The sequence below is a fragment of the Collimonas sp. OK412 genome (assembly GCF_900112135.1).
In the GTDB taxonomy this organism is placed as follows: domain Bacteria; phylum Pseudomonadota; class Gammaproteobacteria; order Burkholderiales; family Burkholderiaceae_D; genus Collimonas; species Collimonas rhizosphaerae.
In genome coordinates, this window is the sequence record NZ_FOLC01000002.1 from 224114 (window position 1) to 278820 (window position 54707).

Here is a 54707-nt window from a genome sequence, read left to right on the forward strand (position 1 = left end):
GCGGAATGCGTATCTGGCTAGCGTTCGCATCGATGTTTTCGATATCGTCGCGCCACTGCGCAATTTGTTCTTTGCCGGGTTGCCTGGTGCTCCAGATTTCATCTTCCAGCGACTTGATCTCGCGGTACCAGACCACCAGCCGGTTTTTCATGCGCGCTTCAACCATGCGCGGCAGCGCCTGCAGCAGGCCGAACAGCAGCGCCATGAAGGGCAGCAGGATCAGCAGGCGCCGCTCGATGAAGCTGGCTAGCCAGAACGGCAGGTAGCGTTGCAGGAAGGGGCGGCCGGATTTGAAATAGCGCGTGCTTTCGTCGGAAATCGGGAAATCGTCGGTATTGAGGTTGGGGAAGGTGCCGCGCGGGGTGAAATAGTCTTCGCGGGCGTGGGCCGTATTGGCGGCTTCCAGCAGCAGGTAGACCAGCGCCGGATGCAAGGTGTCCTTGGACACCAGCAGCGCGGTCGCGGCCAGCAAGGTGACGTCGGCCTGCGGCAGGTCGTTGGCGACGCTGGTCGAGGCGCGCGGGAAGATGATCTTGGAGAGCGAAGGGAATTTCAGCACCAGGGCGTCAGCCTGGGCGAAGCTCATCAGCTTCAGGTCGCTGTTGAGCAGCATCTGCTGCATGGCTGCATCTGGCCTGCCGATAAAGAAGGCGGCGTCCAGCTGGCCGTTTTCAAGGTTCTGGTAAGCCTGGTAGGCGTCCATTTCCAGCAGTTTGGCGTTGTCGGCGCTGATGCCGCTGTGGCCGAGCAGGGTGCGCGAGACTTTCAGCAGGCCGCTGCCGGGAACGCCGATGGAAATCCGCTTGCCCTTCAATTGCGCCAGGCGGTTGACGATGGCGTCGCCGCGGTAAAACACCCAGATCGGCTCGTATGAGATGGCGGCGATGGTTTGCAGCTGGTCGTTCTCAGACGGGGTGGTGGTGCCGGACTGGATGAAGCCGACTTCGTATTCGCTCTCGGGATCTTTCAGCCGCTGGTAGTTTTCCACCGAGCCGGAAGAGCTGCGGATATCCAGCGTGATGCCTTCGCGCTTCAGGAGCGGCGCATAGCGTTCGGCGAAGCCGTTGTAGATGCCTTTGTCGGCGCCGGCGGTGATGACAATCGTGCGCTGGGTGGCCGGCTTGAGGATGGTCACCAGGGCCCAGCCCAGCACGGCGATGGCCACGACCGCGCCGGTGATCAGGAGCCGCAGGCGTTGTGCGGTCATCGGCGCTTTTTGTATGCGGTGCAGTGCTGGATTGTGTCTCGGCATGGTGTCTATATGGGACGCACTTGGTCGGGCAACTCGGAAACCGCATTTTTACAGGAGCCTGCGCCCCCGCACACATTACACCTTCTTGACGAACTCCGATTTCAGGCTCATGGCGCCGAAGCCGTCGATCTTGCAGTCGATGTCATGGTCGCTGTCCACCAGGCGGATATTCTTCACCTTGGTGCCGACCTTGACCACGCCGCCCGAGCCTTTCAGTTTCAGGTCCTTGATCACCGTCACCGTGTCGCCGTCCTGCAAGACGTTGCCGACCGCATCGCGATACACCTTGGCGCCGTCTGCGCCGGACTCGGCCGCAGCCTGCGCCGACCATTCATGGGCGCATTCAGGACAGATGTAGAGGCCGCCGTCTTCGTAGGTGAATTCGGAATTGCATTGGGGACATGCGGGCAAGGTGCTCATGGTGTTGTCTTTCAGGTAAGGCAAAATGTTAAAAGTGAGACAGTATACTGCCTGCCGGTTATCAGACCCTAAGCCTGGCCGGCAAAATATTCGGCATACACCTGCACCACCCAGTCGACAAACACCTTGACCCGGGGCGACAGCTGGTGATGGGACGGATACAGCGCCAGCACCGGCAGCTCGGGGCAGGTGCGGTCGCTCAGCACCGCCACCAGCCGGCCGCTCCGCAGGTATTGCTCGACCCGGAAGCGCGGCACCTGGATCAGGCCGAATCCCAGCAGCGCGCATTGCGCGTAGCTGTCGGCGTTGTCGACTGCTATCCAGCTGCCGGCCTTGTATTCTTCTACCTGGCCGTCACGCATGAGAGTGAATGGATACTGGATATTGTGGTTGCGCGTGAAAAAGCCGACCGCCTGGTGTGCCGCCAGGTCTTCCGGCACCAGGGGAGTGCCCCAGCGCTCCAGGTAATCCGGGCTGGCGCAGATGACCTCCGGCAGCGAAGCCAGCCGCCTTGCGATCAGCGAGGAATCCTTGGGCACGCCGACCCGCACCACGCAGTCGATGCCTTCGCCCACCAGGTCGACCAGCCGGTCGCCGCTGCTGATCGCTATGTTCAGGCGCGGATAACGTTCACGGAATTCGGCTAGCCGCGGCAGGATGATCTGGGTAGCGTGGGTGCCGTGCAGGCCCAGGCGCAGCACGCCGCCGGGGTTGGCCGCGCTGGTGTCGAGCGAGGCTTCGGCGTCTTCGACGTCGGCCAGGATCCGGCAGCAGCGCTCATAGAATGCGCGGCCGTCCAGGGTCGGCTTGACGTTGCGCGTGGTCCGCTCCAGCAGCCGCGCTCCCAGCCGCCGTTCCAGTTCCTTCATGGCGTGGGTGGCGGTGGCGCGAGGGATTTCCAGCACACCGGCCGCTTTGGTGAAACTGCCCAGGTCGACGATATGGGTGAAGAGACGCATTGCTTCAAGTCTGTCCATGGAGGCAATTGTTGTCTTTGATTGGATGATGCGAGCAATTTTTACTTATTTGTCTAAATTTGTCCAACGTCAACAGCATATTCAATGGCGTCGGCGACAATAACCCGCCAGTTTGACACTGCACTGTTGCTTGATTAACGTAACAACCATTCCATTAACCAAGACATCGAGACCAACCATGACCCGTTTTCTTTCCAAATGTGCGGCCGCCTGCGCTTTTACCTTAGTCCTCTGTACCAGCGGCTCCGCGGCGCTAGCGCAATCCGCGCCGGCGCCGGCGACCAAGGAAGGGGATTTTGTCATACGCGATTTCAAGTTCCGTTCCGGTGAAACGCTGCCCGCGCTGAAGCTGCACTACACCACGCTGGGAGCGCCAAAACGCGATGCGGACGGCCATGTGAGCAATGCGGTGATCGTCATGCACGGCACCGGCGGCGATGGCCATCAATTCTTGCGGCCGCAATTCGCCGACGTCTTGTTTGCCCCGGGCGGCTTGCTCGATCCGGCCAAGATGTACGTCATCCTGCCCGACGGCATCGGCCATGGAAAATCCTCAAAACCCAGCGACGGCTTGCATGCGCGTTTTCCCAAATACGATTATGACGACATGGTCGCCGCGCAATATGCCTTGGTCACGCAAGGCCTGGGCGTGGATCATTTGCGGCTGGTGATGGGAACCTCGATGGGTTGCATGCATTCTTTTGTGTGGGGCGAAACCTATCCCGCGTTCATGGATGCGCTGATGCCGCTGGCTTGCCAGCCGGTGCCGATCGCCGGCCGCAACCGCGCCTGGCGCAAGATGCTGATCGATGGCATCACCAGCGATCCGGCGTGGCAGGGCGGCGATTACAAGACCCAGCCGCAGCAGGGCTTGCGCACCGCGGCAGACTTGCTGCTGATCGCCGGCAGCGCGCCGCACCAGCAGCAAAAAGATTATCCGACGCGCGACGCCGCGGATGCCTACGTTACCGAGCATGTGAAAAAAGACCTGGCCACGCTCGACGCCAACGATTTGCTATACCAGGTCAGCGCATCGCGCAACTACGATCCGTCCGCCAGCCTGGACAAGATCACGGCGCCGCTCATGTGGATCAACTCCGCCGATGATTTCATCAACCCGCCGGAAACCAACATCGCCGAAGCGCAGGTCAAAAAAATCAAGAACGGCCGTTACGTATTGATCCCCATCAGCGATAAAACCTACGGCCACGGTACGCATACGCGCGCAGCCGTGTGGCAATCCTATCTGGCTGAGCTATTGAAAGAGTCGGCTAAAAAATAGATATCCACGCCAGCGGGATTGGCTGCCTGCTAAAGCCCGGCCACGGACAGGCGCGCGACCAGCAGGTCGATGACCGCGCGCACCCGGCGCGGGATTCGGCCTTGCGGCCACACGATATGGATCGGCAAGCCGGGCATTGCGAAATCGTCCAACACCAGTTCCAGCTGGCCGCTGTCAACCAGGCTGCCGATTTGCCACAGCGGGGCCATGCACAGGCCCAGGCCGAGCGTCGCCGCGCGATGCCGCGCCAGCGCGCTGTCGGAACTGAACCTGCCGCGCACCATGACGCTGCCAGAGCTGAAGGCCCAGCTTTCCTGTTGCTGGGCATTGCGCCGCAGAATGCAGTCATGTTGCAGCAAATCGCCGGGCTTGCCGGGGCGGCCGCGGCGCGCCAAGTAGCCGGGAGCGCCGGCAACTACCCGGCGCAGCACGCCGAATTTCCTGGCTTTCAGGTCCGGCTGCTTGAGGTGGCCGATCCTGATGGCCAGGTCCAGGCCTTCCTTTGCAAGATCGACATGCCGGTCCGACAACGCCAGTTCGATGGCGATTCCGGGTTGCCGCTCGATGAAACCGGCCAGCACCGGCATCAGGAAATCGGGGCCGAACAATGTTGACGCGCCGATCCTGACCGGGCCGCTAAGTTGCGCGGCATCGTCCTGCACTTCGGCATGGGCGTCGCTGATGTCGGCCAGCACGGTGCGCAGGCGCGATGCAAATGTCAAGCCGGCCGGCGTCGGGTCGCAGCGGCGCGTGCTGCGCGTCACCAGCGTCAGTCCCAGCTCGTCTTCCAGGCTCTTCAAGGAGATGCTGACAGCCTGCACAGAGCGTCCGAGGCGCCTGGCAGCGGCCGTCAGGCTGCCTTCGTCGACCACGGCGACAAAAGCGGCGTAATCCTGGATCGAGGTGATTTTCATTGAAAATATGAAAGTGATTATCCGATTATGGTCATTATCAATCAAATTCGGAAAGCCTATACTCCATCCATCGTTTTAAGGAGAAAGATATGGCAGCTGATCGTGTGGATTCTGTCGTGCAGTATGGCCCGCCGCTGATGCTGGCGGACGCGAAGGCGGTGGCGCAGGCGGCGGAGGATTATGCCCGCGAGCGTGGCTGGCCGATGGTGATCGCGGTGGTGGACAGCGCCTGCCAGCTGCTGCTTTTGCATCGCATGGACCAAGCCCAGCTAGGCAGCATCAGGGTCAGCCTGCAGAAAGCCGAAACCGCGGTGGCTTTCCGCCGGCCTACGGCTGTTTTCCAGGAGGCGCTGGGACAAGGCGGCAGCCATCTGCGGCTGCTGGCGATGGATAACCTGATGCCGCTCGAGGGCGGTCTGCCGCTGCTGTGCAACGGCGCCGTGGCCGGCGGCATAGGCGTGTCCGGCATGCAGTCGGATCAGGATGCGCTGGTCGCCTTGGCCGGCGCCGCGGCGCTTACAGCAGTGCAGCGCCAACCAGTCCGCTGATCACGCCGACCAGCATGGTCAGCAAGGCTACCGCCACCAGCACCCTGGCATCGAAATCCTTGCGCAGCATCAGCAGCGACGGCAGGCTGATGCTCGGCAGGGTCATCAGCAGCGCTACTGCCGGCGCGGTGCCGAGGCCCAGCGACATCATGGTCTGCACGATAGGGATTTCAGCCGCGGTCGGGATCACGAACAGGGTGCCGGCGATGGCCAGCGGCACCAGCCACAGCAAGCTGTTGCCCATCGCGCCGTCGACATGCGGAAACAGCCAGACCCGCGCCGCGCCCAGCACCAGCACCGCCAGCACATACACCGGGATCGTGCTCCAGAACAGTTGCCAGATGGTGCGGGCCCAGCGTCCCAGGAAATCTGCACGCGCAGGTGCACTGGCTTCGATTACCGCCTCTGCCGCCGCCGCCGGGATTTCTTCGGGGCGGGAAATGCGCTGCGCGATCATCGACACGCCCAGCACCAGCACCAGGCCGGCTACCAGGCGCAGGGCGGTGAAGCCCCAGCCCAGCACAAAACCCATGAACACCAGCGTCGCCGGGTTCAGCACCGGATTGGCGATCCAGAAGGCCAGCGCCGCTCCCACCGAGACCTGCTGGCGGCGCATGCCCGCCACTACCGGAGCGGCGCAGCAGGAACACATCATGCCGGGCAAGGCGAACAGGCCGCCGCGCAGCACCGAGCCGAAGCCGGCGCGGCCGAACAGGCGCAGCAGCCAGTCGCGCGGGATCAGCACCTGCAGCAGCGAACCCAGGATCACCGCCAACACTGCGGCTTTCCAGATCGCCAGGAAATACACCTTGGCGTAGGCCAGCGCGGCGGCGATGGGTGCGCCTTGCTTATCGTCGAGGATCGAGGCGCCGATGCTGTGCTTGTCGGCGGCCAGGAACGATTTGAGGTAGTAGGGCGACCATTTGACGTAGTACAGGCCGACCACGGCAACCAGCAGGAACAATGCCGGTTTCCACCAGAACGACCAACCCCTGGCGCTGGATGGGGGGGATAGAGTGTGCATGGAAATACATCCTGTAGAAATGACAACGCATCATAACCCGGCGCAGCGGGGCGGATTTGATCCGCAGCGGCAGATTATAAGCGGGATCGGGGCGCGCCGGACAGTTCGCTGGCGCCTCAGCCGTCCTTGTCCCGTGGCGTATCGGGCATCTGGTCGCGCGCGACCGAGAAACAGATATAGGCTATTCCAGCAGAAAAGACAGCCAGTACATACGCCAGCCGTTTTCCATGCCACAGGCTGGACAGCCAGCGGTTGAAGTCGGCGATCAATCTTCCCGAGGTCCCGCCATACAGTTCGATGTCGCGGCGGTAAGCCTTGGAATCGCCCGGATCGACGGCATAAACGCCTCCGCCCACCACCTGGTAGCTGAGGGCGGCGCTTTCCCGTTCAGCGGCGGTACGATAGATCAGGCCGGCGGACAATAATCCCACCAGCAGGACCGCCGCCGCGATCAGGTACAGGGACAGCTGGAGATGTGAGTGCTTGCCGTGCATAGGCTGTCCAGTCATGGCGCCGGGGTTTGGTCCGGCCCGATGTTTTTCCTCATCCGCGTCACCGGCACCTGGATGCCGCCTGGCAGGTCGAGCGCGAACCTTTCGATGACGGCGAAGCCGGACGCCAGGTACAGCGGTTCGCCAGGCAGCGTGGCGACCAGTTCCAGCGTGCTGAAGCCGTTGCGCAGCGCCTCACTGGCGCAATGCCGCATCAGCCGGCTGCCGAGGCCGCGGCGCTCCATGCCGGGATCGACAAAAAAAGCCCGTATGCGGGCGGCTTCGCGCGACGGATCGAGCAGGGGATCCGCGCCGCTCTTCGCCCGGTCGCCGCCGAACAGGGTGCGCCGCTTGCTCCAGCCGCCGCAGGCCACGGCCTTGCCGGCATCCTCGATCACGAAATAGGTCTGGTCGGCGATCAGCTGCGTGTCTACGCCAAACACATGACGCGTGACGGCTGCCGCCTGCGCATCCGAATAGAAGCCAGCGCTGAGGCCGATGCCGGAGCGGGCAATCAGCGCTTCCAGCACCGGCACGTCGGCCATCTGCGCGGGACGCAGGCTAAGGGCCGATGCGCGGCCGGCGGCGACGGGAGCCTGGGGTTGCATGAGCTATCGTGCTCCTCAGGATTTGAGCCGGTACCCGGTCTTGAAGATCCAGGCCACGATCGCCAGGAACACCGCCAGGAACATCACCGTCATCGCCAGGCTGATCGTGATGTTCACGTCCGCGGTACCGTAGAAGCTCCAGCGGAAGCCGCTGATCAGGTAGACCACCGGGTTGAACAGGCTGATCGTGTGCCACACCGGCGGCAGCATCTTGATCGAGTAAAAGCTGCCGCCGAGGAAAGTCAGCGGCGTGATGATCAGCAGCGGCACCAGCTGCAGTTTTTCGAAATTGTCGGCCCAGATGCCGATGATGAAGCCGAACAGGCTGAAGGTGATGGCGGTCAGCAGCAGGAACAGGATCATCCAGAGCGGATGTTCGATATGCAGCGGAACGAACAATCCTGCCGTGGCCAGGATGATCAGGCCGAGCAGTATCGACTTGCTGGCGGCGGCGCCGACGTAGCTGATCACGATCTCGCGGTAGGAAACCGGCGCCGACAGCAGCTCGTAGATGGTGCCGGTGAATTTGGGGAAGTAGATGCCGAACGAGGCGTTCGAGATGCTTTGCGTGAGCAGCGACAGCATCACCAGCCCCGGCACGATGAAGGCGCCGTAGCTGACGCCGTCGACCTGGGCGATGCGCGAGCCGATGGCGGCGCCGAACACGACGAAATACAGCGATGTCGAAATCACTGGGGCGATGATGCTTTGCAGCAGGGTACGCCAGGTGCGCGCCATTTCGAACTTGTAGATGGCGCGGATTGCATGGAAATTCATTGTCCGTCCTTGATCAGGTTGACGAAAATATTCTCTAGGGAACTTTGCGTGGTCTGGATATCCTTGAACTGGATGCCTTGGGCGCTGAGGGCGTTGAGCAGCGAAATGATGGTCACCCGTTCGCCGTCGTTCTCATAGGTATAGACCAGCTGGCCGCCGTCGCTGGACAGGCTCAGCTGGTAGGCTGCAAGTTCGGGCGGAACCTGCGCCAGCGGCTGCTCCAGCTGCAGCGTCAGCAGCTTCTTGCCGAGCTTGTGCATCAGTTCTTTCTTGTCCTCGATGAGGATGATCTCGCCCTTGTTGATCACCCCGATGCGGTCGGCCATGTCTTCCGCCTCCTCGATGTAATGGGTGGTCAGGATGATGGTGACCCCGCTTTCCCGCAGCGAACGCACCAGCTGCCACATGTCGTGGCGCAGGTTGACGTCGACGCCGGCGGTCGGCTCGTCGAGGAACAGGATCTGCGGTTCGTGCGACAGCGCCTTGGCGATCAGCACCCGGCGCTTCATGCCGCCGGACAAGGTCATGATCTTGTTGTCCTTCTTGTCCCACAGGGACAAATCCTTGAGCACTTTTTCGATATGGGCGGGATTGGCCCGCTTGCCGAACAGGCCGCGGCTGAAGGACACCGTCGCCCACACCGTTTCGAAGGCGTCGGTGGTCAGTTCCTGCGGCACCAGGCCGATCAGGGAGCGGGCCGCGCGGAAATCGGCACCGATGTCGTGGCCGTCGACCCGCACCGAGCCCTCGGAGATGTTGAGGATGCCGCAGATGCAGCTGATCAGGGTGGTCTTGCCGGCGCCGTTCGGACCCAGCAGCGCCAGGATCTCGCCGCGGCGGATCTCCAGGTTGACGTTGTTGAGGGCACGGTGGCCGGAAGCGTAGGTTTTCGAGACGTTTGCTACAGAAATGATATTTTGCATGAGCCGTTCGATCGTAATAAGTGCAGGTGTGCCTTGCCGTGCATTCTAATCCTGAATGGAAAATTAATTTTGGCGGAGGCCGTTCTCGAAGGCGTCGATCAGTTTGATCAGGTTCTCCATGCGCGATTGCTCCTGCGGCGTCGTCGCGCGGTTCCACAGGAGGTCGAATTCCGCCACCAGCTGGCGGTACTCGGTTTCGCTGACAGGTGCTGCGTCTGTTTCTTTCTCAAACATAGGTTTATCCCGGCAAGTAGGAAACGCCGGAGCCGCGGCGTTTCACAGATCGATACGGCGGAGCGTCATGCGGGCACGGCGTTCTCCATGGTTTTGGTGCGCAAGAGCAGGGCGCCCAGACCGGCGCCCAGGCCGGCGAAACAGGCGCCGACCAGGAACGCAGCCTGGTAGCCGCTGTTGAGCGCACCCACCGGCTCGTTGCCGGTCGCCAGCAGGTGCTCGGTATGCAAGGCCGCCAGGCTGGCCAGCACTGCGAGGCCAAGCGCGCCGCCCATCATGAACGAGGTGTTGACCACGCCCGAGGCCAGCCCCGATTCGGATGGCGCAACGTCGCTCATGGCCGCCAGCAGCACCGGATTGAAGGCAACTCCGGCGCCCAGGCCGAGCAGCACCATGCCCGGCAATACATCAGCGACGAAGTGGCCGTCGACCGGGGCGCGCGCGAACAGCAGCAGGCCGCAGGTCGCCAGCAGCAAGCCCACCGCCAGCGGCCGCCGGATGCCGAAGCGCATCACCAGCCTGGCCGAGATGCCGAGGGAAAAGACGGCCATGATCAGGTTGGCCGGCAGGAAAGCCAGCCCGACCTGCAACGGCTTGTAGCCGAGCACCAGCTGCAGGTATAGCGCGGACAGGAAGAACCAGGCGAACATCGCCGCCGCCCACAGCACGCCCACCACATTGGCGACCGCCACATTACGCAGCTGGAACAGGCGCAGCGGCATCAGCGGCACCCGCACCCGCGTTTCGATCACCAGGAAAGCCGCCAGCAGTACCGCAGCAACCGCGAGCTGGCCCAGCGTGCGCGGCGAGGCCCAGCCGGCTTCGTTGCCGTTGACGATGGCATACACGGCGAGCATCAGCGCGGCGGTGACGGTAACCGCGCCGAACACGTCCAGGTGCTTCGATTGCGCCTGGCTATGCACGGCCGGCAGCAGCCGCAATGACAGGGCAATGACGGCGATGCCGATCGGCAGGTTGACCAGGAAAATCCAGTGCCAGCTCAGGGTGTCGGTCAGCAGGCCGCCCAGCATCGCGCCCAGGCTGCCGCCGCCGGCGCAGACGAAACCGTAGACTCCCATCGCCTTGGCCCGTTCGGCCGGCTCGGTGAACAAGTCCATGATCAGCGACAGCGCTACCGACGTCACCACGGCGCCGGCCAGCCCTTGCACGGCGCGCGCCGCCAGCAGGAAACCCTGGGTGGTGGAGAGGCCGCAAGCCAGCGAGGCCAGGGTAAACAATGCGATGCCGATCAGGAACAGGCGCCGGTGCCCGTACAGGTCGCCGAGCCGGCCGCCGAGCAGCAGGAAACCGCCGAAAGTCAGCATGTAGGCGTTCACCACCCAGGCCAGCGAGGTGTCGGAGAACTTCAGGTCAGTCTTGATGGACGGCAGCGCCACGTTCACGATGGTAGTGTCGAGCACGATCATCAGCACGCCCAGGCACAGCACGATCAGGGCCAGGCCGCGGCGGTCGCGGGTTGCAGCATGGGTAGGATTTTCGGTCATGTCGGTCTTTCCAAGGATGATGGACTTTGCACGAGGGGGTAATCGAGCCGCAAGATTCAGGGGGCCTCGATACCTAGTCGAACGGAAGTCGCCGAAATCGACAGGCGGGCAAAGACTGCCCGGCCGGATTGCCGTTTGAATAACTTGGTTCTTTTTAAATTCAGGCGGCGCGCAGCCGCCTGTGCTGCAAAAACTGTAACGGGATCCGGTACAAGCCGGTGTCAGGCAAGGCGCATGTTTATCGCTGATGCGTCAGTTGTGATCGCCGTCGCGGAGGTGGGCTGCGATGGCCGGGTTTGCATTCGGATCGAATCCGCAGGTTGCGGAAGATTTCAGGAAATGATTTTACGCACGACATCACCATCGGCAAGGTTGTGCCGCTCGTCTTTGTGCCCAGGCGGTGCGCCAAGGCGGTGCGCCAAGGCGGTGCGCCAAGGCGGTGCGCCCAAGGCAGGATTGACGGAAACGGCGTTACGGAACACATTATCGCCTGGCGGAAGGATTGCTCTCATCGCAAACGAACGAGAAAGTATAAACATGCGGCAAAAACTCCGCAAGTTCTTCCAGCCTTGATGCTTGCCCTTGGTTTTTTCGGGCCAGACGGTCCAGGCAGGCGCCTCGGCCGGGCAAAACAAAAAAGAATGACTATCTAAGGACGTAACCTGCACATGGAAATATTCCCGCTGACCACCGAGAGATTGATATTAAGAAGGTTCACCCAGCATGACCTGCCGGCATTTTCAGGCTACCGCAATCAACCCGAGGTAGCCCGCTACCAGAGCTGGTCGTCGTTCTCGGCGGCGGACGCGTCGGCTTTTCTTGAGCAGCAGCGCGAGCTGGCGTTCGATGCCGACGAGACCTGGTTTCAGATTGCAGTAGAACGCAAGGAAGACGCGGTGCTGGCGGGAGACGTAGCGGTGCATTTCTTCGACGGCGGCCGGCAAGCCGAGCTCGGCGTGACTTTCGATTCCAGCTGCCAACGCCAGGGCTACGCCACCGAAGCCCTGTCCAGGGTTATCGGCTTGTTGTTTGACGATCTGAAGAAACACCGGATTGTCGCCACCGTGGATGCGCGGAATGCAAGCGTGGTGCGCCTCCTTGAGAAGCAAGGATTCCGGCGCGAAGCGCATTATCGGGAAAATATTTTCTTCAAGGGCGCCTGGTCCGATGAATACGGCTTCGCCCTCCTAAAACACGAATGGAAGGCCGGTTAAAACAAGATGTCAAATTGCCCCGGTATCTTTTAGTGTTAAAGACTACACTTCCCGCTTCTTCTAAAGCACGGTAATGAAATGAGTTGCATGCTTCGAATTTTTGGTGAAATGCTTGACGTCGATTCTTTGCTATCGCAACAGGACCTTCTTGTCTCTATACCAGAAGTGGTCGCTCATCATCAGTACGCTGCCGCCCAGAAGCTGGTTGTAGCCTGTATGTCACGGTTTTAAACAAAGCGAGAAATCGAACGACTTAGTGGGCAACTATGGAAACTAATGAAGACCAAGAACTCAGTGAATCAGAGAAAATAACCCGTTTTGGCTGCGGTGCTCTATTTGGCATTTTTTTAGGAATTTTCCTCGTCTTTGAGCTTGTGCTGTCGTCGTTTGGATGGGCTGCCGCTGTGATAGTGCTTTCTATACTTATATGCGGGACTCTAGCGTTGAAGTATGGCGATGAATTTTGGTATTCATTGAAAAATTGGGATTGGTGGCGCTGAGTTGAGGCTGGCAAAAAGATAAAAGTTACCGGATGTGGCATGAAAGAAATGGCCGAAACTACCCGTGTAGGGCGTGATAGCGGAGCGTATTACGCCGCATGTGATGCCTCACCAGGGTACGGGATGTCAAATGAATTGGCGTGAATAGCGATAAGAGAATACTGCATGATGTCGATCAAACATGCGGCGCATCGCTTACATCTTGACGAAGAACGGATCAAGCTTCGACCCTCATCTCGTTCCCATAAAAATTTGACGAAAACCATAGAATCTATTGACGCCCTACGCCTTGGAGCGTTGGAACATGATGAGCTGTATCGCCTTACACCTGAAGATATCCATCTATACTACAAGCTTGAGCAACACAAAGGCTGATGGCATGCGGCAACTATTTGCACGGCAGGCCGGAGGCGACAGGAAACAATGCATACCAAACGACGCATACTGGTGAAGACCATGCTGGCCCTTGGCGCCATGACTGCCGCGGTCGGCGCCTGGGCCGGCTACAATATCTGGTCCAACGAATACACGTTTTCGCAAAAGCAGCTGCAGACTGCCATCGACAGCAAGTTCCCGCAGCAGCTGCGTTATGCGGAAGTGTTCAATGTCGGCCTGAAGAACCCGCGCCTGACGCTCAACCCGGACCAAAACCGGGTATTGACGCGGGTGCATGTCAGCGTGCTTAGCCCGCTGCTGCTGGCGGGGACGTTGAATGGCGCGATCACGCTCAGCAGCGGCTTGAAGTATGACCGGGCCACGCGCGCCGTGCAGCTGGACAATCCTACTGTCGACAATATCGATTTCAGCAACGTGCCCGCCCAATACAAGCCGCAGCTGAGCCAGATCGGCGCGGTCGTGGCGCAGCAGGTGCTGAATAATTACCCGATCTATACCTTCACCAGCGACCAGCTGCGGCTCAACGGCAAGACCTTTGAGCCCGGTGCGATCACGGTGCAGCAAGATGGCATCGCGGTCGAAATCAACGAATCCGGCGCTTAAGCAGGGCGCTTGGCGAAGGTCGTTTTGGTGTAAGCCAGGCTAAAGCCGGCGCGCTCGGTGTTGCGCGCGCTGGTGTTCGCCGGCCGCGCCGTGACGCTGGCCAGCGTACAGCCGGCGTTGCGGGCCGCCGCCAGCCGCGCGTGCAGCAGCGCAAGCTGGATTCCGCGTCCTCTGTACGCCGGCAGCGTGCTGGCGATATACAAATGCGCCAGCAGTCCCGCCGGCGTCTCGATCAGGCTCATGCCGGCCGTGCCGGCTACCTTGCCGTCCACGGCCGCGGCGAACAGCAGCGTATCGCTTCGTTGCAAGGCAATCCGCGCCAGCGTCTCCAGCAAGACGGGCGGGCGATTTACCGCCTGCACCGAAAATCCGGCCACCGAGTCGCCGGCAAACGTGGCTTCCACCAGAACCCTGTCGGCGATTACCTCTATCCCGCTGGCGGCCGCTGCATAGGCATCCGCCGGCGCCAGGTGGCGCACGTAGGTATTGCTGAAAGCGTTGGCCGCATAGCCGCGCTCGGCCAGGACCGCCAGCGTGCTGCTGTCAGCGTGAGGACAGGCATCGACCTGCGTCTCCAATCCATGGGCGGCGTACTCGGCTTCCAGCCGCGCCAGCTCGCCGGAGTCCACCGGCGCTCCCATGCCCAGTCCTGTGACGTGGTTGAGTTTGCGTCCGAAAGCCGGATCGGTGAGCGCGGCGACGCCGCCGGCGATGGCGATGGCGCGCGCGTCCTTGTATCCAAACTCTCGGCAGGCCGCCACCTGCCGGCTCAAATGTGTCGCTTCGGCCTGCTCTAGTGCGCGGGCGAGTTCGGGGCCAGTCAAAATCATGGAAAGTCGGGATGCAAGTTGAGGGAGCAATTCAGGGGAGCGATTCAGGCCGGGACAATTGTATCCGAGTAGGTCATGTGCCGCGATTCCCCCATCAGGAACGGCCGGTTGGGTTCGATCACTTCCCGCAGGTAACGCCACAGCGCGGCTACCCGCGCCACATTGCGGGTTTCGGTGGCGGCCACCAGCCAGAATGCGCGCTGGATATCGGCCTGGCCGTCCAGCACCGGCACCAGGTCGTCGCTTTGCTGCGCCAGGAAGCAGGGCAGGATCGCCAGCCCCTGGCCGCTGCGCGCCGCCGTGTACTGGGCAATCACGCTGGTGCTGCGGAACGCGCGGAAAGCGGCTGGCGCCACGTTGTCTTTGTAGCGCAGTTCTTCGCTGAACACCAGGTCGTCGACGTAGCCGATGAAAGCATGGCTGTTCAAGTCCTGCAAGGTCTTGATGGGCGCGTGCGTCTCCAGGTAGGAGCGGGTGGCGTACAGCTTGAGCAGATAGTCGGTCAGCTTGGTGACGACGTAATTGCCGCTCTGCGGACGCTCGATGGTGACGCCGATATCGGCTTCGCGCTTGGACAGGTTGACGAAGCGCGGCACCGGCAGCAGGTCGACCGTGATGTGCGGATGCCGGGCGCAAAAATGCGCCAGGTGCGGCGCCAGCACAAAAGTGCCGAATCCCTCGGTAGCGCCGAGCCGGACCTGTCCCGACAGCAGCCGGTTGTGGCCGCTCAGTTCTTCCGCGGCGGCATACACCGTGCTCTCGACCCGCTCCGCATATTCGATCAGCCGATGGCCCTCCGCGGTCAATGTATAACCCTGGTTGTTGCGCTCGAACAGCTGGCTGCCGACCTGTTCTTCAAAGCGGCGCATGCGGCGCGACACGGTCGAGTGGTCAATGCCGAGTTTCTTTGCCGCCTCCACCAGGCCCTGGCTGCGCGTCAGCTCCAGGAACACGCGCAGGTTATCCCAGTCCAGCATGGCATTTGTCGATTTCACCTGCATCTCCTCGCTTTGCATAAATGCAAAGCTGTTGTGGATTATTGTCTATTGTCCCAATAATAATGCACATGCAGTATACCTATATAGAAATTCATAAAAATCAGCCCAGGATCCGCCATGGCGGAGCCGGCTAAAAGACAGGAGACCAGGATGGGGATAAATGCGGGGCGCAATAAGCTGCTTGCATGCAGTTCGGCCGTGATCTTTTCATTAACAGGTTTGCTCGCCGGCGGCCAGGCTTTGGCCCAGGAAGGCGATACCTACAAGGTCGGCATCCTGACCGACATGTCGGGGCCGTATTCGGCGATGGGCGGGCCCGGTTCGGTGGTGGCGGCCAAGATGGCGATCGACGATTGCCTGAAGGCCGAATGCAAGGGCATGAAAATCGAACTGCTGACCGCGGACCACCAGAACAAGGCCGACATCGGCGCCTCCAAGGCGCGTGAATGGATAGACCGCGACAAGGTCGACGCCATCGCCGACCTCACCAACTCCTCGGTGGCGCTGGCAGTGCAGCGCCTGATCCGCGACAAGGGCGGCATCGCCATGTACAGCGGCCCGGCGACCGGGGTGCTGACCAACGCCGAATGCGCGCCCAACGGTTTCCACTGGATGTTCGACACCTACTCGCAGGCAGCCGGAGCCGCCGCCGCACTGACCAGGATGGGACAGAAATCGTGGTACTTCGTCACCGTCGACTATGCCTTCGGCCAGTCGCTGGAAAAGGATGCCGGCGATGTCGTCAAGCGCCTCGGCGGCACCGTGGTCGGCTCGATCCGCCATCCGCTCAACGCCAGCGACCTGTCCTCGTTCCTGCTGCAGGCGCAGAGTTCCAAGGCGCAGGTGATCGGCCTGGCCAACGGCGGCCAGGACACGGTGAATGCGATCAAGCAGGCGCGTTCGTTCGGCATCGGCACCAAAAACCAGCGCCTGGCGGCCTTGCTGGTATTCCTGTCGGACGTGCATGCGCTGGGATTGAACGATGCCCAGGGCCTGGTCTACACCGACGGTTTCTACTGGGATTTCGACAACGAAACGCGCGCCTTCTCCAGGCGGTTTGAAACGCTTTACAAAGGCAACAAGCCGACCATGGTGCACGCCGGCGTCTATTCCAGCGTCTATCAATACCTGAAAGCAGCAGCCGCGACCAAATCGCACGACTGGAAAATCGTGACCCAGAAAATGCGCGAGATCCCGATCCAGGACGCCGTCATGCGCAACGCTTCCATCCGCCCGGACGGCCGCGTGATCCATGACATGTATCTGTACCAGGTGAAAACGCCGGCCGAATCGAAAGCGCCTTGGGATTACCTCAAGCTGCTGTCGACTATCCCGGCGCAGCAGGCATTCAAGCCGATGGACGCGTCCTGTCCCTTGGTCAAGTAAGACCAGCAAGGCGCCCGCGCTGCGGTGCGACGCCGTTCATTTTTTATTGTTTCAATTGTTCGAGGAAGCCATCATGTCTACCAATATTCCCAGCGTTCCGAATGTTCCTTTGCATATCGGCGGCAAAGCCGTGCAGTCGGCCAGCACCGAATGGCGCGATGTCCTCAATCCGGCGACCCAGGAGGTGGTAGCGCGCGTGCCGTTCGCCACCAAGGCCGAAGTCGACCATGCGGTCGCCAACGCCAAGCAGGCGTTCGCCGGCTGGCGCAACACTTCGCTGGCGCAGCGCATGCGCATCATGCTCAAGTTCCAGCAGCTGCTGCGTGAAAACATCGCGCCGCTGGCAGAGCTGATCACGCGCGAGCATGGCAAGACCTTGCCGGATGCCGAAGGCGAAGTGATGCGCGGCCTGGAAGTGGTCGAGCATGCCTGTTCCATCACCTCGCTGCAGCTGGGCGAGCTGGCCGAGAATGCCGCTACCGGCGTGGATGTCTACACCATCAACCAGCCGCTGGGCGTGGGCGCCGGCATCACGGCGTTCAACTTCCCGGTGATGCTGCCGTGCTTCATGTTCCCGGTCGCGGTTGCCTGCGGCAATACCTTTATCCTGAAACCGTCCGAGCAAGATCCTTCATCCTCGCTGTTCCTGGTTGAACTGGCGCAGCAGGCCGGCTTGCCGCCGGGCGTATTGAACGTGGTGCACGGCGGCCCGGATGTGGCCAACATGCTGTGCGACCATCCCGACATCAAGGCGATTTCCTTCATCGGTTCGACCAGCGTCGGCACCCATATCTATCGCCGCGCCAGCGAAGCCGGCAAGCGCGCGCAATGCATGATGGGCGCGAAGAACCATTGCATCGTGCTGCCCGACGCCAACAAGGACCAGGCCATCAACAACCTGCTGGGCGCGGCGTTCGGCGCTGCCGGCCAGCGCTGCATGGCGAATTCGATGGTGCTGCTGGTGGGCAAGGCGCGTTCCTGGTTGCCGGAAATCGTCGAGCGTTCGCGCGGCCTGAAGATCGGGCCGGGCAGCGACCGCAAGGCGGACCTCGGGCCGATGGTGTCGAAAGCCGCCAAGGCGCGCACCGAACGCCTGATCGGATCGGGCGTGGAGCAGGGCGCGCAGCTGTTGCTGGATGGCCGTAACTGCGAGGTGGCAGGCTACCCTGACGGCAATTTTGTCGGCCCCACCATTTTTTCCGGCGTGACTGCCGAGATGGATATCTATACGCAAGAGATATTCGGCCCGGCCATGTGCGTGGTCGAACTCGAAACGCTGGATGAAGCGATTGCCTTCATCAACGCCAACCCGAACGGCAACGGCACGTCGATCTTCACGTCGTCGGGCTGGTCGGCACGCAAGTTCCAGAACGAGATCGATGTCGGCCAGGTCGGCATCAACGTGCCGATCCCTGTGCCGGTGGCTTACTTCAGCTTCACCGGTTCGCGCGCTTCCAAGCTGGGCGACCTCGGCCCTAACGGCAAGCAGGCGGTGCAGTTCTGGACCCAGACCAAGACCGTGACCGCGCGCTGGTTTGCGCCGGACGCGGACGGCGGCGAGATCAACACGACGATTTCGATGAAATGATGAAGCATCATCCCACGGACCACAGGAGATTTTGACATGAGCAGCGACATCGTTTTTATCGGCCTCGGCAATATGGGTTTGCCGATGGCGCTGAACTTGGTGAAAGCCGGCTGCAAGGTCAGCGGCCATGACCTGGTGGCGGCCAGCGTCGACAAGTTTGTCGCCGGCGGCGGCAGCACCGGCAGCGATCTGTCGGCCGCGGTGGCGGCAGCCAGGATCGTCATCACGATGCTGCCGGCCAGCCGCCACGTCGAGGGCGCCTACCTTGGTCCTAACGGCATCCTGGCGCAGGTGGCGCCGGGCACATTGCTGATCGACTGCTCGACCATCGCTCCCGACGCCGCCCGCAAGGTAGCGGCAACGGCGCGCGACAAGGGTTTCACCATGCTCGACGCGCCGGTCTCGGGCGGCACCGGCGGCGCTGCCGCCGGCACGCTGACCTTCATGGTCGGCGGTTCTGCTGACGGTTTTGCGCTTGCCAAGCCTTACCTGGAAAAAATGGGCAAGGCGATCTTCCATGCCGGCGACAACGGCAGCGGCCAGACCGTCAAGATGTGCAACAACATGCTGCTGGGGATACTCATGATAGGTAGCTGCGAAGCGATCCGGCTGGGCATGGCGAACGGCATGGATCCCAAGGTTCTGTCGGAAATCATGGCGAAAAGCTCGGGCCGCAACTGGGCGCTGGAAGTGTACAACCCGTGTCCGGGCGTGATGGAAAATGCGCCGGCGTCCAAGGGTTATGCCGGCGGTTTCGGCGTCGACCTGATGCTCAAGGACCTGGGGCTGGCGGTGGAAAATTCCTTGTCCACCGGCAGCAGCGTGCCGCTCGGCGCGCTGGCGCGCAACCTGTACGACATCCACAGCAAGAGCGGCGCCGGCGGGCTGGATTTTTCCAGCATTTTCAATATGCTGGCCAAGGCTGAAGGAGCCTAGAACGCATCTCACGAATATTGATGAAATGAGCTCTAGTTATCCTGACTTGAGCAGGCGCTTGCGCTCCGCCGTGTATGACCACCACGGCAGCGCTTCGGCGCCTTCCATGTAGCGCACCGCCGACATGAACACGTCGATCACGCACGGATCGTGCCGGGCGCCGGTCTTGGCGCACAGGGTGTCGTACATCTGCAGCGGCGATTGGCCGACCAATTGACCTGGGCTCTGAATGCCGATGCGGCGCAGGTCGGCAGCGCCAGCCTTGCCGATATTCGGCAAATCCTCCAGCTGTACTACGGCAGCCCTGTCGAGATATTTGGGCATTCGCTCTCCATTACGTATTTTGTGGCGGTACGCTCATTGTGACACTGCCTTGGCGTTCGTTCCCGCCCTGCATAAGCTTATGCAGCAAAATTACTTGACCGGCAATATCTGTATCGAATAATATTACAGTATGAAGTCGAGTCGATTTGCCGTGGCGGCACATATTTTAGTCAGCGTCGAGTACGCTACCAGGGGCGGGGAAGTGTTTTACCCCTCCACGGCCATTGCTGCCAGCGTCAATACCAATCCCGTTTTTGTGCGTGAACTGCTGCGCAAGCTGAGCAAGGCCAGGCTGGTGCTGACCAAGGAAGGCAAGGGCGGCGGCGTGCAGCTGGCGCGGCCGGCGTCGGACATCAACCTGGCCGAGATCTACCAGGCGGTGGAAGAAGGGCCGGTGCTGAAACACAATACGCGCTCGAAAGACCTTTGCTGTCCGGTCAGCTGCGGCATGGATATGGTGCTTGATCCGGTGGTGTCGGAAGTCGAAGGGGCTTTGCTGGATATTTTGCGGGAAAGGAAATTGTCCGAGCTGGTCAACAAGATTGCCGACAAGCCAGGCAAGTAGTGGTTTTTTTTATATTTAACTGTATAAAAATCATATACAGTTAATTTGGCAGTTACGCAGTAATTGAGTGCCGGATCGAAATTTGATCCTATTTTTATATTTTAAACTGTATTAAAAAATAATACAGTTTAGCTGTGGCGAGATGAATCCGCAGCAAACCTGATGCAGGGCAGCCGGTGCGGGTGGCCTGCACCGGCTGCATTTTTATTGATTTCAGTCAGTTCTATCGGACGTAACGAACAGGAGTTTCACATGGAAAAAAATATGGCGGCGATCAGCGCCCAGAACGACAGCCTCCTCGATCTGCCGGTGCATGCCACCAGCAGCGCGGCATCGCCTTTGCGTTCGTGGCTGTCGGTGGTGGCGGTAGCGATAGGCGCGTTTGCTTTTGTCACGACCGAATTCCTGCCCGTCGGGCTGTTGCCGCAAATCGCGCGCGACCTCGGCGTCTCGCCCGGCACCGCCGGCTTGATGGTGACCACGCCAGGCGTCATTGCAGCAATCTCGGCGCCGGCGCTGATGCTGGGAGCAGGGCGCATCAACCGTCGCCTGATCTTGCTGATGCTGTCGGTGCTGCTGCTGGCGTCCAACCTGATCTCGGCGATGGCGCCCGGCTTTGGCACGATGCTGCTGGGCCGGGCCCTGCTGGGCGCGGCGCTGGGCGGATTCTGGACGCTGGCGCTGGCGACTTCGGCGCGGCTGGTAAAAGAAGAGCATGCGGCCAAGGCAACCGCGATGATACTCACCGGCGTCACTTTCGCCACCGTGATCGGGGTGCCGCTTGGAACCTTCATCAGCACCCTGGCTTCGTGGCGCGCATCATTCATCGCCACCGGTGTGCTGGCTGCCGTGGCGCTGGCTGCGCAAGCACTGCTGCTGCCTTCGCTGCCGTCAAAAGCGGCGATACGCTTCAGCGACCTGGGCGCCTTGCTGGGCCGCGCCACCATCCGCAAGAGCCTGCTGATGGTAGCGCTGGTGTTCGGCGCGCACTTTTCTGCCTACACCTATGTCACGCCGTTCCTGGTGCAAAGCGCAGGATTCAGCCTGCCGGCAATTACGTCGGTATTGCTGGGCTTCGGTTTCGTCGGGTTTGTTTCCAACTTCGGGATCTCGACCACCGTCTCCCGCAACCTGCAGCTGTCCTTGTTTTCCATGGTGGCGATCCTGATGGTGGCATTGCTGGCGTTGCCGCTGCTGCATGCATCCCAGGCCGGCGTCGTGACCATGGTGCTGGCCTGGGGCGTGGCATTCGGCGCCATTCCTCTGTGCGCCAGCATCTGGCTGCAGCTGTCGTCGCCTGATCTGCCGGAAGCCGGTTCCGCGCTGTTCGTCAGCATCGTGCAGGTAGCGATTGCGGTGGGCTCATCCACCGGCGGCGTGGTGGTCGATTCGCTCGGCATCCCGGCTACCTTGTGGCTGGGCGGCGCGCTGGCGCTGGCCAGCCTGGCGGTGATCGCCAGCTTCGGTTTCAACAACAAGAACCTGGCCGAGACCTTGAGTCAATAACCGGCGGCCCGCTTGGCAGGCGCAGCGGCTGGTCCTGCCGGCTGTGCCGACCATTGGCCAAGCCAGACGCTGGCAAGGATGATCGCTGCGCCCAGTATCTGCAGCAGCGACAGGTGCTGGTCGAGCACCAGCCAGCCGAGCACGGTCGCTGTCACCGGACTCAGCAAGCCGAGCGAAGCGGCCGCGGCCGGCTGGATTTTTTGCAGGCCGCGGAACCACAGCCAGTAAGTCAGGCCGGCGCCGACCAGGCCCAGGTAGAGGAAGCCGACGATATTTTTCGTGTCGAGCGCAGGCAGCGGCGGTTCCAGCCATAGCGCCAAGGGCAGCAACAGCAGGCCGCCGGCAGTCAGCTGCCAGGCGGTGAAGGTGAGCGGCGCTACCGGCGCGCGCCAGTGTTTGCTGAGCGCAGTGCCGATCGCCATGGACAGTGCACCCAGCAAGCCGGCGGCGATACCGATGGCGTCCAGCCTGGCCGACGGCGTGAGCACCAGCAGCGCCACGCCGGCGATGCCTGCCGCGCCTGCAGCCAGGGCCAGGCGGCGCGGCAGCTGGCGGAACAGCAGCCAGGAAAACAGCAGCACCATCAAGGGCTGGATCGCGCCGACCGTAGCGGCAACGCCACCCGGCAAGCGATAGGCCGATACGAACAGCAGCGACCAGAACACGGTGAAATTCAAGGCGCCGAGTACAAACACGCGCAGCCACCAGATGCCGCTCGGCAGTTTCCGCAGCAGCGCCAGCAGCAACAGTCCGACCGGCAACGCACGCAGCATCGCCAGCATCAATGGGTGTCCAGCCGGCAGCAACTGGGTGGTGACCAGGTAGGTGCTGCCCCAGATCGCCGGGGCGATGGCGGTGAGCAGCGTGTCATTCAGGGCGGAGTTCGTTTTCTTCATGGCATTAATCTTTATGTGAACTATCTTCATGTCAAGATAAATATATTTTACATCAACTTCTCTTGATGTCAAGATATCGGCTTTGACCTTACTAATTCACGGGAAGCAGGCTGTTTGAATGGCAATGGATAAAGTCGACAAGATTCTTGAGCAATGGCGGCGCGAACGGCCCGACCTGGACAGCTCGCCGATGGGCGTCGTCGGCCGCATCGGCCGGCTGGCGCATTACCTGGAACGGGGAGTGAACGAGGGGCTGGACCAGTTCGGCCTGACCAACTGGTCGTTCGACGTGTTGGCAACCCTGCGCCGCGCCGGCCAGCCGTACCGGCTGTCGCCCAACGCCTTGCTGCAGTCGCTGATGATCACTTCCGGCACCATGACCAACCGCATCGACCACCTGGAGCGCGCCGGCCTGGTGGAGCGCGCGCATAACCCGGACGACCGGCGCAGTGTCCTGATCAGCCTGACCCCGAGTGGACTGGAATTGATCGAGAAGGCGGTGGCGACCCATGTCGCCAACGAGCATCGCTTGCTGGCTGAACTGGGCGGAGCGGACAGGGAGCAGCTGGCGGGATTGCTGCGCCAATTGCTGGTCAAGTTTGAATCCTGACCAGGCGAAAAAAAACGCTGCGGATAAATCGGCAGCGTTTTTTTTATGGGCGGGAAGGTATTAACCGCGCTTCTTGAACTCGTTGGTGCGTGTGTCGATTTCAATCATGTCGTCGGAGCTGACGAACAGCGGCACCATGACGATGTGCTGGTTCGCTTCGATGGCGTTTTCGATCTTGGCTTCTTTCAGGACGTTGCCCGAAGTGTTGCCCTTGACCGCTGGTTCCGAGTAGACGACCTGGCGCGTGATGGTGGTCGGCAGTTCGACAGAAATTGCCTTGCCGTCGTAAAACACGGCTTCGCATTCCATGCCGTCTTTCAGGTAGTGCAGGGCATCGCCCAGGTTTTCTTCTTCGATTTCATACTGTTCGTAGTCGGTGTCCATGAACACGAACAGGGGATCGGCGAAGTACGAATAGGTCACAGGTTTCTTGTCGAGCACAACCACGTCGAACTTGTCGTCGCCGCGGAAAACGTTTTCCATCGGAGCGTTGGTCAGCAGGTTCTTCAGTTTCCACTTGTAGGTGAAGCCCGTGCGGCTCGAACCGTTGACGTCAGAACGCAAGACGATCATAGGCTTACTGTCAACCATGATGATGTTGCCAACACGAATTTCTTTTGCAGGTTTCATAGCGAATATACGTAAAAAGTAGGTTACTTGAGAATCATCTGTAGCCTACTGGCAAAAAACGCCGCAAGCCAACGTATGATTGAATTTTTAATTGCGTCAAAAATTAGCCGTATATTTTAACCTATTTTTTTGCGCGCCTTACCTAACTGTTTCGGCAAACTTCAGTAAATTGCCGGCCAAGTCGCCATTTGCCAACATTTGCTGCTGCCAATCCATGGCCATCATGGCAATTTTTGGCATGTCGGCTGCAAATGCCGGCCATAGCGCCGACCAGTCCACCGCTGCTTTCGTAGCTTCGTTCCAGCATAGGGAAAATTCGGCCAGCTTTTCGGTTGTGGCTGCATAGGACTGCAGGAATGCGTTCAATTTCACGTGATGCAAGTCTTCGTCTTGCGGATAGATATGCCAGACAAACGGCTTGCCGGCCCACTGGGCGCGCACAAAGGAATCCTCGCCCCGTACAAAATTGAGGTCGCAGGCCCATAGCAGCTTGTCGTAGTCCTGTTGGGGAAGGAAGGGCAGCACCCGCACGGTCAATGCATCGCGCGTTACGCTGGCGCCGGCTTGCGCCGCTTGTCCCAGGAATGCCTCGACGGTGTCGACGGCAACGCCTTCCGGCACCAGGCAGGTAATCGCCTTGCCGCCGCCTTGCCATGCCTTGAACAAAGCCGCAACCGGCGCTTGCGGATAGCAGAACAGGGAAACCTTGAGGGACGCCATTTCGGCCGGCGTGACGCCAAGCTGCAGCAGAAAGGTAGCCATGGCGGCCTGGTCATCCTGGAATGCCTGGCGCTGCTGCAGCAGGCCGGATTCAAGCAGCAGGCCGCCGGTTTTGCCGGTGAAGCCGGGGAAGAAAAAATATTTGACCAAGGAGCGCGATTGCGGCGAAGGCAATGTGTGGCAGCCTTCCACCCATGCTTCCGCGCTGAGCCCTTCCAGGTTCAGCCATGCCGGATGCGGCACACGTTCCGCCATCGCCGCAATATAGGCGGGCGGAATGTCGCAGGCAAAAAATTCGATCACGATATCGGCTATGTCCGCGGCTGTGAACACGCCGTCCTGGCCGCGCCAGTGGCGGATCGTCACGGCGTTCACCTGTTGCGTCTCGCGGTCGGTGGCGACTTGCGGGCAGATCCGCTGGAAACTCTGCAGGTCGTCTACCCACAGGGTCACGCCGATGCCGTGTTCCTGTTCCAGCTGCCGCGCCAGGCGCCAGCAGATGCCGATGTCGCCGTAGTTGTCGACCACCTTGCAAAACAATGCCAAGGTCGTCTTTTGATGATGTTGGTCCAAGATCCAGGTTCCAGTGTGTGCGTTTTTTTATTGCCCGGCGGTTTTGCATTTGACAGTGTAATGTAATAATGCCGTCCCCCGCATGACACTGGACGATGAAGATGACGAATGAGCGCGACCTGATTGCCGACCTGACGCTGGCAGTAATCGATTTGGCAGGAGCCGTGGCGCAGATAGCGGAAACCATGCCCGGGCACACCAAGGCGCAGGTCAACGATTCGCTGAATGTAGCGGTGACCAAGCTGGAGCAGGTGGCCATAGCGATTAGCGCCGGCGGCGACGGAGGCCGCAGCGAAGATGGTGACGTCGCTGCGGCGGCAACGGAAGCCGAAACGCAAGCCGGCTAGGCGGCTCGGTCGAAGCGGGCGTGTTCCAGCAAATGACGGACTATGATCCGGTGAAAAGGCATGATCGCCGCAAGATAAGTTCGTCCCGGGAGATTATTGGTCTTGACTACGGTGCTGACGGTCACCAGCGTGCCGGCGGTACCCGCAGGCGCGACCGTCACGCTGACCCTGAAATCCAGGTGCTTGTCGTCGAACCCTAACACTACCTCTTGCGGTGATTGCGCAACGACAGGAAAACCGCCTATCGTGGGCTGTGGGGCGCCCGCATCATCCACGCCTATCTCAACTGTTTTCAGTTGGAACAGCCTGACCACGCGGTTGCGTGTCGACACCAACTGTTTTATCCAGGCAGGCGGATTCCTGAGGACAGCCTCGGCTGCCTGGCGCGCGTCCAGGCCCGGCATGCCAGCCTGGACCTGGTAAGCGTCGACAAAATCATGCCCGGGCAACAGTGCGCTGCAGCTCGGGCTCGGCATGACGAGGAGCGCGGTGCCGTTCATTTCTTACGCGTCCTGGCTTCGTACTCGGCCGCCGCGCTTTCAAACCGCTCGCGGGTGGTTTCTTCGTCGCGGCTGCCGAACGCGTAGTTCGCTTCCAGCCACATGACGTTGATGATGCCGAACGCCAGCGCCAGGCCGACTCCCAATATCCATGCGAAATACCACATAAGTTTCTCCCTTGTCCGGTCAGTAAGCGGTGTGCTCGTTGTCTTCGATATGCTTGAGGGTGACCTTGCCGCGCATGACCCGGTACACCCAGGTGGTGTACAGCATGATGATAGGCAGCATGATCACCACCACCCAGAACATGATGCCCAGCGTCTTGTGGCTCGATACGGCATCCCAGATGGTGAGGCTGCTGCCGGGGTCGAGCGAGGACGGCATGATGAACGGGAACAGCGAAGCGCCTGCGGTCAGGATCACGGCGGTGACGCTGATTCCGCTGGACAGGAAGGCCGCCATGGACTTGCCGGCGCTGCTGAATGCCGTGCACAGCAAAGCCGCGGCGACCGCCACGATCGGCAATGCCCAGGTTGCCGGCCAGCGCGCATAGTTGTCGAACCAGGCGCCGGCGACGGTAACCACGGTTTTTGCGGTCGGCATGAAGGCGGTGTTCATGTCCGGCATGGCGCTGATGCGATAGCCGTGGATGCCGTAGGCGACCCAGAAGCCGCCGGCGATGAACAGCGCGGCGGTGGCCAGGCCGGCGATTCTGGCGACGCCGCGGGCGCGCTGGGCGATCACATCGTCGGTCTTGACTTGCAGGTAGGCGGCGCCGTGCATCAGCAGCATGGACACGCTCAGCAGGCCGGCCAGCAGTCCGAACGGATTGAGCAGCTGGAAGAAGTTGCCGGTATATTCGACCCGCATGGTGTCGTCGTAGTGGAAAGGCACGCCGAGGAACAGGTTGCCGAACGCCACGCCGAAAATCAGCGGCGGCACGAACCCGCCGGCGAACAGGCCCCAGTCCCAGGCGTTGCGCCAGCGGGTATCGGCCACCTTGCTGCGGTAATCGAAGCCGACCGGGCGGAAGAACAGCGAGAACAGCAGCAGCATCAGCGCTACGTAAAAGCCGGAAAACGCAGCGCCGTACACCAGCGGCCAGGCCGCGAAGATGGCGCCGCCGGCGGTGATGAACCAGGTCTGGTTGCCTTCCCAGGTGCTGCCGATGGAATTGATGATGACGCGCCGTTCGCCGTCGGTCTTGCCGATGAAAGGCAGCAGCATGCCGACCCCGAAATCGAAGCCGTCGGTCAGCGCGAAGCCGATCAGCAATACGCCGACGAAACCCCACCAGATCACTTTCAGTGTTTCATAGTCAAAGATCATGCTGTTCCCCTTAGGCCTTGGCGGTGTGGTCGTGGCTGGCGCTGGGCTTGTCCAGCAATTCCCAATGGTATTTGCCGGTATGCAGGCTGCTTGGGCCGCGCCGTGCGTACTTCACCATCAGTATCATTTCAATGACGAACAGGAAGCTGTAGAAGCCGAGGAAACCGGCCAGGCTGAAATACAGGCTGCCAGGCTGCAGGGTCGAGGCCGACAGGTGGGTCGGCAGCACGCCCGAGATGGTCCATGGCTGGCGGCCGTATTCGGCCAGCAGCCAGCCGAGTTCGATTGCGACCCACGGCAGCGGAATGCTGTACATCGCCAGCCGCAGCAGCCAGCGCTGCCTGGCCAGTTTCTTGCGGATCAGGAAGTAGAAAGAGCAAGAGAAAATGAACAGGAACAGGATGCCGAGGCCGACCATCAGGCGGAACGACCAGAACATCGGCGCGATCTTGGGAAACGTGTCGTTGACCGCCATGGCGATCTGCTCAGGCGTAGCATCGACCACCTTCGGCGTGTATTTTTTCAGCAGCAAACCGTAGCCGAGATCGTGTTTCAGCTTGTCGAAATCGGCAATCGCTTGCGGCGATTTGTCGCCGCCCTTGAGGCGGGTCAGGGCGGCATACGCCAGCATGCCGTTGCGGATGCGTACTTCGTGTTCTTTTTTCAGGTCATGGATGCCGCTGATCTGCTTGTCCACCGAGCGGGTGCCGATCAGGCCCAGCACATAGGGAATCTTGAAGGCAAAATCGGTGCGCTGCTCTTTCTCGTTCGGCCAGCCGAACACGGTGATGCCGGCCGGCGCCGGTTCGGTATGCCATTCGGCTTCCATGGCTGCCATCTTGACCTTGTTGACTTCGCCGGCGGTGTAGCCGGATTCGTCGCCCAGCACGATCACCGACAGGGTCGACGCCAGGCCGAAGCCGGCGGCAATCGCGAACGAACGCAGGGCAAACGCGGTGTCGCGTCCTTTCAGCAGGTAGAAGGCGGAGATGCCGAGCACGAACATGGAGGCGGCGACGTAGCCGGCCGACAGGGTGTGCACGAACTTGACCTGGGCCACCGGATTGAAGATGACGTCGACGATGCTGGTCAGCTCCATGCGCATGGTTTCATAGTTGAATTCGGCGCCGACCGGATTGTTCATCCAGCCGTTGGCGATCAGGATCCACAGCGCCGACAGGCTGGAACCCAGCGCCACCAGGAAAGTGATCAGCAGATGCTGGACCCGCGACAGGCGGTCCCAGCCGAAGAAGAACAGGCCGACGAAGGTCGATTCGAGAAAGAATGCCATCATGCCCTCGATCGCCAGCGGCGTGCCGAAAATGTCGCCGACATAATGCGAATAGTAGGACCAGTTGGTGCCGAACTGGAATTCCAGCGTGATGCCGGTGGCGATCCCCATGGCGAAGTTGATGCCGAACAGCTTGCCCCAGAAGCGTGTCATGTCTTTATAGATAGGGCTGCCGGTCATCACGTACACCGACTCCATGATGACCAGGATCCAGGCCAGTCCCAGGGTGAGCGGCACGAACAGGAAATGGAACATCGCGGTCGCCGCAAATTGCAGGCGGGACAGGGCGACGACTTCATCAATAGGAATCATTGGCGGGTCTCCGAAGGGGAAGGGTGGGAGGGTGTGGAAGATGCAGGTGCAGCGGGCGGCTGGCTCAGGAAATGCTGTTCGACCAGGTTGGTCGGCATGCGCATTTTCTTGGTTTGCGGCTCGGAGAAGAAAGCTTTCCAGAGCAGCGTCAGCAGGGCGATCTTGACGACCAGGATCAGGGTGATCTCGACTGCCAGCGGCAGCCGCGTGAATCGTTTGTTGGCGGAGAAAGACTGCATGCGTCTATTCCTTTAGCTGAACCGTCAGCTGCACATCGGGGTGATCGTGGTGGCTCTTGCTGCCGCCGGAGCCGACGCGGAACTTGTCGCGCACATCCAGCAGTTTCTTGACCTTGGAACCCATCTTCATCAGCGACGCCAGCGTTTCCGGCGACAGGCGTTGCACATCGTCGAACCAGGAACTGGACAGCTCGATCAGATTGTACATCTCGCGCATCCGCTGTTGCGCCAGTTTGTCGGTGTCGTTGGCGGGATTTTCCAGCAAGGCGTCACGCAGCATCGACAGGGTCGGTTCGATCTCGCGCCGGCGGCGTTCTTCCAGCAGGGTCTTGAAAATGTCCCAGATATCCTTGGGCGGCTCGAAATATTCGCGGCGGTCTCCCGGCTGGTGCAGCAGCTTGACCAGGCGCCAGGACTGCAGTTCTTTCAGGCCCATGCTGACGTTCGAGCGCGAGAAGGTCAGGTAGTCGGCAATCTGGTCGGCGTTCAGCGGCTGGCCTAGCACATACAGCAAGGCGTAGATCTGGCCGACGGTGCGGTTGATGCCCCAGCGGCTGCCCATTTCGCCGAAATGCGAGATGAAACGCTGGGTCAGCGGCGTGAGGGGAGTAAGCGGGCTGCTTGCGGGCGGAGTGGCGTTGGGAGGCGTCATGATGTTTTGAGTTTTCAGTAATTACTGAAATATAAGTCAAAACAGGAAGATATGCAAGGTCGTTGCCTTATGGTTATCCATCCGGGCGAATCGCTGTCTTTACCGCAACTAAGTCGATGTTGCATCGCACGATAGGGCATTGAGCCGTTATAATTTCAGGCTGAGAAGGTTTTGTAGCGAATTTTTAATTATTGACGAGAGCACACCATGAGTCTGAATCAAGTATCGGCCGGGCGCGATTTGCCAAACGATTTCAACGTCATCATCGAGATCCCGATGAATGCCGATCCGATCAAATACGAAGTCGACAAGGAATCCGGCGCGATTTTTGTCGACCGTTTCATGGGTACTGCCATGCATTACCCTTGCAACTACGGCTATATCCCGCAAACCTTGTCGGACGACGGCGATCCGGTCGACGTGCTGGTGATCACTCCGTTCCCGCTGTTCCCAGGCGTGGTAGTGCGCTGCCGCCCGATCGGCGTCTTGAAGATGTCGGACGAAGCCGGCCAGGACGCCAAGCTGCTGGCGGTGCCGGTAGACAAGGTGCTGAGCATCTACACGCACTGGCAAAAGCCGGAAGACATGAATGAACTGCGCCTGAAACAGATCCAGCATTTCTTCGAGCACTACAAAGACCTGGAAAAGGGCAAATGGGTCAAGATCGACGGCTGGTTCGGTCCGGATGAGGCGCGCAAGGAAATTTTGTCTGGCGTTGAGTCTTACAAGAAATCCGTCGCGGCGTAATTTGTCCCGGGTTTAATAAAAAAACGCACTCCGGTGCGTTTTTTTATTTCATGGAATATCAGTTCCAAATTTGGCTGATCTGTACGAGCTACGCTACAGCGGGTTGAGTGGGCCAGCGCCGTTGACGATCTGCTCGAAGCGCTCTGCGCTGTCCAGTACCGCATCAAGTTGTGGGATGTGGCCGAAGATCATGCCAGTCATTGCTTCGTAATCTCTTTCAATTGCGTCTCGCATCATGTGGCTCGGCGCCAGCGTGAACGTGCCTGGTGCGGCAATATCGAGTCCCAAATCGGCACTGCCGAAGAACAGCCGTGCATGGCGGGCGCAATCGATCGCCAGCGCGTGATCGGATTGCCATGCGGCCGCCAGCGGCGCCTGCATCAGTTGATGCACGTCATAGTAGTGACGAGAAACGCGTTGCCCGCCGTGTCGTAACTCGCCTCGACGGTCGTGCCACTGGCGGAGGCCGTGCAAGATCATGACCTTGTCCCAAAAAGTACGTTCGGGATTCACGGTGGTAACGTTCGTTACGGTCAGGTCCAGGTCGGGAAGATCCTGCGTGACATACGGCGTGACGGTGGCTGCGGCATGCGGATCGAGGGCAGATTTGGCGCCGGCCTCAATCTTCACGGCTGAACGGATGTAATCGCCGGCAGTAACCGTGACCGCGGGATACCAGAACAGCAGACTTTGACCATCTTTGTCGTCGGGGTCGGGTTCCAGCCGAAAACGGTTTGCGGGAATGACGGATGATGCGAGCTGGATGAATTGCGCGGTCAACGGCCCGGCGATATAGCCCTGACATGCATCGCGGATGGTTGCGAGACGTGCACGGCGCTTCCTCCCGCTCAGCGCATCCAGATCGGCAGCCTCTGCACCTTGTCCCAAATCATCACGGAACACGGTGATATCAATGTCTTCGGAAAAGCGCGAGATGAGGCCGAAAGCCTTGGAAAGCGAGGTGCCGCCCTTGAACAGCAGCCGGGGTCCGCCGCTCTCCAGGCCATTGAACAGTGCGTCTAGCGTCCAGCAGACCCAGAAATCCTTTTCGACATTCTGGACCGCTGTGCCAAGACGGGCTGCAGCGCCGAGAAACAAATCTCGGCGCTCGTCATCACTGGCGGTGATGACGGTATGGAATGCCGGATTCAATGCGCGTCCACCTGTTTGACAGTGCGGCGACGCACTGATGGCGGCTTTTCAGCGCCGGGAGATTGACGTGTCGCCTGCGGGGCGCACCCGGGGAGTTCGCGGACCAGGCTTTGCATCCACGCCGGCAACAAGTTGAAGCCCTCGTGCAGATCGCGGCGGATCGCAGCGCCGTGTACAGGATCGTCCAGAACCTTGGACAATTTGTTCAGGACAAGAGAGCGCTCCGCAGTCAATGTGTCTTTCAACCAGTACAACGCCTGTACGATGCGCATGGCCGGACGTCCCGCCCAGTAAAGGCGGCTGGGCGCCGTCTGCTTGAACTCAACGACTAGCTTGTCTAGTTGCACTGTGCGACGGCGGGTGTCGGTATGGATGGTGACGCGAGCCGGTACCGCATCGGTCAGGCCAAGGTCATTGGCGGCGGTCATGCCGTCGACCAGCAGGCGCAATTGATCCCTGCGGGCAATAGCTTCCACCACCGCACGGTAGTCCGGAGACGTAAGGCGCTGGGTCAGGCTGTTCAGCTTGGGCTGGTCATATAGGCCTCTGTCGATGCGACGCAACTCTCCTGCCCGCACCATGCGCTGCAGGGTCTTGTCGATGGCATCACGGCTGCCCAGTTGTGCAAAATCGGTTGGTACCCAGACTTGCCCAGGGCCAGCTGCTTCGATCAGTGCCGAAATGTGGGGTTTAAGAGCAGACATTATTTCTCCTGTCCGATATTTATATATCTTTTTCGGACATTTTTCAAGAATTTGTCCGAAAAATGTAGTTTTATTTCGGACTATTTGAGAGTCGCCTCACATTTGTGGCCGTCTATGCGCTGTCATGGTCTTGGCTCCTCAGGCGGGGATTTTATGGTGCGCGGATTGTTGCAACCTGAAGGAGCATTGTCCTTATTGCCTAGCCGCTTTCACCAGCAGCATCAGGCGCCCGCCAAACTGGTTCAGCAGCAAACCGCACAGCACCAGCAGCCCGGCCATGATTTTCCATGGTTGCAGCGCTTCGCCCAGCACCAGGCTTGCGCTCAGCATGCCGGCCACCGGCACCAGCAGCGAAAACGGAGCGACCGTGGCCGCCGGGTATTTGCGCATCAGGGTCGACCAGATGGCGAAACCGAGAATGGTGGTCGGATAAGACTGGAACAGCACGGCGCCGGCCGAGATCCAGCTGAAGCGCGCGGCGGCATCCTGCCAGGCTGCCGGCCCTTCGATCGCCAGCGAGGCCAGCAGCAGGCCGGGCGCCGCCAGCAGAGAACCCCACGCCACCAGCGCCAGCGGATTGACCTTGCCGATCTGCTTGGTGACGATATTGGCGGCGGCCCAGCTGAGGCCGGCGCCCACCACCAGCAGGAAGCCGATGACGGTAGCGGCGCCGTCCAGGTGCGCGGCGACCAGGCCCATGCCGGCAAAGGCGATCAGGGCGCCTGAAACCTGCGCTGCGCGCGGCCGCTCTCCGAGGATGAGAACCGCCAGTCCGACCGTGAAGAAAACCTGCAGCTGCATCACCAGCGACGCCAGGCCCGGCGCAAATCCCAGCTTCATCCCATAGAACAGCAAGGAAAACTGGCCGGCAAACTGCAAGCCGCCGTAGGCGATCAGCAGGCGCCAGGGAATCGCCGGCCGCTTGATGAAAAACACCAGGGGCAGCGCGGCAAAGATAAAGCGCAATGCGCAAAACAGGATAGGCGGCAAACCTTGCAGGCCGATCTTGATCGCGACGAAATTGAAGCCCCAGATGGAGACGGTCAGTACAGCAAGCAGGATATCGGTAGGTTGCATGTCGAATTGCTCCGTAAGGGAAGGATGAAGCAAGTCTATTGTTTCTGTATGATGATTAAAGCGGCTTTTATAAAATCATTGTTTCCACATAAAAAATATGATCGATTTGCAAAGAATGGTGGCGTTCGCCGCCGTGGCGGACCACGGCAGCTTTTCGATTGCGGCGGCACGGCTGGAAGTGTCCAATTCGCACATCAGCAAACAGGTCAGCGCGCTGGAGCGCGAGCTGCGGGTGCGCCTGCTGCAGCGGACCACGCGCAGCCTCAGCCTGACCGAAGCCGGCGAACTGTTTTACCGGCGCTGCAAGACCATCCTGTCGGATGTGGCGGAAGCGGAGCAGGAGGTGTTGCGCCGCCAGGATTCGCCGCAGGGGATCTTGCGGGTGACGGCGCCGGCCAATTTCGCCAATGCCTGCCTGCCAGACATCATCTGTGATTTCATGCGGCAGCACCCGGAGATCGAACTAGAGCTGACGCTGTCCGACCTGTTCTTCGACCTGGCCGAGCGCGGCATCGACGTCGCCTTGCGCATCGCCACCACGCCGCCGGAGAATGCGCATGCGCGCCTGCTGCACCAGATCGACTGGAGCGTGGTCGGCAGCCCCGGATATTTCGCCACGCGCCGCCAGCCGCAGGCGCTGGCCGAACTGCCGGCCTACGACTGCCTGGCCGACAACGTGATGTCAGCCAAGGACGTGTGGCAGTTCGAGGAGCTTGGCGGCAAGCCGGGGCAGCGCCATGAAATCGGCATCGATCCGCGCATCAACTGCAATAACAGCGTGTGGCTGCGCGAGTGTGTGCTGCGCGGAATGGGCATAGGCTTGCTGCCGGACTACATGATAGGCGCCGACCTGGCGCAAAAGAAGCTGGTCAAGCTGCTGCCGCAATATGCGCCGCTGCCGCGCCGCCGGCTGTACGGCATCTACCTGCCGAACCGCTACCTGTCGTCCAAGGTCAGGCTGTTCCTGGAAGCGGTCGAGCAGGGTTTGCAGCGTCCGGCCTGAAACGCTTCACGCCCTGGCCTTCAGCGCCAGCAGCAGGCGCCCGCCGAACTGGTTCAAGGCCAGGCCGGCCAGCACCAGCAGGGCGGCGACGATTTTCCACCACTGCAGCGATTCGTCCAGCACGGCGGCGGCGCTCAGCATGCCCACCAGCGGCACCAGCAGCGAGAACGGCGCCACCGTGGCGGCCGGGTATTTGCGCATCAGGATAGTCCAGATGCCGTAGCCGACGATGGTGTTCGGATAGGACTGGTAAAACACCGCCGCCACCGAAGTCCAGCCGAAATGAGCATAGGCGTTGTGCCAGGCAGCCGGGCCTTCGAGCAAGGCCGAGGCCAGCAGCAAGGGCGGCGCCGCCATCAGCGAACCCCAGGCCATCAGCGCCAGCGGATTGATCTTGCCGATTTTCTTGGTGACGATATTGGCGCTGGCCCAGCTCAGGCCGGCGCCGATCACCAGCAGGAAGCCGATCACGGTGGCCTGCGCTTCCAGGTGCGTCGCCACCAGCACGATGCCGGCCAGCGCCACCAGCGCGCCCAGCAACTGCGTCAGCAGCGGCCGTTCGCCCAGCAGCAGCACCGCCAGGCCGATCGTGAAAAACGCCTGCAGCTGGATCACCAGCGACGCCAGGCCGGCGCCTATGCCCAGCTGCATGCCTGAGAACAGCAAGGAAAACTGCAGGGCGAACTGGAACAGGCCGAAACCGGCCAGGTAGCGCCAGGGAATCGCCGGCCGCTTGATGAAGAACACCAGCGGCAGCGCGGCAAACACGAAGCGCAGCGCCGAAAACAGCAGCGGCGGCAAGCCTGCCAGGCCGATCTTGATCACGACGAAATTCATGCCCCAGATCGTGACGGTCAGCAAGGCTAGCAGGATGTCGGTGGGTTGCATGGCAGTGTGGCGTGAGGAAGTTAGAGTGAAGCCGCGCGGAACGGATTGCGGTCGTTCAGCTCATCCATATAGCTGTCGATGCCGTCGGCTTCGCGTTCCAGGAAATTCGCCACCGCATCGGCGAAAGCGGGGTGGGCCAGCCAGTGCGCCGACCAGGTCTTTTGCGGCAGGAAACCGCGCGCCATCTTGTGTTCGCCCTGGGCGCCGCCTTCAAAGCAGGCAATCTTTTGCTCGATGCAGAATTCCAGCGGCTGGTAATAGGCGGTTTCAAAATGCAGGCACGGCACGAACTCAAGCGCGCCCCAATACCGGCCGTACAGGGTCTGGCCGGTATGGATCAGCAGCGACGAGGCAATCGGCCGGCCGTCGCGTTCGGCCACGATCAGCAGGATATTCTGCGGCATGCCGGCAGCTATCCTGAGGAAAAAATCCAGGTTCAGGTAAGGCGTGGAGCGATGCTCGGCATAGGTCTGCGCATAACAGCGGTTGAAGAAGATCCAGTCCGCTTCGGTCGCGTCCGTGCCGCGCACCCGGCGCAGGCGCACGCCGGCGTCGGCTACCTTGCGCCGTTCGGCCAGGATATTCTTGCGCTTCTTGCGTTCCAGCGTATCGAGAAACGCCGTGAAATTGCGGTAACCTGGGTTCAGCCAGTGGAACTGGACGCCGCTGCGCAGCATGAAGCCGGCCTGTTGCAGGGCCGCGGCCTGTTCGGCGGGCGGGTACAGGATATGCGTGGACGAGGTCTGCGTATCCTTGCGCAACGACCGCAGCACCTCGACCAGCGCCGCCCGCGCCGGTTCGTCGCGCGCCAGCAGGCGGCCGCCGGTGACCGGCGTGAACGGGATCGCCGCCAGCAGTTTCGGGTAATACTCCAGGCCGTTGCGCTGGTAGGCGTCGGCCCAGGCCCAGTCGAACACGTATTCGCCGTAGGAGTGGAATTTGACGTACAGGGGCAGGGCCGCGATCAGCTGCGGCGGGTTGCTGCCTGGGTTACTGCTTTCTTCCCACAGGGTCAGGTATTGCGGCTGCCAGCCGGATTTTTCCGAGGCGCTGCCGCTTTCATGCAAGGCATGCAGGAAGGCGAACGACAGGAAGGGATTGGCGTCGGCTTGCAAGGCCAGCAGTCCGTCCCATGCCGCCTGGCCGACTTCGCTCAGGGATGAAACAATGCGCGTGGAGGTCTTGGTTGTTGTCTTGTTAATCAAGGACGTGGCGAGCTGTGAATGTGGGTGGCGAAAGCGATGAGTTTAGCACCGCCGCCGGCGTTCTGCCGCACGCGCCCAAGGGCAAGGCATTAGCATGCGATAATTGGCCAATCAAGCAGAGCGCAGGAAGAATGATGACAACCAACAAATTTCTGAACCTTTACTCCCATGATTTCGCGCGCGTCGCCGTCGCCATCCCGAAATGCCGGATAGCCGACCCCGCCTTCAACGCCGCCGAGACCATCGCGCTGGCCAGGCAGGCAGAACAGCAAGGCGCCGTGCTGGTAGCGTTTCCGGAGCTGGGTTTGTCTGCCTATACCTGCGACGACCTGTTCCACCAGCGCGCTCTGCTGGATGCCTGCGAAGCGGCATTGGCCACGGTGGTTGAAGCTTCAGCCACGCTCTCGCTGGCGCTGATCGTCGGCCTGCCTTTACGCGTCGGCCACCAGCTGTTCAACTGCGCGGTGGTGATTGCAGGCGGCCGCATCCAGGGCATCGTCCCGAAAAGCTACCTGCCGAACTACGGTGAATTCTACGAATTGCGCCAGTTCAGCCCGGCTGAAAATGCTGCAACCAGCGAAGTCGAACTGTTCGGCGCCAGCGTTCCGTTCGGCACAGGATTGCTGTTTGAAGTCAGCAACCTGCCGCTGCTGAAATTCCATGTCGAGATTTGCGAAGACGTGTGGGTGCCGATTCCGCCATCGTCGTTCGCGGCGCTGGCCGGCGCCAGCGTGCTGGTCAACCTGTCCGCCTCCAACGTGGTGGTCGGCAAGGCGGGCTACCGCCACCAGCTGGTCGCGCAGCAATCCGCGCGCTGCCTGTCGGCCTACCTGTATACCTCGGCGGGCAAGGGCGAATCGTCGACCGACCTGGCCTGGGACGGCCAGGGCCTGATCTACGAAAACGGCGAGCTGCTGGCGGAGTCCGAGCGTTTCCTGGACGACTCGCACACCATCTTTGCCGATGTCGACCTCGAACGCTTGTCGCGCGAGCGGATGCGCCAGACTACTTTCGGCCAGTCGGTGCGGCGCCATGCGGGCGAAGTCGCCAGGTTCGAGGTGATCCGCTTCGCGCTGGCCCTGCCGCTCGACAAGGCTTTGCCGCTGGCGCGCACCGTCGAGCGTTTCCCTTACGTTCCAGCCGATCCCAAGCGGCGCGACGAACGTTGCACCGAGGTCTACAACATCCAGGTGCAGGCGCTGGTGCAGCGCCTGTCCGCCAGCAAGATATCCAAGGTGGTGATCGGCGTCTCGGGCGGGCTCGATTCGACCCACGCCTTGCTGGTCTGCGCCAAGGCAATGGACCGCCTGAACCTGCCGCGCGCGAATATCCTGGCCTATACCATGCCGGGTTTCGCCACCAGCGAGCGCACCCTGCTGCAGGCCAGGCAGCTGATGCAAGTGGTCGGCGCCAGCGCCGCTGAAATCGATATCCGCCCGAGCTGCCTGCAGATGCTGAAAGACCTGGGCCATCCTTATGCCGACGGCCAGGAGCAGTTCGACATCACCTTCGAGAACGTCCAGGCCGGCGAACGCACCAACCATCTGTTCCGCCTGGCCAACTTCAACAACGCGATCGTCATCGGCACCGGCGACCTGAGCGAGCTGGCGCTGGGCTGGTGCACCTACGGCGTGGGCGACCACATGTCGCACTACAACGTCAACGCCAGCGTGCCGAAGACCCTGATCAGCCACCTGGTGCGCTGGGTGGCCGAGACCGGCGCCATCGGCGGCCAGGGTTCGGACGTGTTGCTTAATGTGCTGGACACCGAGATCAGCCCCGAACTGGTGCCTGGCAAGGCCAGCGGCAAGCCCGAGCAGATCACGGAAAACGTCATCGGGCCGTATGAGTTGCAGGACTTTAACCTCTACTACATCCTGCGCTACGGGTTTGCGCCGTCGAAAGTCGCCTTCCTGGCGCTCTCTGCCTGGCAAGACAAGAGCGCGGGCAACTGGCCCAACGACGCCAAAGTGGTCCGCAACCAGTACGACCTGGCGGCGATCAAGCGCAACCTGGCGATTTTCCTCGACCGCTTTTTCCGCACCAGCCAGTTCAAGCGTTCCTGCGTGCCCAACGCACCCAAGGTCGGCAGCGGCGGCTCCCTGTCGCCGCGCGGCGACTGGCGCGCGCCGAGCGATTCGGAGGCGACTGTCTGGCTGGACGACCTGGACAATATTCCCGGCTGACAGCCGGCGCGCCGCAGGCAATGCGGGATTCCCGGTGCAAAGCACTGTGTTTTAAATACACTTATTGATTTGGGCGTATAGACAAACCGGGTTTTTCATATACTCTTCTAGCTTGCGCTTCAACTGGACGCGTCCCGCCTGGGATGCGTTCGCTGCAAAGATTTATGTTTTAATGCCTAAAGGAGTTGTCATGAAGCAAATTACCGCCGTTATCAAACCCTTCAAGCTGGACGAGGTGCGTGAAGCCCTCGCCGAAGTTGGCGTCACCGGCCTGACCGTGACTGAAGTAAAAGGCTTCGGCCGCCAGAAAGGCCATACCGAGCTGTACCGCGGCGCCGAATACGTGGTCGATTTCCTGCCCAAGGTGAAAGTCGAACTGGTGATCGACGATGCCCTTACCGAACGCGCAGTGGACGCCATCATCAAGGCCGCGCGCACCGGCAAGATCGGCGACGGCAAGATCTTCGTGCGCAATATCGAGCAGGTAATCCGCATCCGCACTGGTGAAACCGGCCCCGACGCAGTCTGATGCTTCCGGCGTAGCAATCGTTACTGCCTTCCCTTTCCGCCATTCTCTATCTTGGCCGCGGTCCTTCGATGTAATGGATGACTGACCGCGGCTCCAGGCTCACCCAGCCATTTCCGTCATTGCCGCCAGATCCAGGCCGCAGCTTGTGAAAACCGGTAAAACGTTTTTCGCATACTCTCGTACGTTTTTCTTATTGGACGCAGCTTGCACCCGCAAGCTATCGTTTCCTCTTCCGCAACACGACGCAATCACGAGTTGCGTTGTAGTGTAGCGCCACAGAAGAGGTGATCCATGTCGTCTACCGCGACAATCGCAATTGAAGAAAACCAGGCCGACCTGTTACCCCGGGTCCTTCCGGCGCATCGCATCGGCAGCGACCAGGAAGCGTTGGACATCGCGCGCGCATTGGCCGCCGAGTTCCGCAGCGGCGCCAGCGAGCGTGACCGCGAACGGCGTTTGCCGTGGGCGGAAATCGAAAAATTCTCAGCCAGCGGCCTGGGCGGCATCAGCGTGCCGCGCGCATTCGGCGGCGCCGAGGTTTCCTACCGTACGCTGGCCGAAGTGTTCCGCGTGCTGTGCTCAGCCGACCCGGCATTGGGACAGATCCCGCAAAACCATTTCGGCATCCTCGGCGTGGTCGCGCAAAGCGCCGACGCCGCGCAGAAAACGCGCATCTACGCCGACGTGCTGGCCGGCCAGCGGATCGGCAACGCCGGGCCGGAACGCGGCACCAAGAACATCCTGGAGATGAAAGCACGGTTGCTGGAAACGCCTAACGGTTATCGCCTGAACGGCAAGAAATTCTATTCCACCGGCGCCTTGTTTGCGCACTGGGTGCCGGTCAAGGCGCTCGACGAACAAGGGCGCGTGGTGCTGGTATTCGTCAGGCGCGGCACGCCCGGCCTGACCATCGTCGACGACTGGTCCGGCTTCGGCCAGCGCACCACCGCCAGCGGCACGGTGCTGCTGGATAACCTGCCGGTGGCGGTTGAAAACGTATTGCCGCTGCATAGGCAAGCCGAGCAGGCCGGCATACAAGGTCCGGTCTCGCAGCTGATCCAGGCGGCGATCGACGCCGGCATTGCCGAAGCCGCGGTCGACGACGCCATCCATTTCGTGCGCACCCGCTCCCGCCCCTGGGCCGACAGCGGGGTGGAGCGCGCCAGCGACGATCCCTATGTCATCCGCGATATCGGCGACCTGAAGATCCGCCTGCATGCGGCCAACGCGCTGCTGGCGAAAGCCGCCGGCCTGCTTGACCAGGTCGCCGCGGTGACGATCGATGCCGAAGCGTCGGCGCGCGCCTCGATTGCTGTCGCCAAGGCCAAGGTACTGACGACCGAGATCGCTTTGCACGCCAGCGAAAAGCTGTTCGAGCTGGCCGGTTCCGCCGCCACCCTGGCTGAACATAACCTGGACCGGCACTGGCGCAATGCGCGCACCCACACCTTGCACGATCCGGTGCGCTGGAAGCTGCACGCCATCGGCAACTACCTGCTGAACGGCATCGCGCCTGCGCGCCACTCCTGGAACTGAGACCATGACTACTTCTATCAAATCCGCCGAAGGCCCGGTGGTGCGCATCCTCGACGATATCCAGGCGCTCGCCGCGGCGCGCGCGCTGGCGGCCTCGTTCGTCAAGGAAGCCAGCCAGCGCGACCGCCAGCGCCAGTTGCCGCTGCACGAACTGGAACAGTTCTCCCGCTCCGGCCTGTGGGGGATTTCGGTGCCGCGCGCCTACGGCGGCGCCGGCGTTTCGTTCGCCACGCTGGCGGAAGTGATCGCCACCATTGCCGCGGCTGACGGCTCGCTCGGACAGATTCCGCAAAATCATTTTTATGCGGTCGAGATCCTGCGCGTGAACGGCAGCGAAACGCAAAAGCGTTTTTATTTTGAACGGATCCTGGCAGGCGAACGTTTCGGCAATGCGCTGGCAGAACTCGGCACCCGCACTTCGCAGGAACGGCGCACCCGCCTGGGCAAGGATGGCGACGGTTTCCGCATCAACGGCCGCAAATTCTATGCGACCGGCGCGCTGTATGCGCACCGCATCCCGGTGTCGGTGATCGACGACGACGGCGTGCAGCAGCTGGCGATCGTCAAACGCGGCGCCGCCGGCGTCAACGTGATCGACGACTGGTCCGGTTTCGGCCAGCGCACTACCGGCAGCGGTTCGGTGGTGCTGGACAATGTCCGGGTCGAGGCGGAGGAGGTGCTGCCGTTCCAGAGCGCTTTTGAACGTCCGACCTCGCTCGGGCCGGTGGCGCAACTGCTGCATGCGGCGATCGACGTCGGCATCGCCCGGGCGGCGCTGCACGATGCGGCCATTTTCGTGCGCACCCGTTCGCGGGCCTGGATCGACAGCAAGGTCGAACGTGCGATAGACGATCCTTTGACCGTGCGCGAGTTTGGCGACCTTGCGGTGCGCCTGGCCGGCGCCGAAGCGCTGCTTGAACTGGCCGGAGAGGCCGTGGACCGCGCCGCTGCAGCGCCGGACGCCGACAGCGTCGCCGCCGCCTCGATCGCGGTCGCCGAAGCACGGGTCCTGACCACGGAAATATCGCTGGCCGCCGGCAGCAAGCTGTTCGAGCTGGCCGGCGCCCAGGCGACTTTGTCCGAACACAATCTCGACCGGCACTGGCGCAATGCGCGCACCCACACGCTGCACGATCCGGTGCGCTGGAAATACCATGCCGTCGGCAACTATTACCTGAACCATAAAAATCCACCGCGCCACGGCGCCATCTAAGCCACAGCATGCCGAAGAAACAAATCCGCCTCAACGCGTTCAACATGAACTGCGTCGGGCATATCAACCATGGCCTGTGGACCCATCCGCGCGACCGTTCCAGCGACTACACCAGCATCGCATACTGGACCGAGCAGGCCCAGCTGCTGGAGCGCGGCAAGTTCGACGGCTTGTTCCTGGCCGACATCGTCGGCGTCTACGACGTCTACCAAGGCTCGGCTGACCTGACCTTGCGCGAATCGATACAGCTGCCGGTCAACGATCCGCTGCTGCTGGTGTCGGCGATGGCTGCGGTGACCAGGCATCTCGGTTTCGGCGTCACCGTCAACCTGACTTACGAAGCGCCGTACCTGTTCGCGCGCCGCATGTCGACCCTGGACCACCTGACGCGCGGCAGGATCGGCTGGAATATCGTCACCGGCTACCTCGACAGCGCCGCACGCGCCATGGGCCTGAGCGAACAGCCGGAGCACGATGCGCGCTACGAGCGCGCCGAAGAATTCATGCAGGTGCTATACAAATTGTGGGAGGGCAGCTGGGAGGACGGCGCCGTGCTGCGCGACCGCCAGCGCCGGGTGTATGCGGATCCGGCCAAGGTGCACAGGATCGCGCATCGCGGCCAGCATTACCAGGTAGACGGCTATCACTTGAGCGAACCCTCGCCGCAGCGCACGCCGGTGCTGTACCAGGCCGGCGCTTCGGACCGCGGCCAGCAGTTCGCCGCAGCCCATGCGGAGTGTGTGTTCATCTCCAGCCAGAAACCGGAGGCGACGCGCAAGCTGGTCAGCGATTTGCGCGACCAGGCGCAACTGGCCGGCCGTTACCGGCATGACCTGAAAATCTTCATGGGCATTTCCGTGATCGTTGCGCCGACCGCCGCCGAAGCACGGGAAAAATATGCCGAATACTGCCGCTACGCCAACCCGGAAGCCGGCCTGGCGCATTTTGCCAGCGGCACCGGTTTCGATTTTTCCAAGTACGGCATAGACGAAGCCATCAAGCCGGCCAGCAGCAATGCGATCCAGTCTTCCGCCAAGGCGGTGACGGCGGCCGACGCCGGCTGGACTGTGCGCAAGCTGCTGGACCAGCTGGCGCTGGGCGGCCGTTACGTGACCATCGTCGGTTCGCCGCAGCAGGTTGCGGACCAGCTGGAGGCGTGGATAAGGGATACCGATATCGACGGCTTCAACCTGACGCGCACGGTAGCGCCGGAGAGTTTTGAAGATTTCGTCAACCTGGTGATTCCCGAGCTGCAGGCGCGCGGTTCTTACAAGCTGGACTACGAGCCAGGGACCCTGCGCGAAAAACTGTTCGAGGCCGGGCAGCCGACCTTGCCCGGCAGGCACCCGGCCGCCGGCTACCGGCAAGTGGTGCGGACATGATTTAGCGCCGGCGGCGGCGCTGGTACATATCCATCAGCGGCGTCGAGGAAATGCCGTGCATGACGATCGACATCGCCACCACCGTCAACACCATGGAGCTGACATGCGGCGCCAGCGCCGGCGAACGGTAGCCATTGGGCGCGGTCCACGGATATTGCAGCGCGAACATCAGGTAGTACAGGGAGCCGATGCCCTTGATGCCGAACCATGCCAGCAGGCGCCGCTGCAAGGGCGTGACGCTGGCGCCTGTCAGCGCCAGCGCCACCGAGAGCGGCCGGATGATAAAAAACAGCAATAACGCAAGCAGCGCTCCCGCAGCGGAAAAGCCGATGTGCGACAGCAGGATGCCGGTCAGGGTCACCATCAGGAATTCGGCAAACTGTTCCAGCTGCATGTTAAAGCCGAGCACCGTTTCCGTCATGTAGGCGGAAGCCTTGGCCGGATGGGTCGCTACCTCTTCCTTGTCGCCCGCATGGGGCACATGCGCCACGGCCGGGGCCTGATTGGGATCGACTCCCTGCAGGCCGCTGTTGGTCGACTCGATGCGCCGCATCGCCAGGCCGGCGGCGAACACCGCCAGGAAGCCGATGCCATGGATCGCCTCCGTTGCGCCATAGGAAAGCGCAATCAGGCCGATGCCAAGGAATTCTTCCATTCCCAGCGCTAGCCGGAACCGCCGCCGCAAGCCGACCACCAGGCGTCCCAGCAGCCAGCCGGAGAGCCAGCCGCCGACCAGCCCGGCGACCACGCCCCAGGCGACGTGCAGCATTGCATAGTCATTGGTATAAGCGGCAGCCAGGGGCACGCCCAGCAAGGACAAGCCCAGCATGACGAATGGAAACGCGGTGCCGTCGTTGAGGCCGCCTTCGCCGGTCAGGCTATAGCGGATGCGGTCGCGGTCGCTGACATGCTTGATCTGGACGTCGGAGGCCAGCACCGGGTCGGTCGGCGCCAGGATGCCGCCGAGCAGTATGGCGGCGCCCAGCGGCAGGCCGAACACGAACATGCCGGCCAGCGCCACCAGCGGAATCGTGACCAGCATCGCCAGCACGCCCAGCCGCAGCGGCAGCCGCCAGATGCGGTCGCGGAACGGCATGCGCAGCTTCAGGCCGACAGTGAACAGGGACAGCAGCAATGCCAGCTTGGCCAGCGTGGCCAGCAATTCGGCGTGCTGGTCCGGCGCGACATTGATCAGGCCGCTCACCGCCGGCCCCAGGATGTAGCCGACAGGCAGGTAGAACATCGCCGGGCTGACCGGCAGGCGATCCAGCAATGACGCCATCAAGCCCATGGACAACAGCAGCGCGCCGACGATCAGGTACCAGATGATTGATTGATCGATGGCAAGACCTCCTCGCATGAATTAACCGCCGCCAGAGCGCTCAGTATGGGGAGCTGACGCGGCTTGATCTGTACGCTAACCAACAGAATGGGGAGGGAAGTGGATTGTCTGTTCTTTCCACCGGCCACGGCGCCGCTGTGGAGGATCGTTCAGTTTGTTGTATTGAAAGGAATTGTCGCGCCGGCAAATGCATGGAGCACGCCGGGCAGCCGCCGCACCTTTGCGTGAGCAGCATGGGCGGCGGCGAGAGCGAAGACTTGTTCAGCTGTTGTGTTTCTTGACCCAGGAAACGTAGTTGTCCATCCAGCCTTGCAGGAAAGGTTTGCTGTCTGCGCCGATATCGCCGGCTGCGTCGAACAAGCCGTCCTTGGCCTGGACGAACGCTTCGGGCTGGCCCAGTGTCGGCACATCCAGGTAGGCGAGGACATTGCGCAAATGCTGTTGCGACAGGGCGGTGCCGACGGCGCCGAGCGATACGCCGATGACGCCGGCAGGCTTGCCGGCCCAGGCGCTCTGGCCATAAGGACGGGATGCATGGTCGATGGCGTTCTTGAGCACGCCGGGGATCGAGCGGTTGTATTCAGCCGTGACGAACAGCAAGCCCTGGGCTCCCTTGATCTCGGCTTTCAGACGCTTGACAGCTTCCGCCTGGTTGGCGTCGTCGTCCTGGTTGTAGAGCGGCAGGTCGCCGATCTGGACTTGCTTGAATACGAATTCGGACGGCGCCAGTTTTGCTATGGCGGTCGCCAGCTTGCGGTTGAACGAATCGCGGCGAAGGCTGCCGACGACGACTGCGATCTGGTATTGGCTCATGAGGATCTCCATGAAAGGAAGGGGTGTTTTCCCTGCAGACATCGCCGTTTTACGGGAAGCGCCAGTCTTGCATGGAGCACACGGCGACGTCAGTGCGGTATCGAACCTGGCGCCTGAAGCATGGCGGCTCCTCTTGTTGTTCGGCGTGCAGGCCGGGGAGGGAGTATTCGGTACCGTATCGGCATCTTACGACAAAAGACGTAGGGCTGCTCCGCGTCTTTCAAGCATTGCCCGGTGCTGCTCTTGATTCTGAGCCGGCATTGCATCGAGCGCAGAATGACGGGCGGTATGCTGTCAGCGCCTTTTTTTCGCCGAGCGGCGGCTAAACCGCTGTTCGACAACCACGGTTCCCCACTGTGATCCTTCGGCTTCATCGGCCAGCTTGAAGCCTGCCGATTCGTATAGATGGCGCGCCGCGTCCAGGCCCTTGAAGGTCCACAAGCATGTTTCGTTAAAGCGCTGGTCGACAAAATCCATGGCAAGCGAAAGCAGGCGGCGTCCGACGCCGGCGCCGCGCAATGCGTCGTCGACAATGAACCAGCGCAGGTGCGCAATGCCGCCGGCCGTGTCGCCGTCTATCGCAATCGAACCTAGCGTCCTGCCGTTTTCGACATAGAGCCAGAGTGCTTTGCCGTCGGCGGGCAGGGCCTGGGCGAATTCGGCCAGTTCCGTGGCCACCCGTCTTTCGAAGAACACGCCGAAGCCCGATGTCTGCGAATAGAAGCGCGCATGCAGGCTTGCCACATCGCCTATGCATCCGGGCTGGTAGCCTTGCACGATTTGTTCGTCGATCGACCTGGCTGGCTGTGGCGTCTCGCCGGCGTTATTCAGCGCCAGCGCATCCGCGTAAAGCCCAAGCGAGCGGACCAGTGTTTGCTGGTCGGCAGGCGCCAGTTGCCGCAAAGCGCTGGATACCTGTTCGCTGGCAAAGCGGTCGATTTTCTTGCGCAGTTTCTGGCCCGCGGCGGTCAGGTGGAGCCTGAAAGAGCGGCCGTCGTCGTCTGCGCTCTCGCGCATGATCAATCCTGACGCCTCAAGTTTTGCAACCTGCCTGCTGGTATTCGACTTGTCCAGGCGCAGCACGCTAGCCAGGTTGCGCGCCTGGATCCCTGGCACCAGGCCGATTTCGATGATGGCGTGCACCGCCGACGGCGCAAGATCGCTCTCCGCCAAGGAAGGCCGCATGAAACCCAGTTCGCGCACCAGTTTCCGGGAAAATTCACGCAGTTCGAGGATCGTGTGTTCTTTCGGTTTCGTCGGAAAATTGAAATAGCTCATGGCGTCCTCGATAAAGTTGCATAAGGTTGCGTTTCGCAACCAATATACTTGCGTTGCGCAACTTTATCAAGGTCGAATATCAGTCATGCCGCGCCTGTCGTGCTTACCTGGGAAAGTACTTCACTATCCCCTCCACGAGCAGCCGCACGTCGCCGAACAATACGCCTATTTCAGTGCTGGCGATGAACAGCGCAGTCTGAAAAAGCGCGGGGTATCTGGCTAGCAGCGCCATGCTGCGCGCTTCGTACAGTTTCCTTGCGCTGCCGCGAACCGCCAATGCGACGCACGCTATTCCCAGTATTGCGCCTGCCACGATGTCGCTCGGATAGTGCAGGCCGAGGTATACCCTGGGCAGGGCGATGAACACCAGCACATAGAGATAGAGCAGGCAGCCGGCGCGTCTTGAAATAAGGAAAATGCCGGTGGCCAGGCTGAAGAACAAAGTAGCGTGGTCGCTCGGAAAAGAGCTCCATATATACAAGGCCTGGCTCTCAGGCACAGGCAAGCCGATGAACTCATGGTATGCCAGCACGGCGTTGGCAAAAGGACGCGGCTGATAGGGACCGATATTGTTCGCGATCCTGGCGATCAGCACCGCAACCACGCAGCCGATCAATGTGCCGACGATGATGCGCCTGGTGTCCGATTTAGGATCCGCATCCCTGAACCAGAAATACCAGAGCATGCCGATGATGGGCAAACCCTTGAACAGGTTGGAGCCGGAGATGTAATGGACGATCTGGTTGAAGGGGGCCGACATGGCGGTGAATTGGGACAGCCAATGCATCACCGCAAGATCCACAGAGTTGATCCACATTTTTATTTTTCCTTTCGCGAGGTTATGGAAAAAGAGTTTTTTTAATGGACATACGATTTATAGCATTTATCAAGGCGATCTGATTTAATCCGCAGTCGCCGTTCATGTAAAGAAATTTCTTTTGATGAATTTGCTGCCTCGCACAATAATTTTTTTTAGATGAAACCTGTGCCGATGGATGACTGTCCAAGTACTCGTAGCTGCACAAGTCGCGGTTGGAAAATTTATTTTTACGTCCTAAGATGAGTGCATGAAGATTCACGAAGAATAATGTGAAACCTTGTAGAAGCCTTATGTTTATTGGCTTGCAAAGGATCAACAAAGATATTTGTTGAATTGGAAATTTAATGTTGATCTGTATTTTCAAACAGTCAACGGAGTTGTTGTCAACGTGAGAACTGACTTTCGGAAACATGTAACAAATCGTTTCAGGAATGAACTAAGGCTCTCGCATCAAGGTCATTATGTTGTCCTGCAACATGCGTTCGCAGTGCAACTTTTCCAGAAATACAGACCGAATTCTGGCGTTCTCAGACCGTAAGAAACCGACCTTTGGTTTCAACTTTATTCAGATTCCAGTACTGGCTGCAGTCGGCCGATACGCATCTCGTTAAGGGGAATAACATGCTGAAAACATCTCAATCTCTCTGTGATGACACCAATCACTTTGAAGCTGCTTCCTGTGCCATGGATGGGCAGGATCGCTCCTTGAAAATCGATGTGCGCATGTCCGGCATTTCCTGTTTTTCTTTCCACCCGCTCATATTTCATTCGATACGCAGCAGCCGTTAGCAGCTCGGATGCGGCAGGCATTGTTGCCTGCCGCACAGTTTTAGCGCACTCAAAGCCAGATCGGAACTCCGCCCGCGACGAGGGCAGGGGACGGTCTTTTCGAAAGATCCGATATTTGATCGCTTGCAGGTTTTTCAAGAAAGCGAATCGATCCATAAGCGGTCCATCCTGCCGCGCCACTTGCCCGGTAAAAACATAAAAATTTCCAGCCGGCTTGGATCGATACATGTGCGACGCAGCCGTTGCGTCAGAGAGGTATGTAATGAACAGGCGTTCAAAAACCGAGCCGTACCAGGTGCCGTGGAAGATTATCATCCTGATCCCGATATGCTCCTGCGCGGCAGCGCAGGCCGTTGCTGCCGACCTGGTGCCTACCGACATCATGCCGCCGGCCGACATCATCCAGCCGCCTGCAGATGCGATTACGCCCTATGTCGGCTACAGCATCGGCCACGACAGCAACCCGCTGAGGCTGCAGAACTCCGCAGCGGCGCAGGCGATGGGGATAGGCAGCGGACTGTCCGATACCACGCAGCGCTACCTGTTCGGGCTGGCGGTGGACAAGACGCTCAGCCGCCAGCACCTGACGGCGAACCTGAGCGCGGCCAAAGTGGATTACAACCGTTTCGGCCAGCTCGACCACTACGACAAGAATCTGGCGGCGAACTGGAACTGGCATGCTGGCGATCATTTCGAAGGAAACATCGGCGCCGATTATTCGCAGGGGCTGACGCCTTTCATCGATTTCCACTTGCTGGAACGAAACATCCGTACCCAGGAAAACGTCTATGCCGACGGCTCCTGGCTGTTCCATCCGAGCTGGCGCGTACGTGGCGGGCTGACCTACACCAAGCTGAAATACGACCTGGCGTCGCAGCAGCCGCTCGACAATACGCGCAACCAGACCGAAGTGGGACTGGATTACCTGGCCGCCAGCGGCAGCACGTTCGGCGTGCAGCTGCGCCATACGCACGCCGATTTTCCGAATCCCGAACAGGACAACGGCTTGCTGGTGTTTAACGGCTATAACCAGGATGAGGTCAAGGCCAAGATCGACTGGCTGCTCAGCGGCAAGACGCAGCTGCATTTCCTGGGCGGCTGGGTCAGCAGGAAACAGGATGCGGCTGCGATCAGGAATTTCGGCGGCGTCAATTCCCGCCTCTCCGCAGACTGGTCGCCGACCGGGAAAATCGGCGTCACCGTGTCCGGCTGGCGCGAGATCGGCGCGGTGGATGACCTGTCCACCGTCTATTCCCTGAACCGGGGCGCCAGCCTGGCTTCCGCCTGGCAGTATTCGGAAAAAATCAAGCTGGTGGCGCAGGTCAAATACCAGAAACGGGATTTCGGTCCCTCGTCCGGCACCGGCACCCTCGGTTCTCTCAATCAAAACGACGTATTGCGCGATACCGCGCTGAGCGTGGTCTACAACCCGACGCAACGCTGGCGCGTCCAGCTGTCGGGCATCCGCAGCACGCAAACCCTGAAGAACGGGCCGGGCGGTTTTGTCAGCAACGGCGTGACGCTTAACACGCGCTATGCTTTCTAGAGGCAGGACATGACCGAGAACGACATTCCGCTGGTTTCATTTTTCAAGCGCCTGCTTGATCCGCTCATCATCCTCGGGTCGCTGTACCTGATCGTCCTGACCCAGGATGAAATATTTACCGGCGACTACCTGGTGCTGATGATTATCGCCTTCTTCATTTCTTCCTACGTCTACGAACAGATCGACCTCTACCGCACCCTGCATATCGGCAAGCAGCTGGCCTATGCCGGCGATATCTTCATGGGCTGGGCAATCACCGTCATCATCCTGATCCTGATAGGCCAGGGAACCGGGTTGCGCTACGAATTCTCGGACCGCGTGATCCTGGCCTGGTTTGCGCTGGCGCCTTTTGCGCTGCTGGCGAGCCGCCTGACGGCGTATATGCTGGCCTTCCATTTCGGCAAAGAACTGAAGCTGCGGTCGGCGATCATCGTCGGCTCCAACAATCCGATCGACGATGTTCTCAAATGCCTGTCTTCCGGCAGCAATGCCGGCATCGACATGCGCGGATATTTCGACGACCGCGACCAGGCCGTCCGGCCGGCGGGCATGGATTGCCCGCATCTTGGCGCCATCGCAGATGTCGGACCTTATGTGCGGGCCAACAAGATCCGCACCATCTTCATCTGCCTGCCGATGTCGGCCCAGCCGCGGGTGCTGGCGCTGATGGAGGAATTGCGCGACACCACGGCGTCCGTCTATTTCGTGCCGGACATCTATACCTTCGGCCTGATACAGGCACGGCTCGACCATATCGCAGGGATTCCCGTGATCGGCATTTGCGAGACGCCTTTCATCGGTTTGCGCGGCGTCCTCAAGCGTGGCAGCGACATCGTCCTGGCGCTGCTGATCCAGATCATGCTGCTGCCGGTCATGCTCGCCATCGCGATCGGCGTAAAGCTTTCATCGCCAGGGCGGATCATTTTCGCGCAGCGCCGCTACGGCCTGAACGGAGAAGAAATCGTTGTCTATAAATTCCGTTCGATGACGGTCGCCGAAGACGGCGCGGTAGTGGACCAGGCAAAAAAGAACGATGCCCGCGTGACACGATTCGGCGGCTTCCTGCGGCGTACGTCGCTGGATGAATTGCCGCAGTTCTTCAACGTGCTGCAAGGCCGCATGAGCATCGTCGGACCGCGTCCGCATGCAGTGGCCCACAACGAAATGTATCGCAAGCTGATCAAGGGCTACATGCTGCGGCACAAGGTGAAACCAGGCATCACGGGCTGGGCGCAGGTCAACGGCTACCGCGGAGAAACCGACACGCTGGACAAAATGCGGTCGCGCATCGAGTTCGACCTGGAATACCTGCGCAACTGGTCGCTGGCGCTGGACCTGTGGATCATCGTGCGCACCGTTAAAGAAGTGCTGAAGAAAGATAACGCTTACTAAATAAACGCAGGTAGGCATGGAGGAGATTTTTTTCTGTTTGTCCGAATCGGACAGTCCAAGAAATGCGATGTATTTTTCCAGGAGAAAATCATGCGAGGAATTGTATTTTCGATGAGCCTGCTGCTGGCCGCCTATTGCGGCCCCGGCATGGCGGCTGCGCCGGTGTTCCAGCTGGACGGCCAGCCGGCAGCGGGAAGCGCGTCGGCGGTGTATGGCTACCATCAGGAAACCGAAGCTGCCGCTTCCGCTTCTGCGATTGCAGAGATGGAAACGGTGCGGCCCGTGGCAGCGGCGCAGCCGGACATTTTCGCTGCACGGACCGGCCGCGCCTGGCCCGCCGCAGGGCTCGTGCCCGTAGCCTTTTCGAACAGCCCCAGGCAGGAGCAGGTGCAGGCGCCGAGGAAAATGGCGACCGGCATGAAGGCCTCGGACGACCTGCTGTTTTATTTCCTGAAGGACTTCAAGGCAAAGCAACCGCAGAAACCTGCGCGCTGGGCGATGCTGTTGATCGCGCTCAGCCTCCTGCTGTACCAGATCCGCCGCCGCCCCATGCGCACCTCGATCGGGTTCGGTTCGGCGTCGCGGCTGGGCGGGCAGCATGCCGCCTGATCGCGCGCCGCGGCCATGCCGGAATGCTGGCCGCGGCGGCGACCATAGGAATTGTTTTGTCAACAGGAGTCGGAATTTGATGTGCTCTGAACGTATCGGCCGCAGGTCTCTCATCAACAACATGTTTGGCGCGAAAGGAATAGGCATCTTGATGCTGCTTACCGTAATGAATTTAACCGCCTGCGACGATCAGAAAAAGAAAAACGGCCAGGTAGTGGCCAGGATCAACGGCGAAGAGATCACTGCGCCGCAGCTTGAGGCTGAGCTGCAGTATGCAGGCAGGCTGCAGGACGACAGCGCCGCGCCGCGGCAAGCCACGCGCGAGCAAGCCATGGAAGCGCTGATCGACCGCCAGCTGCTGCTGGATGAAGCCTTGCGCAACAAGATCGACCGCGATCCGGCATTGATACAGATTATCGAACGCTTCAAGACCCAGGCCGTCGTGCAGGCTTATCTTGAATCCAGGAGCGGAGACCAGGAACAGCCTGGCAAGGCCGAAATTGACAGCTATTTCCAGGCCCATCCAGAGATGTTTGCACATCGCAAGGTGTTTGAAGTCGAACAGCTGATCATCGCCGACCCGGATTTCAGCGCGCCGCTGAAGGCCATGATGGATTCGTCGAGATCGCTGAGCCAGGTGGCTGCATGGCTCCGGCAAAACAAGGTCGCGCATGTGCAAAGGCATTACTCCTACAGCAGCGCCGACTTGCCGCCGGAAGTCGGCAGCCGGCTGCAGAGGCTGGGCCGGAACCATCTGTTTGTCATGAAGGACGGGGAGCGCGATTTATTGTGCGCGCTGACCGAACTCAGGGATAGCCCGGTCACGCCCGACGCCGCGGCGCCGCAGATCGAGCGCTACCTGATGAACAAGAAAATGCAGGAAATAGCCATTTCGGAAATCACTCGCTTGCGCTCGACCGCCAAGCTCGAATACGTGAAGAAACCCGCTGACAGCATCGACAGCAAAGGTTCGCCGGTCGTGGCGACGCCGCCCGGCAAGCAGCAGCCTGTGGTGCGCAAGAGCATCGAGATGTCTGGCGTGGCGGGACTCGAATGAACAACCTGGAATTGCTGACCGGAAGGAATAATAAATGAATGAGGTGGCCATCATGATGAGACGAATCTATGCATGTGTACTGCTGCTGCTTTTGCTGGCCTTCGCCAGCAATTCCGCCAGTGCGGCCGATACGCCGATCGGCGCCGGCGACAGCTTGAAGATCTCGGTGTTCGGCAACCCGGACCTGAGCCTTGAAACCAAGGTCGGCGACGCCGGCAACATTACGTTTCCGCTGATAGGCGCGGTCAGCATCGGCGGTCTGTCGACTGCGGAAGCGGAGAAAAAAATCTCCGACATGCTGACCGGCGGCGGTTTCCTGCGCAAGGCGGAGGTCAATGTCACAGTCACTGAACTGCAGAGCCAGCAGGTGTCGGTGCTCGGCCAGGTGCTGCATCCGGGCCGCTACCCGATCGCCGGCAAGCGCAGCGTGACCGACATGCTGGCGATGGCCGGCGGCGTCGGCCCGGAAGGCGGCGATACCGCCGTGGTGATCCGCACCCGCAACGGCAAGAGCAGCAAGCAGGTGGTCAACCTGCAGGACATGATCCAGGCCGCGGACATGAAATCGAACCTCGACCTGGTCAACGGCGACATGATCTACGTCGACCGTGCTCCCAAGTTCTATATCTACGGCGAAGTGCAGCATCCCGGCGGCTACCGGCTGGAACGCAACATGACCATAGCTCAGGCCCTGTCGATAGGCGGCGGACTGACGCCGCGCGGCACCGAACGCGGAGTGCGCATCAAGCGCCGCGACAGCCATGGCAATTCCGTGATGATAGACGCCAATCGCGACGAGATATTGCAGACGGACGACGTCGTGTATGTGAAAGAGAGCCTGTTTTGAACCAAGTGCCGCCATTTACCTGCCGCACTAGAGAGGAGCTTCCATGACTTTCCCACAGCTTCTGAGCATCCTGCGCGCGCGCTACGGGGTGATCCTGCTGACCTTGGTGATTGCGGTGGCGGCTACCGCCGCGGTCACTTTCAACTTGCCCAGGATTTATCGCACCTCGACCACGCTGCTGCTCAATTACAAGGGTACGGATCCGGTGTCCGGCCAGGTGCTGCCGGCGCAGCTGGTGTCCGGCTACATCGCTACCCAGGTCGATCTCGTCGGCAGCAGAGGAGTGGCGCTGAAGGCGGTCGACATGCTGGGGCTGGCCGACAATCCGGTCACCCGGCAGCGTTTCCGGCAAGCGACGAACGGCAAGGGCTCGATCCGCGAGTGGCTGGCGGATTCCTTGCAAAAGATGGTGGATGTGGCGCCTTCGCGCGAAAGCAGCATGATAGAAATCACCGCCAAAGGCAGCGATCCGGCATTCACGGCGCAGGCGGCGAACGGCATCGCGGCGGCTTACCAGCAGCTCAACCTGCAGATCAAGGTCGAGCCTTTACGGCAGGCGTCCAAATATTTCACCCAGCAGACCACGGCCTTGCGCGCCGAACTTGAGCAAGCCCAGGAAAAAATGTCGCGCTACCAGCAGGAACACGGCCTGGTCAGCGCCGACAGCCGCGTGGATGTCGAGACCACGCGCC

At 60.8% G+C, this 54707-nt stretch carries 59 protein-coding genes (2 of these 59 running past the window's edge); 26 read left to right on the plus strand and 33 right to left on the minus strand.

All coding sequences use genetic code 11. The annotated features are described in order from the left end of the window. From BM062_RS03575 to BM062_RS03585, 3 genes are all read right to left on the minus strand, one after another. Window positions 1–1207 carry the 5' portion of a TAXI family TRAP transporter solute-binding subunit gene (locus tag BM062_RS03575; protein ID WP_254784887.1) on the minus strand. Its footprint begins 92 nt before the window's first position, so 1207 of the gene's 1299 nt are visible here — the first part of the coding sequence; the start codon lies at window positions 1205–1207; its stop codon lies beyond the left edge, outside the window. Window positions 1208–1327: 120 nt separating this feature from the next. Then, on the minus strand, window positions 1328–1672 hold the full coding sequence (locus BM062_RS03580) for a zinc ribbon domain-containing protein YjdM (RefSeq protein ID WP_092393574.1): 345 nt from the start codon (window positions 1670–1672) through the stop codon (window positions 1328–1330). 68 nt (window positions 1673–1740) lie between these two features. Further along, a complete protein-coding gene (locus BM062_RS03585; RefSeq protein ID WP_092393247.1) occupies window positions 1741–2649 on the minus strand; it encodes a LysR family transcriptional regulator in 909 nt (302 codons plus the stop codon). Between the two features lie 178 nt (window positions 2650–2827). On the opposite strand from BM062_RS03585, the gene BM062_RS03590 reads away from it, so the two are divergent. Continuing rightward, complete coding sequence (locus BM062_RS03590; RefSeq protein WP_092393250.1) at window positions 2828–3931, plus strand: alpha/beta fold hydrolase; 1104 nt, start codon at window positions 2828–2830, stop codon at window positions 3929–3931. A gap of 29 nt (window positions 3932–3960) precedes the next feature. On the opposite strand, the gene BM062_RS03595 is transcribed toward BM062_RS03590, so the two are convergent. After that, complete coding sequence (locus BM062_RS03595; RefSeq protein ID WP_254784889.1) at window positions 3961–4845, minus strand: LysR family transcriptional regulator; 885 nt, start codon at window positions 4843–4845, stop codon at window positions 3961–3963. Window positions 4846–4934: 89 nt separating this feature from the next. Here BM062_RS03595 and BM062_RS03600 point away from each other — a divergent pair, with 89 nt between their 5' ends. Continuing rightward, window positions 4935–5393, plus strand: coding sequence for a GlcG/HbpS family heme-binding protein (locus BM062_RS03600; protein WP_092393256.1), 459 nt, complete (start codon window positions 4935–4937; stop codon window positions 5391–5393). Here BM062_RS03600 and BM062_RS03605 read toward each other — a convergent pair. The 7 genes from BM062_RS03605 to BM062_RS03630 form a co-directional block, all read right to left on the minus strand. Further along, on the minus strand, window positions 5362–6417 hold the full coding sequence (locus BM062_RS03605; protein WP_092393259.1) for a permease: 1056 nt from the start codon (window positions 6415–6417) through the stop codon (window positions 5362–5364). The genes BM062_RS03600 and BM062_RS03605 overlap by 32 nt on opposite strands. A 116-nt stretch (window positions 6418–6533) precedes the next feature. Then, window positions 6534–6911, minus strand: a complete 378-nt coding sequence (locus tag BM062_RS03610) for a hypothetical protein (protein WP_139219982.1) — start codon at window positions 6909–6911, stop codon at window positions 6534–6536. Window positions 6912–6922: 11 nt separating this feature from the next. Continuing rightward, complete coding sequence (locus BM062_RS03615) at window positions 6923–7516, minus strand: GNAT family N-acetyltransferase (protein WP_092393265.1); 594 nt, start codon at window positions 7514–7516, stop codon at window positions 6923–6925. 15 nt (window positions 7517–7531) lie between these two features. Continuing rightward, complete coding sequence (locus BM062_RS03620) at window positions 7532–8293, minus strand: ABC transporter permease (RefSeq protein WP_092393268.1); 762 nt, start codon at window positions 8291–8293, stop codon at window positions 7532–7534. Continuing rightward, complete coding sequence (locus tag BM062_RS03625) at window positions 8290–9216, minus strand: ABC transporter ATP-binding protein (protein WP_092393271.1); 927 nt, start codon at window positions 9214–9216, stop codon at window positions 8290–8292. Before BM062_RS03625 ends, BM062_RS03620 begins: the two co-directional genes overlap by 4 nt. Window positions 9217–9279: 63 nt before the next feature. Next, on the minus strand, window positions 9280–9450 hold the full coding sequence (locus BM062_RS25510) for a hypothetical protein (protein WP_175500868.1): 171 nt from the start codon (window positions 9448–9450) through the stop codon (window positions 9280–9282). 65 nt (window positions 9451–9515) lie between these two features. Next, entirely contained in the window at window positions 9516–10955 is a 1440-nt protein-coding gene (locus tag BM062_RS03630) for a DHA2 family efflux MFS transporter permease subunit (protein WP_092393274.1), read from the minus strand. 668 nt (window positions 10956–11623) lie between these two features. On the opposite strand from BM062_RS03630, the gene BM062_RS03635 reads away from it, so the two are divergent. The 4 genes from BM062_RS03635 (at window position 11624) to BM062_RS03640 (ending at window position 13668) form a co-directional block, all read left to right on the plus strand. Then, window positions 11624–12169, plus strand: coding sequence for a GNAT family N-acetyltransferase (locus tag BM062_RS03635; RefSeq protein ID WP_092393277.1), 546 nt, complete (start codon window positions 11624–11626; stop codon window positions 12167–12169). Window positions 12170–12435: 266 nt separating this feature from the next. Beyond that, window positions 12436–12669 (plus strand): hypothetical protein, encoded by a 234-nt coding sequence (locus tag BM062_RS24935; RefSeq protein WP_139219983.1) that lies wholly within the window; start codon window positions 12436–12438, stop codon window positions 12667–12669. A 165-nt stretch (window positions 12670–12834) separates the two neighbouring features. After that, complete coding sequence (locus BM062_RS24940; protein WP_139219984.1) at window positions 12835–13044, plus strand: hypothetical protein; 210 nt, start codon at window positions 12835–12837, stop codon at window positions 13042–13044. 48 nt (window positions 13045–13092) lie between these two features. After that, a complete protein-coding gene (locus tag BM062_RS03640; protein WP_092393280.1) occupies window positions 13093–13668 on the plus strand; it encodes a DUF1439 domain-containing protein in 576 nt (191 codons plus the stop codon). Here BM062_RS03640 and BM062_RS03645 read toward each other — a convergent pair. Together BM062_RS03645 and BM062_RS03650 are read right to left on the minus strand one after the other, a co-directional pair. Then, complete coding sequence (locus BM062_RS03645) at window positions 13665–14498, minus strand: GNAT family N-acetyltransferase (protein ID WP_092393283.1); 834 nt, start codon at window positions 14496–14498, stop codon at window positions 13665–13667. The two genes, BM062_RS03640 and BM062_RS03645, sit on opposite strands and share 4 nt — an antisense overlap. A gap of 44 nt (window positions 14499–14542) precedes the next feature. Further along, a complete protein-coding gene (locus BM062_RS03650; protein ID WP_092393577.1) occupies window positions 14543–15475 on the minus strand; it encodes a LysR family transcriptional regulator in 933 nt (310 codons plus the stop codon). Window positions 15476–15646: 171 nt separating this feature from the next. On the opposite strand from BM062_RS03650, the gene BM062_RS03655 reads away from it, so the two are divergent. From BM062_RS03655 to mmsB, 3 genes are all read left to right on the plus strand, one after another. Next, window positions 15647–16882, plus strand: a complete 1236-nt coding sequence (locus BM062_RS03655; protein WP_371326539.1) for an ABC transporter substrate-binding protein — start codon at window positions 15647–15649, stop codon at window positions 16880–16882. Window positions 16883–16955: 73 nt separating this feature from the next. Then, entirely contained in the window at window positions 16956–18470 is a 1515-nt protein-coding gene (locus BM062_RS03660) for a CoA-acylating methylmalonate-semialdehyde dehydrogenase (RefSeq protein ID WP_092393583.1), read from the plus strand. Between the two features lie 36 nt (window positions 18471–18506). After that, complete coding sequence (gene mmsB, locus BM062_RS03665) at window positions 18507–19406, plus strand: 3-hydroxyisobutyrate dehydrogenase (RefSeq protein WP_092393286.1); 900 nt, start codon at window positions 18507–18509, stop codon at window positions 19404–19406. 36 nt (window positions 19407–19442) lie between these two features. On the opposite strand, the gene BM062_RS03670 is transcribed toward mmsB, so the two are convergent. After that, window positions 19443–19730: a helix-hairpin-helix domain-containing protein gene (locus tag BM062_RS03670; protein ID WP_092393289.1), complete on the minus strand. Its 288-nt coding sequence runs from the start codon at window positions 19728–19730 to the stop codon at window positions 19443–19445. 130 nt (window positions 19731–19860) lie between these two features. Between BM062_RS03670 and BM062_RS03675 the strand changes: the two genes are divergently transcribed. Both BM062_RS03675 and BM062_RS03680 read left to right on the plus strand, forming a co-directional pair. Next, window positions 19861–20295 carry an Rrf2 family transcriptional regulator gene (locus BM062_RS03675; RefSeq protein WP_092393292.1) on the plus strand — a complete coding sequence of 145 codons (435 nt, stop codon included), beginning with the start codon at window positions 19861–19863 and terminating at the stop codon, window positions 20293–20295. 252 nt (window positions 20296–20547) lie between these two features. After that, a complete protein-coding gene (locus tag BM062_RS03680) occupies window positions 20548–21801 on the plus strand; it encodes an MFS transporter (protein WP_175500869.1) in 1254 nt (417 codons plus the stop codon). Here BM062_RS03680 and BM062_RS03685 read toward each other — a convergent pair. Beyond that, window positions 21795–22697 (minus strand): EamA family transporter, encoded by a 903-nt coding sequence (locus BM062_RS03685; RefSeq protein ID WP_092393298.1) that lies wholly within the window; start codon window positions 22695–22697, stop codon window positions 21795–21797. The two genes, BM062_RS03680 and BM062_RS03685, sit on opposite strands and share 7 nt — an antisense overlap. Before the next feature lie 124 nt (window positions 22698–22821). On the opposite strand from BM062_RS03685, the gene BM062_RS03690 reads away from it, so the two are divergent. Beyond that, window positions 22822–23307: a MarR family winged helix-turn-helix transcriptional regulator gene (locus BM062_RS03690; protein WP_175500878.1), complete on the plus strand. Its 486-nt coding sequence runs from the start codon at window positions 22822–22824 to the stop codon at window positions 23305–23307. A gap of 60 nt (window positions 23308–23367) precedes the next feature. Here BM062_RS03690 and BM062_RS03695 read toward each other — a convergent pair whose 3' ends face one another. Together BM062_RS03695 and earP are read right to left on the minus strand one after the other, a co-directional pair. Further along, window positions 23368–23937 carry an elongation factor P gene (locus BM062_RS03695; RefSeq protein ID WP_092393304.1) on the minus strand — a complete coding sequence of 190 codons (570 nt, stop codon included), beginning with the start codon at window positions 23935–23937 and terminating at the stop codon, window positions 23368–23370. Between the two features lie 138 nt (window positions 23938–24075). After that, on the minus strand, window positions 24076–25230 hold the full coding sequence (earP, locus tag BM062_RS03700; protein ID WP_092393307.1) for an elongation factor P maturation arginine rhamnosyltransferase EarP: 1155 nt from the start codon (window positions 25228–25230) through the stop codon (window positions 24076–24078). Between the two features lie 95 nt (window positions 25231–25325). Between earP and BM062_RS03705 the strand changes: the two genes are divergently transcribed. Next, the gene (locus tag BM062_RS03705; protein WP_092393310.1) at window positions 25326–25577 is read left to right on the plus strand and encodes a hypothetical protein; all 252 of its coding nucleotides are present in this window, start codon (window positions 25326–25328) and stop codon (window positions 25575–25577) included. On the opposite strand, the gene BM062_RS03710 is transcribed toward BM062_RS03705, so the two are convergent. From BM062_RS03710 to BM062_RS03735, 6 genes are read right to left on the minus strand one after another with little or no spacing between them, the layout of a single operon-like run. Further along, window positions 25574–26077, minus strand: coding sequence for a DUF2867 domain-containing protein (locus BM062_RS03710; protein ID WP_092393313.1), 504 nt, complete (start codon window positions 26075–26077; stop codon window positions 25574–25576). The two genes, BM062_RS03705 and BM062_RS03710, sit on opposite strands and share 4 nt — an antisense overlap. Continuing rightward, window positions 26074–26244: a cytochrome bd-I oxidase subunit CydX gene (gene cydX, locus BM062_RS03715; protein WP_092393316.1), complete on the minus strand. Its 171-nt coding sequence runs from the start codon at window positions 26242–26244 to the stop codon at window positions 26074–26076. The genes BM062_RS03710 and cydX overlap by 4 nt, the downstream gene beginning before the upstream one ends. Window positions 26245–26263: 19 nt before the next feature. Then, the gene (cydB, locus tag BM062_RS03720) at window positions 26264–27406 is read right to left on the minus strand and encodes a cytochrome d ubiquinol oxidase subunit II (RefSeq protein ID WP_092393318.1); all 1143 of its coding nucleotides are present in this window, start codon (window positions 27404–27406) and stop codon (window positions 26264–26266) included. Window positions 27407–27416: 10 nt separating this feature from the next. Beyond that, complete coding sequence (locus BM062_RS03725) at window positions 27417–29009, minus strand: cytochrome ubiquinol oxidase subunit I (RefSeq protein WP_092393321.1); 1593 nt, start codon at window positions 29007–29009, stop codon at window positions 27417–27419. After that, on the minus strand, window positions 29006–29248 hold the full coding sequence (cydP, locus tag BM062_RS03730) for a cytochrome oxidase putative small subunit CydP (protein WP_092393324.1): 243 nt from the start codon (window positions 29246–29248) through the stop codon (window positions 29006–29008). The genes BM062_RS03725 and cydP overlap by 4 nt, the downstream gene beginning before the upstream one ends. Before the next feature lie 4 nt (window positions 29249–29252). Continuing rightward, complete coding sequence (locus BM062_RS03735) at window positions 29253–29900, minus strand: GbsR/MarR family transcriptional regulator (RefSeq protein WP_092393327.1); 648 nt, start codon at window positions 29898–29900, stop codon at window positions 29253–29255. Between the two features lie 207 nt (window positions 29901–30107). Between BM062_RS03735 and ppa the strand changes: the two genes are divergently transcribed. Continuing rightward, window positions 30108–30647, plus strand: a complete 540-nt coding sequence (gene ppa, locus BM062_RS03740) for an inorganic diphosphatase (RefSeq protein WP_014006739.1) — start codon at window positions 30108–30110, stop codon at window positions 30645–30647. A gap of 93 nt (window positions 30648–30740) precedes the next feature. On the opposite strand, the gene BM062_RS03745 is transcribed toward ppa, so the two are convergent. The 3 genes from BM062_RS03745 to BM062_RS03755 form a co-directional block, all read right to left on the minus strand. Next, the gene (locus BM062_RS03745) at window positions 30741–31799 is read right to left on the minus strand and encodes a nucleotidyl transferase AbiEii/AbiGii toxin family protein (protein ID WP_092393332.1); all 1059 of its coding nucleotides are present in this window, start codon (window positions 31797–31799) and stop codon (window positions 30741–30743) included. After that, a complete protein-coding gene (locus BM062_RS03750) occupies window positions 31796–32503 on the minus strand; it encodes a DUF6088 family protein (RefSeq protein WP_092393334.1) in 708 nt (235 codons plus the stop codon). Before BM062_RS03750 ends, BM062_RS03745 begins: the two co-directional genes overlap by 4 nt. A gap of 192 nt (window positions 32504–32695) precedes the next feature. After that, window positions 32696–33580 carry an EamA family transporter gene (locus BM062_RS03755; protein ID WP_175500870.1) on the minus strand — a complete coding sequence of 295 codons (885 nt, stop codon included), beginning with the start codon at window positions 33578–33580 and terminating at the stop codon, window positions 32696–32698. Window positions 33581–33677: 97 nt separating this feature from the next. Here BM062_RS03755 and BM062_RS03760 point away from each other — a divergent pair, with 97 nt between their 5' ends. Then, on the plus strand, window positions 33678–34583 hold the full coding sequence (locus BM062_RS03760; protein ID WP_092393340.1) for a LysR family transcriptional regulator: 906 nt from the start codon (window positions 33678–33680) through the stop codon (window positions 34581–34583). A gap of 6 nt (window positions 34584–34589) precedes the next feature. On the opposite strand, the gene BM062_RS03765 is transcribed toward BM062_RS03760, so the two are convergent. Next, window positions 34590–35471: an EamA family transporter gene (locus BM062_RS03765; RefSeq protein WP_092393343.1), complete on the minus strand. Its 882-nt coding sequence runs from the start codon at window positions 35469–35471 to the stop codon at window positions 34590–34592. A gap of 20 nt (window positions 35472–35491) precedes the next feature. Then, on the minus strand, window positions 35492–36676 hold the full coding sequence (locus BM062_RS03770; RefSeq protein WP_254784891.1) for a GNAT family N-acetyltransferase: 1185 nt from the start codon (window positions 36674–36676) through the stop codon (window positions 35492–35494). A gap of 134 nt (window positions 36677–36810) precedes the next feature. Between BM062_RS03770 and BM062_RS03775 the strand changes: the two genes are divergently transcribed. The 5 genes from BM062_RS03775 to BM062_RS03795 all read left to right on the plus strand — a co-directional run bounded on the left by BM062_RS03775 (window position 36811) and on the right by BM062_RS03795 (window position 43522). Further along, window positions 36811–38862 (plus strand): NAD(+) synthase, encoded by a 2052-nt coding sequence (locus tag BM062_RS03775; protein ID WP_371326540.1) that lies wholly within the window; start codon window positions 36811–36813, stop codon window positions 38860–38862. Between the two features lie 190 nt (window positions 38863–39052). After that, window positions 39053–39391, plus strand: a complete 339-nt coding sequence (locus tag BM062_RS03780) for a P-II family nitrogen regulator (RefSeq protein WP_038487829.1) — start codon at window positions 39053–39055, stop codon at window positions 39389–39391. A 291-nt stretch (window positions 39392–39682) separates the two neighbouring features. Further along, the gene (locus tag BM062_RS03785) at window positions 39683–40927 is read left to right on the plus strand and encodes an SfnB family sulfur acquisition oxidoreductase (RefSeq protein ID WP_092393349.1); all 1245 of its coding nucleotides are present in this window, start codon (window positions 39683–39685) and stop codon (window positions 40925–40927) included. A gap of 4 nt (window positions 40928–40931) precedes the next feature. Further along, complete coding sequence (locus BM062_RS03790; protein WP_092393352.1) at window positions 40932–42140, plus strand: SfnB family sulfur acquisition oxidoreductase; 1209 nt, start codon at window positions 40932–40934, stop codon at window positions 42138–42140. 8 nt (window positions 42141–42148) lie between these two features. Further along, on the plus strand, window positions 42149–43522 hold the full coding sequence (locus BM062_RS03795; RefSeq protein WP_092393355.1) for an LLM class flavin-dependent oxidoreductase: 1374 nt from the start codon (window positions 42149–42151) through the stop codon (window positions 43520–43522). A 1-nt stretch (window position 43523) separates the two neighbouring features. Here the strand turns inward: BM062_RS03795 and BM062_RS03800 are convergent, their stop codons facing one another. From BM062_RS03800 to BM062_RS03820, 5 genes are all read right to left on the minus strand, one after another. Next, window positions 43524–44882: a cation:proton antiporter gene (locus tag BM062_RS03800; RefSeq protein ID WP_254784892.1), complete on the minus strand. Its 1359-nt coding sequence runs from the start codon at window positions 44880–44882 to the stop codon at window positions 43524–43526. 243 nt (window positions 44883–45125) lie between these two features. Next, complete coding sequence (locus BM062_RS03805; RefSeq protein WP_092393358.1) at window positions 45126–45677, minus strand: NADPH-dependent FMN reductase; 552 nt, start codon at window positions 45675–45677, stop codon at window positions 45126–45128. A gap of 294 nt (window positions 45678–45971) precedes the next feature. Further along, window positions 45972–46955, minus strand: coding sequence for a bifunctional helix-turn-helix transcriptional regulator/GNAT family N-acetyltransferase (locus BM062_RS03810; RefSeq protein WP_092393361.1), 984 nt, complete (start codon window positions 46953–46955; stop codon window positions 45972–45974). Between the two features lie 103 nt (window positions 46956–47058). Beyond that, on the minus strand, window positions 47059–47772 hold the full coding sequence (locus BM062_RS03815; protein ID WP_092393364.1) for a phosphatase PAP2 family protein: 714 nt from the start codon (window positions 47770–47772) through the stop codon (window positions 47059–47061). A 564-nt stretch (window positions 47773–48336) separates the two neighbouring features. Further along, window positions 48337–48792, minus strand: a complete 456-nt coding sequence (locus tag BM062_RS03820) for a hypothetical protein (RefSeq protein WP_139219985.1) — start codon at window positions 48790–48792, stop codon at window positions 48337–48339. A gap of 34 nt (window positions 48793–48826) precedes the next feature. On the opposite strand from BM062_RS03820, the gene epsL reads away from it, so the two are divergent. The 6 genes from epsL to epsF form a co-directional block, all read left to right on the plus strand. Further along, window positions 48827–50110 (plus strand): XrtB/PEP-CTERM-associated polysaccharide biosynthesis outer membrane protein EpsL, encoded by a 1284-nt coding sequence (gene epsL, locus BM062_RS03825; RefSeq protein WP_254784893.1) that lies wholly within the window; start codon window positions 48827–48829, stop codon window positions 50108–50110. Window positions 50111–50119: 9 nt separating this feature from the next. Continuing rightward, window positions 50120–51502: an undecaprenyl-phosphate glucose phosphotransferase gene (locus BM062_RS03830; RefSeq protein WP_092393370.1), complete on the plus strand. Its 1383-nt coding sequence runs from the start codon at window positions 50120–50122 to the stop codon at window positions 51500–51502. Between the two features lie 90 nt (window positions 51503–51592). After that, window positions 51593–52111 (plus strand): hypothetical protein, encoded by a 519-nt coding sequence (locus BM062_RS03835; RefSeq protein ID WP_139219986.1) that lies wholly within the window; start codon window positions 51593–51595, stop codon window positions 52109–52111. 151 nt (window positions 52112–52262) lie between these two features. Then, window positions 52263–53168 (plus strand): EpsD family peptidyl-prolyl cis-trans isomerase, encoded by a 906-nt coding sequence (locus tag BM062_RS03840; protein WP_175500871.1) that lies wholly within the window; start codon window positions 52263–52265, stop codon window positions 53166–53168. Between the two features lie 55 nt (window positions 53169–53223). After that, on the plus strand, window positions 53224–54015 hold the full coding sequence (gene epsE, locus BM062_RS03845) for a polysaccharide export protein EpsE (protein WP_254784903.1): 792 nt from the start codon (window positions 53224–53226) through the stop codon (window positions 54013–54015). A 43-nt stretch (window positions 54016–54058) separates the two neighbouring features. Continuing rightward, window positions 54059–54707, plus strand: partial view of a chain length determinant protein EpsF gene (gene epsF, locus BM062_RS03850; RefSeq protein ID WP_092393381.1) — the beginning only. Its footprint extends 743 nt past the window's final position; 649 of the gene's 1392 nt are visible here — the first part of the coding sequence; it begins with the start codon at window positions 54059–54061; the stop codon falls past the right edge of the window.

Excerpts from the sequence above, each read along its gene's own strand:
- BM062_RS03600 (WP_092393256.1), top strand. The coding sequence starts at position 4,935 with ATGGCAGCTGATCGTGTGGATTCTGTCGTGCAGTATGGCCCGCCGCTG.
- BM062_RS03680 (WP_175500869.1), top strand. The coding sequence starts at position 20,548 with ATGGAAAAAAATATGGCGGCGATCAGCGCCCAGAACGACAGCCTCCTC.
- BM062_RS03695 (WP_092393304.1), bottom strand. The coding sequence starts at position 23,937 with ATGAAACCTGCAAAAGAAATTCGTGTTGGCAACATCATCATGGTTGAC.
- cydP (WP_092393324.1), bottom strand. The coding sequence starts at position 29,248 with ATGCAGTCTTTCTCCGCCAACAAACGATTCACGCGGCTGCCGCTGGCA.
- ppa (WP_014006739.1), top strand. The coding sequence starts at position 30,108 with ATGAGTCTGAATCAAGTATCGGCCGGGCGCGATTTGCCAAACGATTTC.
- BM062_RS03615 (WP_092393265.1), bottom strand. The coding sequence starts at position 7,516 with ATGCAACCCCAGGCTCCCGTCGCCGCCGGCCGCGCATCGGCCCTTAGC.
- BM062_RS03835 (WP_139219986.1), top strand. The coding sequence starts at position 51,593 with ATGCGAGGAATTGTATTTTCGATGAGCCTGCTGCTGGCCGCCTATTGC.
- BM062_RS03800 (WP_254784892.1), bottom strand. The coding sequence starts at position 44,882 with ATGCGAGGAGGTCTTGCCATCGATCAATCAATCATCTGGTACCTGATC.
- BM062_RS03735 (WP_092393327.1), bottom strand. The coding sequence starts at position 29,900 with ATGACGCCTCCCAACGCCACTCCGCCCGCAAGCAGCCCGCTTACTCCC.
- mmsB (WP_092393286.1), top strand. The coding sequence starts at position 18,507 with ATGAGCAGCGACATCGTTTTTATCGGCCTCGGCAATATGGGTTTGCCG.
- BM062_RS03710 (WP_092393313.1), bottom strand. The coding sequence starts at position 26,077 with ATGAACGGCACCGCGCTCCTCGTCATGCCGAGCCCGAGCTGCAGCGCA.
- BM062_RS03660 (WP_092393583.1), top strand. The coding sequence starts at position 16,956 with ATGTCTACCAATATTCCCAGCGTTCCGAATGTTCCTTTGCATATCGGC.
- BM062_RS03580 (WP_092393574.1), bottom strand. The coding sequence starts at position 1,672 with ATGAGCACCTTGCCCGCATGTCCCCAATGCAATTCCGAATTCACCTAC.
- BM062_RS03725 (WP_092393321.1), bottom strand. The coding sequence starts at position 29,009 with ATGATTCCTATTGATGAAGTCGTCGCCCTGTCCCGCCTGCAATTTGCG.
- BM062_RS03585 (WP_092393247.1), bottom strand. The coding sequence starts at position 2,649 with ATGGACAGACTTGAAGCAATGCGTCTCTTCACCCATATCGTCGACCTG.
- BM062_RS25510 (WP_175500868.1), bottom strand. The coding sequence starts at position 9,450 with ATGTTTGAGAAAGAAACAGACGCAGCACCTGTCAGCGAAACCGAGTAC.
- BM062_RS03640 (WP_092393280.1), top strand. The coding sequence starts at position 13,093 with ATGCATACCAAACGACGCATACTGGTGAAGACCATGCTGGCCCTTGGC.
- BM062_RS03785 (WP_092393349.1), top strand. The coding sequence starts at position 39,683 with ATGTCGTCTACCGCGACAATCGCAATTGAAGAAAACCAGGCCGACCTG.
- BM062_RS03795 (WP_092393355.1), top strand. The coding sequence starts at position 42,149 with ATGCCGAAGAAACAAATCCGCCTCAACGCGTTCAACATGAACTGCGTC.
- BM062_RS03830 (WP_092393370.1), top strand. The coding sequence starts at position 50,120 with ATGACCGAGAACGACATTCCGCTGGTTTCATTTTTCAAGCGCCTGCTT.
- BM062_RS03765 (WP_092393343.1), bottom strand. The coding sequence starts at position 35,471 with ATGCAACCCACCGACATCCTGCTAGCCTTGCTGACCGTCACGATCTGG.
- BM062_RS03690 (WP_175500878.1), top strand. The coding sequence starts at position 22,822 with ATGGATAAAGTCGACAAGATTCTTGAGCAATGGCGGCGCGAACGGCCC.
- BM062_RS03780 (WP_038487829.1), top strand. The coding sequence starts at position 39,053 with ATGAAGCAAATTACCGCCGTTATCAAACCCTTCAAGCTGGACGAGGTG.
- BM062_RS03650 (WP_092393577.1), bottom strand. The coding sequence starts at position 15,475 with ATGCTGGACTGGGATAACCTGCGCGTGTTCCTGGAGCTGACGCGCAGC.
- BM062_RS03755 (WP_175500870.1), bottom strand. The coding sequence starts at position 33,580 with ATGCAACCTACCGATATCCTGCTTGCTGTACTGACCGTCTCCATCTGG.
- epsE (WP_254784903.1), top strand. The coding sequence starts at position 53,224 with ATGAGACGAATCTATGCATGTGTACTGCTGCTGCTTTTGCTGGCCTTC.
- cydX (WP_092393316.1), bottom strand. The coding sequence starts at position 26,244 with ATGTGGTATTTCGCATGGATATTGGGAGTCGGCCTGGCGCTGGCGTTC.
- BM062_RS03595 (WP_254784889.1), bottom strand. The coding sequence starts at position 4,845 with ATGAAAATCACCTCGATCCAGGATTACGCCGCTTTTGTCGCCGTGGTC.
- BM062_RS03645 (WP_092393283.1), bottom strand. The coding sequence starts at position 14,498 with ATGATTTTGACTGGCCCCGAACTCGCCCGCGCACTAGAGCAGGCCGAA.
- BM062_RS03760 (WP_092393340.1), top strand. The coding sequence starts at position 33,678 with ATGATCGATTTGCAAAGAATGGTGGCGTTCGCCGCCGTGGCGGACCAC.
- BM062_RS03820 (WP_139219985.1), bottom strand. The coding sequence starts at position 48,792 with ATGTATCGATCCAAGCCGGCTGGAAATTTTTATGTTTTTACCGGGCAA.
- epsL (WP_254784893.1), top strand. The coding sequence starts at position 48,827 with ATGAACAGGCGTTCAAAAACCGAGCCGTACCAGGTGCCGTGGAAGATT.
- BM062_RS03610 (WP_139219982.1), bottom strand. The coding sequence starts at position 6,911 with ATGCACGGCAAGCACTCACATCTCCAGCTGTCCCTGTACCTGATCGCG.
- BM062_RS03840 (WP_175500871.1), top strand. The coding sequence starts at position 52,263 with ATGCTGCTTACCGTAATGAATTTAACCGCCTGCGACGATCAGAAAAAG.
- BM062_RS03775 (WP_371326540.1), top strand. The coding sequence starts at position 36,811 with ATGACAACCAACAAATTTCTGAACCTTTACTCCCATGATTTCGCGCGC.
- BM062_RS03670 (WP_092393289.1), bottom strand. The coding sequence starts at position 19,730 with ATGCCCAAATATCTCGACAGGGCTGCCGTAGTACAGCTGGAGGATTTG.
- BM062_RS24940 (WP_139219984.1), top strand. The coding sequence starts at position 12,835 with ATGATGTCGATCAAACATGCGGCGCATCGCTTACATCTTGACGAAGAA.
- BM062_RS24935 (WP_139219983.1), top strand. The coding sequence starts at position 12,436 with ATGGAAACTAATGAAGACCAAGAACTCAGTGAATCAGAGAAAATAACC.
- BM062_RS03815 (WP_092393364.1), bottom strand. The coding sequence starts at position 47,772 with ATGTGGATCAACTCTGTGGATCTTGCGGTGATGCATTGGCTGTCCCAA.
- BM062_RS03675 (WP_092393292.1), top strand. The coding sequence starts at position 19,861 with ATGAAGTCGAGTCGATTTGCCGTGGCGGCACATATTTTAGTCAGCGTC.
- BM062_RS03635 (WP_092393277.1), top strand. The coding sequence starts at position 11,624 with ATGGAAATATTCCCGCTGACCACCGAGAGATTGATATTAAGAAGGTTC.
- BM062_RS03630 (WP_092393274.1), bottom strand. The coding sequence starts at position 10,955 with ATGACCGAAAATCCTACCCATGCTGCAACCCGCGACCGCCGCGGCCTG.
- BM062_RS03605 (WP_092393259.1), bottom strand. The coding sequence starts at position 6,417 with ATGCACACTCTATCCCCCCCATCCAGCGCCAGGGGTTGGTCGTTCTGG.
- BM062_RS03790 (WP_092393352.1), top strand. The coding sequence starts at position 40,932 with ATGACTACTTCTATCAAATCCGCCGAAGGCCCGGTGGTGCGCATCCTC.
- BM062_RS03705 (WP_092393310.1), top strand. The coding sequence starts at position 25,326 with ATGAAGATGACGAATGAGCGCGACCTGATTGCCGACCTGACGCTGGCA.
- BM062_RS03620 (WP_092393268.1), bottom strand. The coding sequence starts at position 8,293 with ATGAATTTCCATGCAATCCGCGCCATCTACAAGTTCGAAATGGCGCGC.
- cydB (WP_092393318.1), bottom strand. The coding sequence starts at position 27,406 with ATGATCTTTGACTATGAAACACTGAAAGTGATCTGGTGGGGTTTCGTC.
- BM062_RS03590 (WP_092393250.1), top strand. The coding sequence starts at position 2,828 with ATGACCCGTTTTCTTTCCAAATGTGCGGCCGCCTGCGCTTTTACCTTA.
- BM062_RS03625 (WP_092393271.1), bottom strand. The coding sequence starts at position 9,216 with ATGCAAAATATCATTTCTGTAGCAAACGTCTCGAAAACCTACGCTTCC.
- BM062_RS03750 (WP_092393334.1), bottom strand. The coding sequence starts at position 32,503 with ATGTCTGCTCTTAAACCCCACATTTCGGCACTGATCGAAGCAGCTGGC.
- BM062_RS03655 (WP_371326539.1), top strand. The coding sequence starts at position 15,647 with ATGGGGATAAATGCGGGGCGCAATAAGCTGCTTGCATGCAGTTCGGCC.
- BM062_RS03805 (WP_092393358.1), bottom strand. The coding sequence starts at position 45,677 with ATGAGCCAATACCAGATCGCAGTCGTCGTCGGCAGCCTTCGCCGCGAT.
- BM062_RS03685 (WP_092393298.1), bottom strand. The coding sequence starts at position 22,697 with ATGAAGAAAACGAACTCCGCCCTGAATGACACGCTGCTCACCGCCATC.
- BM062_RS03810 (WP_092393361.1), bottom strand. The coding sequence starts at position 46,955 with ATGAGCTATTTCAATTTTCCGACGAAACCGAAAGAACACACGATCCTC.